Annotated in this window: 51 protein-coding genes and 1 tRNA gene (2 of these 52 running past the window's edge); 27 read left to right on the top strand and 25 right to left on the bottom strand. The window is 50.8% G+C overall.

Going from position 1 to position 57,671, the window contains the following annotated elements:
- The 5 genes from cdd to preA all read left to right on the top strand — a co-directional run.
- A protein-coding gene (gene cdd, locus FEK47_RS09235) for a cytidine deaminase (RefSeq protein ID WP_130221870.1) crosses the window boundary here: on the top strand, positions 1–457 show its 3' portion. The gene continues 428 nt to the left of window position 1, outside the view; only the last 457 of its 885 coding nucleotides appear in the window; its start codon lies off the left edge, out of view; it ends in the stop codon at positions 455–457.
- Between the two features lie 185 nt (positions 458–642).
- The gene (sanA, locus tag FEK47_RS09230) at positions 643–1,362 is read left to right on the top strand and encodes an outer membrane permeability protein SanA (protein ID WP_130207054.1); all 720 of its coding nucleotides are present in this window, start codon (positions 643–645) and stop codon (positions 1,360–1,362) included.
- A 2-nt stretch (positions 1,363–1,364) separates the two neighbouring features.
- A complete protein-coding gene (locus FEK47_RS09225; RefSeq protein WP_130207056.1) occupies positions 1,365–1,604 on the top strand; it encodes a DUF2542 family protein in 240 nt (79 codons plus the stop codon).
- Positions 1,605–1,797: 193 nt separating this feature from the next.
- A complete protein-coding gene (gene preT, locus FEK47_RS09220) occupies positions 1,798–3,036 on the top strand; it encodes an NAD-dependent dihydropyrimidine dehydrogenase subunit PreT (protein WP_138183169.1) in 1,239 nt (412 codons plus the stop codon).
- Positions 3,030–4,265: an NAD-dependent dihydropyrimidine dehydrogenase subunit PreA gene (gene preA / locus FEK47_RS09215; RefSeq protein ID WP_138183168.1), complete on the top strand. Its 1,236-nt coding sequence runs from the start codon at positions 3,030–3,032 to the stop codon at positions 4,263–4,265. Before preT ends, preA begins: the two co-directional genes overlap by 7 nt.
- Before the next feature lie 151 nt (positions 4,266–4,416).
- Here preA and mglC read toward each other — a convergent pair whose 3' ends face one another.
- The 6 genes from mglC to folE form a co-directional block, all read right to left on the bottom strand.
- Positions 4,417–5,427: a galactose/methyl galactoside ABC transporter permease MglC gene (gene mglC, locus FEK47_RS09210; protein WP_001275110.1), complete on the bottom strand. Its 1,011-nt coding sequence runs from the start codon at positions 5,425–5,427 to the stop codon at positions 4,417–4,419.
- A 15-nt stretch (positions 5,428–5,442) separates the two neighbouring features.
- A complete protein-coding gene (gene mglA / locus FEK47_RS09205) occupies positions 5,443–6,963 on the bottom strand; it encodes a galactose/methyl galactoside ABC transporter ATP-binding protein MglA (RefSeq protein WP_130221873.1) in 1,521 nt (506 codons plus the stop codon).
- A 60-nt stretch (positions 6,964–7,023) separates the two neighbouring features.
- Positions 7,024–8,022 (bottom strand): galactose/glucose ABC transporter substrate-binding protein MglB, encoded by a 999-nt coding sequence (mglB, locus tag FEK47_RS09200; protein WP_001036964.1) that lies wholly within the window; start codon positions 8,020–8,022, stop codon positions 7,024–7,026.
- A 297-nt stretch (positions 8,023–8,319) separates the two neighbouring features.
- Positions 8,320–9,342, bottom strand: coding sequence for an HTH-type transcriptional regulator GalS (gene galS / locus FEK47_RS09195; protein ID WP_130207064.1), 1,023 nt, complete (start codon positions 9,340–9,342; stop codon positions 8,320–8,322).
- A 141-nt stretch (positions 9,343–9,483) separates the two neighbouring features.
- Positions 9,484–10,641 (bottom strand): DUF418 domain-containing protein YeiB, encoded by a 1,158-nt coding sequence (yeiB, locus tag FEK47_RS09190; protein ID WP_130207066.1) that lies wholly within the window; start codon positions 10,639–10,641, stop codon positions 9,484–9,486.
- 16 nt (positions 10,642–10,657) lie between these two features.
- Positions 10,658–11,326, bottom strand: a complete 669-nt coding sequence (gene folE, locus FEK47_RS09185) for a GTP cyclohydrolase I FolE (RefSeq protein WP_001139613.1) — start codon at positions 11,324–11,326, stop codon at positions 10,658–10,660.
- Positions 11,327–11,583: 257 nt separating this feature from the next.
- Here folE and yeiG point away from each other — a divergent pair, with 257 nt between their 5' ends.
- Positions 11,584–12,420 (top strand): S-formylglutathione hydrolase, encoded by an 837-nt coding sequence (yeiG, locus tag FEK47_RS09180; RefSeq protein WP_135487531.1) that lies wholly within the window; start codon positions 11,584–11,586, stop codon positions 12,418–12,420.
- A gap of 31 nt (positions 12,421–12,451) precedes the next feature.
- Here the strand turns inward: yeiG and cirA are convergent, their stop codons facing one another.
- The 3 genes from cirA to yieE all read right to left on the bottom strand — a co-directional run bounded on the left by cirA (position 12,452) and on the right by yieE (position 17,284).
- A complete protein-coding gene (gene cirA, locus FEK47_RS09175; protein WP_138183167.1) occupies positions 12,452–14,443 on the bottom strand; it encodes a catecholate siderophore receptor CirA in 1,992 nt (663 codons plus the stop codon).
- A 285-nt stretch (positions 14,444–14,728) separates the two neighbouring features.
- The gene (lysP, locus tag FEK47_RS09170; RefSeq protein WP_130207072.1) at positions 14,729–16,198 is read right to left on the bottom strand and encodes a lysine-specific permease; all 1,470 of its coding nucleotides are present in this window, start codon (positions 16,196–16,198) and stop codon (positions 14,729–14,731) included.
- Positions 16,199–16,402: 204 nt separating this feature from the next.
- Positions 16,403–17,284: a DNA-binding transcriptional regulator YeiE gene (gene yieE / locus FEK47_RS09160; protein WP_130207074.1), complete on the bottom strand. Its 882-nt coding sequence runs from the start codon at positions 17,282–17,284 to the stop codon at positions 16,403–16,405.
- A 98-nt stretch (positions 17,285–17,382) separates the two neighbouring features.
- Here yieE and FEK47_RS09155 point away from each other — a divergent pair, with 98 nt between their 5' ends.
- The 3 genes from FEK47_RS09155 to FEK47_RS09145 all read left to right on the top strand — a co-directional run bounded on the left by FEK47_RS09155 (position 17,383) and on the right by FEK47_RS09145 (position 20,454).
- Positions 17,383–18,432: a YeiH family protein gene (locus tag FEK47_RS09155; RefSeq protein WP_000182044.1), complete on the top strand. Its 1,050-nt coding sequence runs from the start codon at positions 17,383–17,385 to the stop codon at positions 18,430–18,432.
- Positions 18,433–18,505: 73 nt separating this feature from the next.
- Positions 18,506–19,363: a deoxyribonuclease IV gene (gene nfo / locus FEK47_RS09150; protein WP_059271203.1), complete on the top strand. Its 858-nt coding sequence runs from the start codon at positions 18,506–18,508 to the stop codon at positions 19,361–19,363.
- 2 nt (positions 19,364–19,365) lie between these two features.
- The gene (locus tag FEK47_RS09145) at positions 19,366–20,454 is read left to right on the top strand and encodes a sugar kinase (RefSeq protein WP_135487530.1); all 1,089 of its coding nucleotides are present in this window, start codon (positions 19,366–19,368) and stop codon (positions 20,452–20,454) included.
- 54 nt (positions 20,455–20,508) lie between these two features.
- Here the strand turns inward: FEK47_RS09145 and FEK47_RS09140 are convergent, their stop codons facing one another.
- Positions 20,509–21,759 carry a NupC/NupG family nucleoside CNT transporter gene (locus FEK47_RS09140; protein ID WP_135487529.1) on the bottom strand — a complete coding sequence of 417 codons (1,251 nt, stop codon included), beginning with the start codon at positions 21,757–21,759 and terminating at the stop codon, positions 20,509–20,511.
- A gap of 99 nt (positions 21,760–21,858) precedes the next feature.
- Positions 21,859–22,800 (bottom strand): ribosylpyrimidine nucleosidase, encoded by a 942-nt coding sequence (rihB, locus tag FEK47_RS09135; RefSeq protein ID WP_135487528.1) that lies wholly within the window; start codon positions 22,798–22,800, stop codon positions 21,859–21,861.
- Between the two features lie 129 nt (positions 22,801–22,929).
- Here rihB and FEK47_RS09130 point away from each other — a divergent pair, with 129 nt between their 5' ends.
- Positions 22,930–23,628: a transcriptional regulator YeiL gene (locus FEK47_RS09130; RefSeq protein WP_130217122.1), complete on the top strand. Its 699-nt coding sequence runs from the start codon at positions 22,930–22,932 to the stop codon at positions 23,626–23,628.
- A gap of 58 nt (positions 23,629–23,686) precedes the next feature.
- Here the strand turns inward: FEK47_RS09130 and FEK47_RS09125 are convergent, their stop codons facing one another.
- The 6 genes from FEK47_RS09125 to fruB all read right to left on the bottom strand — a co-directional run bounded on the left by FEK47_RS09125 (position 23,687) and on the right by fruB (position 31,097).
- The gene (locus tag FEK47_RS09125; RefSeq protein WP_130217120.1) at positions 23,687–24,937 is read right to left on the bottom strand and encodes a NupC/NupG family nucleoside CNT transporter; all 1,251 of its coding nucleotides are present in this window, start codon (positions 24,935–24,937) and stop codon (positions 23,687–23,689) included.
- Between the two features lie 93 nt (positions 24,938–25,030).
- On the bottom strand, positions 25,031–25,969 hold the full coding sequence (psuG, locus tag FEK47_RS09120) for a pseudouridine-5'-phosphate glycosidase (RefSeq protein WP_130257513.1): 939 nt from the start codon (positions 25,967–25,969) through the stop codon (positions 25,031–25,033).
- The gene (locus tag FEK47_RS09115; RefSeq protein WP_130221881.1) at positions 25,957–26,898 is read right to left on the bottom strand and encodes a pseudouridine kinase; all 942 of its coding nucleotides are present in this window, start codon (positions 26,896–26,898) and stop codon (positions 25,957–25,959) included. The genes psuG and FEK47_RS09115 overlap by 13 nt, the downstream gene beginning before the upstream one ends.
- A 422-nt stretch (positions 26,899–27,320) precedes the next feature.
- Entirely contained in the window at positions 27,321–29,012 is a 1,692-nt protein-coding gene (fruA, locus tag FEK47_RS09110) for a PTS fructose transporter subunit IIBC (RefSeq protein ID WP_135487527.1), read from the bottom strand.
- A 16-nt stretch (positions 29,013–29,028) separates the two neighbouring features.
- The gene (fruK, locus tag FEK47_RS09105) at positions 29,029–29,967 is read right to left on the bottom strand and encodes a 1-phosphofructokinase (protein WP_000091270.1); all 939 of its coding nucleotides are present in this window, start codon (positions 29,965–29,967) and stop codon (positions 29,029–29,031) included.
- Complete coding sequence (fruB, locus tag FEK47_RS09100; protein ID WP_130217112.1) at positions 29,967–31,097, bottom strand: fused PTS fructose transporter subunit IIA/HPr protein; 1,131 nt, start codon at positions 31,095–31,097, stop codon at positions 29,967–29,969. The genes fruK and fruB overlap by 1 nt, the downstream gene beginning before the upstream one ends.
- A 367-nt stretch (positions 31,098–31,464) precedes the next feature.
- Between fruB and setB the strand changes: the two genes are divergently transcribed.
- A complete protein-coding gene (gene setB, locus FEK47_RS09095; RefSeq protein ID WP_130221884.1) occupies positions 31,465–32,646 on the top strand; it encodes a sugar efflux transporter SetB in 1,182 nt (393 codons plus the stop codon).
- Here setB and FEK47_RS09090 read toward each other — a convergent pair.
- A complete protein-coding gene (locus FEK47_RS09090; protein ID WP_064526801.1) occupies positions 32,643–32,897 on the bottom strand; it encodes a YkgJ family cysteine cluster protein in 255 nt (84 codons plus the stop codon). The genes setB and FEK47_RS09090 overlap by 4 nt on opposite strands.
- A gap of 154 nt (positions 32,898–33,051) precedes the next feature.
- Between FEK47_RS09090 and yeiP the strand changes: the two genes are divergently transcribed.
- The 10 genes from yeiP (at position 33,052) to yejF (ending at position 45,495) form a co-directional block, all read left to right on the top strand.
- Complete coding sequence (gene yeiP, locus FEK47_RS09085; RefSeq protein ID WP_001136827.1) at positions 33,052–33,624, top strand: elongation factor P-like protein YeiP; 573 nt, start codon at positions 33,052–33,054, stop codon at positions 33,622–33,624.
- A 222-nt stretch (positions 33,625–33,846) separates the two neighbouring features.
- Complete coding sequence (locus tag FEK47_RS09080) at positions 33,847–35,313, top strand: mannitol dehydrogenase family protein (RefSeq protein ID WP_135487526.1); 1,467 nt, start codon at positions 33,847–33,849, stop codon at positions 35,311–35,313.
- Positions 35,314–35,431: 118 nt separating this feature from the next.
- Positions 35,432–36,418: a zinc-binding GTPase YeiR gene (yeiR, locus tag FEK47_RS09075; RefSeq protein ID WP_135487525.1), complete on the top strand. Its 987-nt coding sequence runs from the start codon at positions 35,432–35,434 to the stop codon at positions 36,416–36,418.
- A gap of 38 nt (positions 36,419–36,456) precedes the next feature.
- Positions 36,457–37,161 carry a Kdo(2)-lipid A phosphotransferase gene (gene lpxT, locus FEK47_RS09070; protein WP_130217104.1) on the top strand — a complete coding sequence of 235 codons (705 nt, stop codon included), beginning with the start codon at positions 36,457–36,459 and terminating at the stop codon, positions 37,159–37,161.
- A 421-nt stretch (positions 37,162–37,582) separates the two neighbouring features.
- Positions 37,583–38,149 carry a bifunctional murein DD-endopeptidase/murein LD-carboxypeptidase gene (mepS, locus tag FEK47_RS09065; RefSeq protein ID WP_000241011.1) on the top strand — a complete coding sequence of 189 codons (567 nt, stop codon included), beginning with the start codon at positions 37,583–37,585 and terminating at the stop codon, positions 38,147–38,149.
- Positions 38,150–38,331: 182 nt separating this feature from the next.
- Entirely contained in the window at positions 38,332–39,888 is a 1,557-nt protein-coding gene (locus FEK47_RS09060) for a cyclic di-GMP phosphodiesterase (protein ID WP_135487524.1), read from the top strand.
- A gap of 81 nt (positions 39,889–39,969) precedes the next feature.
- The gene (locus tag FEK47_RS09055; RefSeq protein WP_130207106.1) at positions 39,970–41,784 is read left to right on the top strand and encodes an extracellular solute-binding protein; all 1,815 of its coding nucleotides are present in this window, start codon (positions 39,970–39,972) and stop codon (positions 41,782–41,784) included.
- Positions 41,785–42,879: a microcin C ABC transporter permease YejB gene (locus FEK47_RS09050; protein WP_135487523.1), complete on the top strand. Its 1,095-nt coding sequence runs from the start codon at positions 41,785–41,787 to the stop codon at positions 42,877–42,879.
- Entirely contained in the window at positions 42,879–43,904 is a 1,026-nt protein-coding gene (locus FEK47_RS09045; RefSeq protein WP_135487522.1) for an ABC transporter permease, read from the top strand. Before FEK47_RS09050 ends, FEK47_RS09045 begins: the two co-directional genes overlap by 1 nt.
- 1 nt (position 43,905) lies before the next feature.
- Positions 43,906–45,495 (top strand): microcin C ABC transporter ATP-binding protein YejF, encoded by a 1,590-nt coding sequence (gene yejF, locus FEK47_RS09040; RefSeq protein WP_135487521.1) that lies wholly within the window; start codon positions 43,906–43,908, stop codon positions 45,493–45,495.
- 3 nt (positions 45,496–45,498) lie between these two features.
- Here the strand turns inward: yejF and FEK47_RS09035 are convergent, their stop codons facing one another.
- The 3 genes from FEK47_RS09035 to rsuA form a co-directional block, all read right to left on the bottom strand.
- Positions 45,499–45,843 carry a YejG family protein gene (locus FEK47_RS09035; protein WP_064526789.1) on the bottom strand — a complete coding sequence of 115 codons (345 nt, stop codon included), beginning with the start codon at positions 45,841–45,843 and terminating at the stop codon, positions 45,499–45,501.
- A gap of 332 nt (positions 45,844–46,175) precedes the next feature.
- Positions 46,176–47,366: a multidrug efflux MFS transporter Bcr gene (bcr, locus tag FEK47_RS09030; RefSeq protein WP_000213385.1), complete on the bottom strand. Its 1,191-nt coding sequence runs from the start codon at positions 47,364–47,366 to the stop codon at positions 46,176–46,178.
- Positions 47,367–47,393: 27 nt separating this feature from the next.
- Complete coding sequence (rsuA, locus tag FEK47_RS09025; RefSeq protein WP_130207114.1) at positions 47,394–48,089, bottom strand: 16S rRNA pseudouridine(516) synthase RsuA; 696 nt, start codon at positions 48,087–48,089, stop codon at positions 47,394–47,396.
- 148 nt (positions 48,090–48,237) lie between these two features.
- Between rsuA and FEK47_RS09020 the strand changes: the two genes are divergently transcribed.
- A complete protein-coding gene (locus FEK47_RS09020; protein ID WP_130207116.1) occupies positions 48,238–49,998 on the top strand; it encodes a DEAD/DEAH box helicase in 1,761 nt (586 codons plus the stop codon).
- Positions 49,999–50,122: 124 nt separating this feature from the next.
- Positions 50,123–50,407: a 50S ribosomal protein L25 gene (gene rplY / locus FEK47_RS09015; RefSeq protein WP_000494183.1), complete on the top strand. Its 285-nt coding sequence runs from the start codon at positions 50,123–50,125 to the stop codon at positions 50,405–50,407.
- A 138-nt stretch (positions 50,408–50,545) separates the two neighbouring features.
- On the opposite strand, the gene yejK is transcribed toward rplY, so the two are convergent.
- Positions 50,546–51,553, bottom strand: a complete 1,008-nt coding sequence (gene yejK / locus FEK47_RS09010; protein WP_138183166.1) for a nucleoid-associated protein YejK — start codon at positions 51,551–51,553, stop codon at positions 50,546–50,548.
- Between the two features lie 181 nt (positions 51,554–51,734).
- On the opposite strand from yejK, the gene FEK47_RS09005 reads away from it, so the two are divergent.
- From FEK47_RS09005 to narP, 4 genes are all read left to right on the top strand, one after another.
- The gene (locus FEK47_RS09005; protein ID WP_001135667.1) at positions 51,735–51,962 is read left to right on the top strand and encodes a YejL family protein; all 228 of its coding nucleotides are present in this window, start codon (positions 51,735–51,737) and stop codon (positions 51,960–51,962) included.
- 19 nt (positions 51,963–51,981) lie between these two features.
- The gene (yejM, locus tag FEK47_RS09000; protein ID WP_135487520.1) at positions 51,982–53,742 is read left to right on the top strand and encodes an LPS biosynthesis-modulating metalloenzyme YejM; all 1,761 of its coding nucleotides are present in this window, start codon (positions 51,982–51,984) and stop codon (positions 53,740–53,742) included.
- 74 nt (positions 53,743–53,816) lie between these two features.
- Positions 53,817–53,893: transfer RNA gene (locus FEK47_RS08995), tRNA-Pro, on the top strand.
- A 183-nt stretch (positions 53,894–54,076) separates the two neighbouring features.
- The gene (gene narP / locus FEK47_RS08990) at positions 54,077–54,724 is read left to right on the top strand and encodes a nitrate/nitrite response regulator protein NarP (RefSeq protein WP_064526779.1); all 648 of its coding nucleotides are present in this window, start codon (positions 54,077–54,079) and stop codon (positions 54,722–54,724) included.
- 390 nt (positions 54,725–55,114) lie between these two features.
- Here the strand turns inward: narP and ccmH are convergent, their stop codons facing one another.
- The 3 genes in view from ccmH to ccmF are tightly spaced (each overlapping or abutting the next) and all read right to left on the bottom strand, a layout consistent with a single transcriptional unit that may run on beyond the window.
- A complete protein-coding gene (gene ccmH, locus FEK47_RS08985) occupies positions 55,115–56,167 on the bottom strand; it encodes a cytochrome c-type biogenesis thiol:disulfide oxidoreductase CcmH (RefSeq protein ID WP_135487519.1) in 1,053 nt (350 codons plus the stop codon).
- The gene (gene dsbE / locus FEK47_RS08980) at positions 56,164–56,721 is read right to left on the bottom strand and encodes a thiol:disulfide interchange protein DsbE (protein ID WP_135487518.1); all 558 of its coding nucleotides are present in this window, start codon (positions 56,719–56,721) and stop codon (positions 56,164–56,166) included. Before dsbE ends, ccmH begins: the two co-directional genes overlap by 4 nt.
- On the bottom strand, positions 56,718–57,671 hold the 3' end of the coding sequence (gene ccmF / locus FEK47_RS08975) for a cytochrome c-type biogenesis heme lyase CcmF (protein WP_135487517.1). Its footprint extends 990 nt past the window's final position; the window shows 954 of its 1,944 coding nt (coding positions 991–1,944); its start codon lies beyond the right edge, outside the window — the gene reads right to left on this strand; its stop codon occupies positions 56,718–56,720. The genes dsbE and ccmF overlap by 4 nt, the downstream gene beginning before the upstream one ends.

Below are 57,671 nucleotides of genomic sequence, written 5' to 3'. Positions count from 1 at the left end.
GGATCTGCGTATTCATCTGCCGGGTCGCGAGGCGCACGCACTACGTGACTATCTGCCGGATGCCTTTGGACCAAAAGATCTGGAGATAAAAACGCTGCTGATGGACGAGCAGGATCACGGCTTTGCGTTAACTGGTGATGCGCTTTCTCAGGCAGCGATTGCCGCGGCAAACCGCTCGCACATGCCTTACAGTAAGTCACCAAGCGGTGTAGCGCTGGAATGCAAAGACGGTCGTATTTTCAGCGGCAGCTACGCTGAAAACGCCGCATTCAACCCGACTCTGCCGCCGTTGCAGGGTGCGTTAATTCTGTTGAATCTCAAGGGTTATGATTACCCGGATATCCAGCGCGCGGTTCTGGCAGAAAAAGCCGATGCGCCGTTGATTCAATGGGATGCAACCTCAGCAACGCTGAAAGCTCTCGGCTGTCACAGTATCGACCGCGTTCTTCTCGCTTAAGCCTGGTGCCGGATGCGGCGGGAACGCCTTGTCCGGCCTACAGGTCTGGCACGCTGATAAGCGTTGCATCAGGCTTGCCAGCGCTCTCCTGATGTCGAAAATCCCGGCAAACAGTTTACCGTTTCTTGCGCAAAAGCAGCGGGTAAAGTAGCCTGATAAAAATTTCCCGAGATCGAGTCTTCTGCATGTTAAAGCGTCTGTTCTACAGCCTGTTAGTCATGATCGGCTTGCTGCTGTTGACTGTGCTCGGCCTCGATCGCTGGATGAGTTGGAAAACCGCGCCTTATATCTACGACGAGTTGCAGGATCTCCCCTACCGTCAGGTCGGCGTGGTGCTTGGCACAGCAAAGTATTATCGCACCGGAGTCATTAATCAGTATTACCGCTACCGTATTCAGGGGGCGATTAATGCCTATAACAGCGGTAAGGTGAACTATCTATTACTTAGCGGCGATAACGCGTTGCAAAGTTATAACGAGCCGATGACCATGCGCAAAGATTTAATAGCCGCTGGCGTCGACCCCTCTGATATTGTTCTCGATTACGCGGGCTTCCGAACACTGGATTCCATCGTACGCACGCGCAAAGTGTTCGATACTAACGATTTCATTATTATCACCCAGCGTTTTCACTGTGAGCGGGCATTATTTATCGCTTTACATATGGGTATTCAGGCCCAGTGTTATGCCGTACCATCGCCAAAAGATATGTGGTCTGTCCGTATTCGCGAATTTGCCGCCCGTTTCGGCGCGCTGGCTGACCTTTATATTTTTAAACGTGAGCCGCGCTTTTTAGGTCCATTGGTCCCTATTCCGGCAATGCATCAAGTGCCGGAAGATGCGCAGGGCTATCCCGCCGTCACGCCCGAGCAGTTACTTGAATTACAAAAGAAACAAGGAAAGTAGTTATGGATGTACAGCAGTTTTTTGTCGTTGCCGTTTTTTTCCTAATCCCTGTATTTTGTTTTCGCGAAGCGTGGAAAGGCTGGCGTGCTGGCGCGATTGATAAACGGGTTAAAAATTCGCCGGAACCGGTGTATGTCTGGCGAGAAAAAAATCCGGGGCTCTTCTTTGCTTATATGGTGGCGTATTGTGGTTTCGGAATTTTATCTATTGGCATGATTATTTATCTTATTTTCTATCGTTAATATTCCTCTCTCCAGTTAATTATTGAGAATAATTATTACTTCACCTGATAAGCTGCGGATATCACATTCTTAACCGCAGCTATTTGTGAATCCTTTCACAGTTTAAATTTCCCCGCACGCTTAGCCTTAATATCAGTACATTATTATTTACTAAACGCTCGCCTTAATTACCTATAGCATTAAGGAAGATCACATGCCGCAACAAAATTATCTGGATGAACTCACTCCGGCTTTTACGCCTTTACTGGCGATTAAAGAAGCCTCTCGCTGTTTATTATGTCACGACGCACCCTGTAGTCAGGCTTGCCCGGCGCAAACCGATCCGGGGAAATTTATTCGCTCAATTTATTTTCGTAATTTTAAAGGTGCTGCCGAGACAATTCGCGAAAATAACGCTCTCGGTGCCGTTTGCGCCAGAGTATGCCCTACGGAAAAATTATGCCAGCGAGGTTGTACCCGTGCCGGTGTCGACGACCCGATTGATATTGGCCGCTTGCAGCGTTTTGTTACTGATTTCGAACAGCAAACCGGAATGGAGATTTATCAGCCCGGCAGTAAAACGCTCGGCAAAGTGGCGATTATTGGTGCAGGCCCTGCCGGGCTACAAGCGAGTGTGACACTGACCAACCGGGGATACGACGTCACGATTTATGAAAAAGAAGTACAGCCAGGGGGTTGGCTGCGTAATGGCATTCCGCAATTTCGTTTGCCGCAATCAGTGCTGGATGCAGAAATCGCCCGTATCGAAAAAATGGGGGTGACCATAAAGTGCAATTGCGAGATTGGTAAAACACTCACGCTGGAACAATTGAAAGCGGAAAACCGAGCGGTACTGGTCACCGTGGGGTTATCGAGCGGTTCTGGTCTGCCGCTGTTTGAACATAGCGACGTTGAGATTGCCGTCGACTTCTTGCAACGTGCACGACAGGCGCAGGGCGATATCAGCATCCCACAGAGCGCATTAATTATTGGCGGCGGCGATGTCGCGATGGACGTTGCCAGCACGCTGAAAGTTCTTGGTTGCCCGGCGGTGACCTGCGTTGCGCGTGAAGAGTTAGATGAGTTTCCGGCAAGCAAGAAAGAGTTCACCAGCGCTCAGAAATTGGGGGTATCGATTATCGATGGCTTTACGCCAGTGGCTGTAGACGGCAATAAAGTGACGTTTAAACATGTTCGTTTACCGGGCGAACTGACGATGGCGGCGGACAAAATTATTCTCGCTGTAGGTCAGCATGCCGAACTTGCCGCGTTTGCGGCGCTGGAACCACAGCGCAACACCATCGAAACGCAAAATTACCAGACCCGTGACCCGCAACTGTTTGCCGCTGGCGATATTGTTGAGGGCGACAAAACCGTGGTTTATGCAGTGAAAACCGGGAAAGAAGCCGCCGAGGCGATCCATCACTATTTAGAGGGAGCTTGCTCATGTTAACGAAAGATCTTTCTATTACCTTTTGCGGCGTGAAGTTTCCCAACCCGTTCTGCCTCTCTTCTTCACCGGTTGGCAATTGCTACGAGATGTGCGCCAAAGCCTACGACACAGGCTGGGGTGGCGTGGTGTTCAAAACGATCGGCTTTTTTATCGCTAATGAAGTCTCACCGCGTTTTGATCATCTGGTGAAAGAAGATACCGGTTTTATCGGCTTCAAAAATATGGAGCAGATTGCTGAACATCCGTTGGAAGAGAATCTGGCCGCCCTGCGTCGGCTGAAAGAAGATTACCCGGACAAAGTATTGATCGCTTCGATCATGGGGGAAAATGAGCAGCAGTGGGAAGATCTGGCGCGTCTGGTGCAAGAAGCTGGCGCCGATATGATCGAGTGTAACTTCTCCTGTCCGCAAATGACTTCTCATGCGATGGGTAGCGATGTCGGGCAAAGCCCGGAGCTGGTAGAAAAATATTGTCGGGCAGTGAAACGTGGTTCCACGCTGCCAATGCTGGCGAAGATGACGCCGAATATCGGTGATATGTGCGAAGTGGCGCTGGCGGCGAAGCGCGGCGGCGCAGATGGCATTGCGGCGATTAACACCGTTAAATCCATCACCAATATCGATCTTAATCAGAAAATTGGTATGCCGATCGTTAACGGTAAATCGAGTATTTCCGGTTATTCCGGTAAAGCGGTGAAACCGATCGCCCTGCGCTTTATTCAGCAAATGCGCACCCATCCAGAACTGCGCGATTTCCCGATCAGCGGTATCGGCGGTATTGAAACCTGGGAAGATGCGGCGGAGTTTTTATTGCTCGGCGCGGCAACCTTGCAGGTGACCACCGGCATTATGCAGTACGGGTATCGGATAGTGGAAGATATGGCGAGCGGGTTGTCGCATTACCTTGCCGATCAGGGATTTGATTCGTTGCAGGAGATGGTAGGTCTGGCGAATCATAATATTGTTCCGGCAGAAGATTTAGACCGCAGTTATATTGTCTATCCCCGTATCAATCTTGATAAATGTGTTGGCTGTGGACGCTGTTATATTTCCTGTTACGACGGCGGTCATCAGGCGATGGAATGGAACGAGAAAACGCGTACGCCGCATTGTAATACCGAAAAATGCGTTGGTTGTTTGCTTTGCGGTCATGTTTGCCCGGTGGGTTGTATCGATCTCGGGGAAGTGAAGTTTAAGAAAGGAGAGAAAGAACACCCGGTAACGTTGTAAAACCAGCGTTGCATCCGGCATTTGGCACCGATTGCCGGATGCGGCGTGAACGCCTTATCCGGCCTACAAAACCATATAGATCAGTATGTTGTGCTCATTGTAGGCCGGATAAAACGCGCCAGCGTTGCATCCGGCAATACCCACAATCACATCACTTCTTACGTGCGTATTTCAGTGAATCCAGCGCCACAGCGAAGATAATAATCGCCCCTTTGATGATGTACTGCCAGTACGGGTTTACGCCGATGTACGTCAGGCCGTAGTTAATGACCGTAAAGATAATTACCCCGGTAACCACGCCAATCACCGTCCCCACACCGCCGCTGAACGATACGCCGCCCACCACGCACGCCGCGATAGCATCCAGCTCATACATGAAGCCGAGGTTGTTGGTGGCAGAGCCGATACGTCCGGCTTCTAACATCCCGCCGAAGGCATAGAACACGCCAGACAACGCGTAGATCATCAGCAGGTTCAGGCCGACGTTGACACCAGAAACTTTCGCCGCTTCCGGGTTACCGCCAATGGCAAAAATGTTCTTACCAAAACGGGTTTTGTTCCACAGCACCCAGACGAATGCCACCGCAATCAGGGCGTAGAAGGTGATGTAAGAGAGGCGGAAACTCCCCAGCGCAATAAAGCCTTGGGCAAAAGTGGAGAAACCACTGTCAAAACCAGAAATAGGCGACGCACCAACAAAGTCGTAATAGAGCGAGTTAATGCCATAAACGATGATCATCGTGCCGAGAGTGGTTATGAATGGCGTTACGTTGAGATAGGCAATAATAAGCCCGTTGATCAAACCGATAACCGCGCCAATAGCACAGACAATCAGAATAACCAGCGCAATCGGCATCGTCGCCATTTCCGGGAACACTTTGTTGGCGTTATCCATCGACTGCAATAACGTCGCTGCTACCACTGCCGCCAGCCCAACCTGACGACCAGCAGAAAGGTCAGTCCCCTGGGTGACAATTAACCCAGCCACGCCGAGCGCGATAATAATACGCACCGATGACTGGGTGAGAATATTACTTAAGTTCAACAAACTTAAAAAAGTGGGGTCCTGGAAAATAATAATTGCCAGCAAAACTAAAAGAACGACGTAAATACCGCCCTCTTTCAGGTAAGTAAGAAAACTTTTCTTATTTAACGCACTCATGGGAAGCCCCTAATCTTAAAGGTGCAAAGACGCAAGACGTAGAATTTCGTTTTGCGTTGTTGTTTTTGTATCGACAATTCCGGAAACGAGGCCATTGCTCATAACCAGAATACGGTCTGTTATTCCTAACAACTCTGGCATTTCAGAGGAGATAATAATAATCCCCTTGCCTTTCTTCGCCAGTTCGGCAATTAACTGATAAATTTCAAACTTCGCTCCAACATCAATACCGCGCGTTGGTTCATCGAGCATTAATATTTCTGGTTGCGTTAGCAGCCAGCGACCAATAATCACCTTTTGCTGATTACCACCTGAGAGCGAACCAATTTGCGTACGGTGCCCTGGCGTTTTTACCCGCATCGAATCAATCACCCACTGGGTATCGCTTTTCATCCGCGAGTTATCCAACAAGCCAACTTTATTTTTGTAGTTGCGAATATTGGAAATTAATGAGTTAAAGCCAATATCCAGATAGGCATAAATTCCCGTTGAACGGCGTTCTTCAGTTACCAACGCGAATCCGTGGTTAATGGCTTCGTTGGCGTTATGGTTATTGATCTTTTTGCCGTGCAACGTAATGGTGCCAGCAGATTTCTCGCGAATGCCAAATAACGTCTCAACAATATCGGTACGTTTCGCCCCCACCAGCCCGGCAATACCGAGGATCTCCCCTTTATGCAGGTCAAACGACACATCGCGAATCGATGGCTGGCGTAGTGACGTCAGGTTACGCACTTCGAGGATCACTTCGCCCGGCTTGTTTTCTTTATCCGGGAAACGCTGGTTAAGAGAACGACCAACCATCATGGCGATGATCTTGTCCATCGTCAGCCCTTCCAGCGGTTCGGTAGCGATCCACTGACCGTCGCGCAATACGGTGACTTCATCACATAACTGGAAAATCTCTTCCATTTTATGCGAGATATAGACAATACCGCAGCCGCGTTCTTTTAATTTACGAATAATAGTAAACAGATGATTGACCTCTTTTTCGGTTAACGAAGAAGTCGGTTCATCCATAATCACAATTTTCGCGTTATAGGAAAACGCTTTAGCAATTTCGATCATCTGCATTTGCGAAACGGATAATGTGCCGACGCGCGCACGCGGATCGATATCAATATCCAGTTCATCAAAAATCGCTTTAGTTTCGCGGTACATTTTGTCCTGATCAACAAACATGCCTTTGGTGGGATATCGCCCCAGCCACATGTTGTCCATCACCGAACGTTGTAATACCAGGTTTAACTCCTGGTGTACCATCGAAATACCATTTTCCAGTGCTTCTTTGGCAGAATGAAAATCGATCTCTTTACCCTGGAATAAAATGGTACCGGAATCTTTTTGATAAATACCAAACAGGCATTTTAATAATGTTGATTTTCCCGCGCCGTTTTCCCCCATTAATGCATGAATAGAATGTGGTCGGACTTTTAAATTAACGTTATCAAGTGCCTTAACACCAGGAAAAGACTTGTTGATGCCGCTCATTTCCAACAAGTATTCACCTGATGACGGAGTCGTTGAGCTGACCATATAATTTTACCTTGTTGGTCATACAATAAGGGCGCAATAAACTATTGCGCCCGTTCAGTCTTATTTCTTGCTGAATTCAGCCAGGTTATCTTTGTCTACGCCAACATAAGGTACGCGAACCACTTTGTTGTCGATTTTCCAGTTGGTGCCGTCAGCAGCGCCCTTGCCATCGGCCAGGTTTTTCGCCAGATCAAAAGTCGCTTTCGCCTGGTTGTTGGCATCATTCAGTACGGTCCCCGCCAGCGCACCGGATTTCACCAGCGCCAGAGCTTCTGGCAGCGCATCGACGCCAAACACCGGAATGCTGGACTTGTTGTGTGCTTTCAGCGCTTCAACCGCACCCATTGCCATCGCATCGTTGTTAGCAATAACCACTTCGATTTTGTTGGCGTTCGGGCCAGACAGCCAGGCGTCCATCTTATCTTTCGCCTGAGCAGTGTCCCACATAGCGGTATCTAACTGTAACTGTTCAGTTTTGATGCCTTTATCGTTCAGCTCTTTAATCACGTAAGTGGTGCGTGCTTCTGCATCCGGATGGCCCGGCTCGCCTTTCAGCAGTACGAACTGAATCTGACCGTCTTTGTTCAGATCCCACCCCTGATTCGCCGCCCAGTGTTTAGCAATCAGATCGCCCTGGATAATGCCGGACTCTTTGGAGTCAGTACCAACGTAGTAGGCTTTGTCGTAGCTATCCAGTGCCTTACGGGAAGGTTCTTTGTTGAAGAAAACCACCGGCACGTTTTGCCCGCGCGCTTTCTCAATCACCGTACCCGCAGCAGCCGGGTCAACCAGGTTGATTGCCAGCGCCTTCACCCCTTTCGCCAACAGCACGTCAATCTGATCGTTCTGCTTGGATTGGTCATTCTGTGAATCATTCATCAGCAACTGGACGTCTGGTGCTGCTTTCGCATCCTGTTCGATAGCCTTACGCACGACAGACATAAAGTTATCGTCATATTTATAAATCGTCACACCAATACGGGTATCAGCAGCGTGTGCAGCGGCGCCGAATAACATGCTGGCCATCACAGCAGACAGGGTTAACACCTTCTTATTCATGGTATCTCCGGTTTTTCTTATGCAGGGTAGTGCTTGAGATAAATGCTCGGCGGGCCAGTATGGTTAATGAAGTGTTACTGAACGCCGAAGCTCATTTTTAAAAATCCGTTCGTCCATGCCCGGTAACGCTCCATAAAACGGCTCTAATTGTTGTTATGACGCCATAACTTCGATAAAAGCGATCATTCGCTGTTACATACAAGTTACAACGTTAAAACGGTGCAATCATAGCTACCACATTGTTAACATACTGTGAAATCACTCACAAATTGAAAGCGGTTACATCCTCTGATTTGCTCAGTTAGTGATCGCCGCCGCATTCTGGCGTATTGCGACAGAATGGCGGCGCACTAACGTCGGCATAAAACAGTGGCTGGCACGCGGGTCAATGTTGCCTGCAGCCCCCTGCAAGGCCAGTTCAGTGGCTAATTTTGCCATCGAAGCAATGGGATAACGCACGGTCGTTAATTGCGGGTCGGTGTAACGAGCAATGGGGATATCATCGAAACCGATGATTGAGAGATGTAACGGAATCGCAATGCCATTATCTTTTAATGCCGTCAGAGCGCCTGCGGCCATATTGTCGTTATAGGCAAATACAGCCGTAAGTTGTAGATTGCGCCCGAGCAGTTCAACCATCGCCGCCTCGCCGCCTGGCATATCTGGCGTACCCGTGCCAATCCAGCTTTCCGGCGGAACAATATCCTGCTCTTTCAGCGCGCTTATCCAGCCCGCTTTACGCATTGCGTCATCTTCAATGCTGTGGCTGGAAGAGAGATAGCCGATACGTTGATGACCGTTATTCAACAACATGCGCGTCGCCATTCTGGCACCGCTGATATTATCCAGACAAACACAGCGATGGGCATAGCCTGGCACAACCCGATTGATGAGCACCATGCCGGGAATGTTGTCCATAAATTGCGCCAGCTCGTCGTCACTTAACGCCTTTGAATGAACAATCAACGCGTTACAACGCTGGCGAATTAGCACTTCAATGGCGTGACGCTCTTTTTCCGCTTCATGATAGCTATTGCCAATCAACACATATTTCTGATGTTGCTGGGCAACGAGATCAACGGCTTTAACCAATGCGCCGAAAAATGCATCTGAAACATCCATGACCACCACACCGATGGTATCGCTCACCTGAGTTGCCAGCGCCTGTGCATTGGCATTTGGCCGATAATCCAACTCACTCACCGCTTTCATAACTGCTTCACGCGTGTCGGCACTGACCAGCGTGCTGTTATTGAGCACCCGGGAAACCGTTGCCACAGAGACGCCAGCCTGACGCGCTACATCACGAATGGTGATCATATTCACTACCTGTTATGAGAATGCAGTAGGTTACTGCTTGCTGGCGGCTATTTTGTCAGCACTGAATACAGGACTTCGTGAATCGAGTCACAGCAATGGAAACGGTTACAGCCGTTTTGTTAATGAATGTGATCCAGATCGTTATCTGGATGTTTTAGATAATGCAGGTCCGGCAGCGCGCAAGGTTAACTGACGCCAGAGCCATTCCACCGGCCCCTGACGGAAGTAACGCAGCCAGATAACAGAGAAAAGCAGATTCGCCAGCCATACTGGAACGACAAACGCCAGCAACTCCAGGCGGTCAAACTGCATAAACAAACCGAGGTGGTAAAACAGCGTGGTACAAATCAGCGTTTGCAGTAGATAATTGGTTAGCGCCATCCGTCCGACGCAGGCGATTGCCAGCACCAGCCTGAAGCGGCTTAATTGCGGCCAAAAGCCATAAAACAGCGACGCATAGCCAATTGCCTGAAACGGCGCACTAAGTTCACGCGGCATTTGAAGTAAGAAGGCACACCAGCGATACGCCCAGTCCAGCCGCCATTGCAATGCGATAGCAGGAAGGTTAATCAGCACACCAATTGCCACCAGCACAAAACCGGTGCGACGATAGTGACGTAAGCTGAACTGCCCTTTCAGCCAGCCGCTACGCATCAGCGCAGCGCCAATTAACATCATCCCCGCCAGTTGCCAGCCATACTGCGCGCCCAGTGCCAGTAAACTATTGCCGACGCCATCGGCGCGGTTACTGATCGCTTCAACGCCGCCATGAAGTTTCCAGTATTTTTCATACAAAATGGCCGATGCATCTGGCGTCCAGGCGCGGCTGGTCTGGCTGTCAGAAATCAACCCCAGCAACAGCAAAACGCCAATCCCCACCAGATACAGCATCACGCCAGTATTAAATAAACTTTTTACCGATGGCGCATCACGCACCAGTCGCCAACTGATTAAGCCCACCAATCCGTAAGCCAGCAGGATATCGCCGTCCCAGAACAATAAACCGTGAATAAAGCCCAGCAAGACTAGCAGTGTTAACCGCGACTGGATCCAGCGTCTGCCGCGCGGCAGCAACATTTGCAGGCCCGCGCCAAACAGCAGCGCAAAAAGCGTGAGGAATTTTACCTGGCCGATGAGATCCAAAAACGCCCAGGTCCAGGCGTCGGACGGGGTAATAGTGCCATACCAGGCGGGATTGAGATAAGCCGCCTTTGGTAAACCAAAGGCGCTGATGTTTAATAGCAGGATCCCCAGAATGGCGACGCCGCGAACAAAATCGAGCGTGACGTTGCGCTCCATGGTTCCTGCCTTTTAATCAGTTGTGATGACGCACAGCGCGCAGAAACTCGTGCCGCGTATTCTGACTGGATTTGAACAAACCACCGAGGGAGGTCGTTGTCGTGGCGCTGGTTGCATCGCGGATGCCACGCGCTTTCACGCAGTAATGCACCGCGTCGATGGAGACAGCCACGTTATTGGTCCCCAGCAGCGTTTGCAGCGCAATGAGGATTTGCTGAGTCAGACGTTCCTGCACCTGCGGGCGCTGGGCAAAGAACTGCACGATGCGGTTAATTTTCGACAGGCCGATCACCGAATCTTTCGGGATATAGGCTACCGTCGCTTTGCCATCGATAGTGACAAAATGGTGCTCGCAGGTGCTGGTCAGGGTGATATCACGCACGGTGACCATTTCATCGACCTTCATTTTGTTTTCAATGAGGGTGATTTTCGGGAAATTGGCGTAATCCAGACCGGAGAAAATTTCATCGACATACATTTTAGCGATGCGATGCGGCGTTTCCATCAAACTGTCATCAGCGAGGTCGAGATTCAATAGCTGCATGATTTCAGTCATATGACCGGCGATAAGGCTTTTGCGCGTTTCGTTATCCATTTCATGCACGGGCGGGCGCAGCGGTGTTTCCAGTCCTCGCGCAACTAACGCTTCATGAACCAGGGCCGCTTCTTTACTGAGTGATGGCATTTATGTTTTCTCCTGCAGGTGTGACGCCTCCGCCCTGCGTGGGGGCAAAGTTATTAAGCTGATTAGCAGCCCGATTATTGTGCGTGAGGTGGCGCACATAATCCAGTATTCACAGCGATAATTATTGTAATTGCCGCTGCCTTTCAGCGTTAGATGTTAAAACATCGTTATGCATATGCGGAAGTGAAAGTTACTCACAGCGCATTGAATAAACGGTATGATGACTAAAATGCAAACAACACAACAAGGAGCCACGCATGGAAATGCTCGAAGAGCACCGCTGTTTTGAAGGCTGCCAGCAACGCTGGCGGCACGACTCCAGTATCTTAAATTGCCCGATGACGTTCAGCATCTTTCTCCCACCGCCCCGCGACAACGCCCCTCCGCCTGTGCTGTACTGGCTTTCAGGTTTAACCTGCAATGACGAGAACTTCACCACCAAAGCAGGCGCTCAGCGCATAGCGGCGGAACTGGGGATTGTACTGGTGATGCCAGACACCAGCCCGCGCGGCGAACAGGTTGCCAACGACGATGGCTACGATTTAGGTCAGGGTGCGGGGTTTTATCTCAACGCCACACAACCGCCGTGGGCGACGCATTACAGGATGTATGATTATCTGCGCGATGAATTACCGACGCTGATTCAATCGCAATTTAACGTCAGCGATCGCTGTGCTATTAGTGGCCATTCGATGGGGGGTCATGGTGCATTGATTATGGCGCTGAAAAATCCTGGCAAATACACCAGCGTTTCGGCCTTTGCGCCGATTGTGAATCCGTGCTGCGTCCCGTGGGGAATCAAAGCGTTTAGCACCTATTTAGGTGAGGACAAAAATGCATGGCTGGAATGGGACAGTTGCGCGCTGATGTATGCAAGTCATGCGCAGGATGCGATCCCGACGCTTATCGATCAGGGCGATAATGATCAATTTCTTGCCGACCAGCTGCAACCCGCAGTTCTGGCAGAAGCCGCTCGCCAGAAAGCGTGGCCGATGACGCTGCGTATTCAGCCGGGATATGATCACAGTTACTACTTCATCGCCTCTTTTATAGAAGATCACCTGCGCTTCCATGCGCAGTATTTACTGAAGTGAAAGTTCGCCCGGTTCGCCGGGCATCTTCTCATCAGAAGCGATAATCCACTGCCATAAAGTAACGACGTCCGTCTTCGTTATAGCTGTAGTCATCACGACTCAGATCTTTGTCGCCCAGGTTCAGCACGCCTGCGCGCAGTTTGACGTCTTTGGTCACCTGCCAGGCCGCGCCGGTATTCCAGATCACATAGCCACCTGGCGTTTTAGCGGTATCGCTGTCGGCTCGTTTCTGACCAGTGTAGTGACCAGAAACATAAAACGACCAGTCTTCCAGCGCCAGCGGTTTCCAGTCCAGCGTACCGTTAGCGGTATGGAACGGCAGATCGGATAGCGGTTTGTTTTCACCGTTGCTAACATCGCGTCCATCGTTGTAGGTGTAGTTGAGTGACAGCTTCCATTCATCGTTGAACGGAATTTTCAGCTCGGTTTCCACGCCCTGAATACGAGCTTTGTTAACGTTGTAGTAGCTGAACACCGGTATGCGCCGTCCGTTTGCCCCCGTTTCAAAACCAACAAAGTTTTGGTAACCCGGCGCAGCATTGACGTCAGATGTACGGCTGATGCTAATACGATCTTTCACATCATTGCGGAAGACGGTCACACTGGATTCAACACCTTCCAGCCAGCCCTCTTCACCCATGTAGTAAAGCCCCAGTTCCCAACTTTCGCTGGTTTCTGGTTTCAGATCCGGGCTACCCACAATCTTACATGCGCCACGGCAGGAATTGGTCGTCCAGTCGGGGCTAAGTTGTAATAACGAAGGTGCTTTAAATGCCGTCGCCCAGCCCCCTTTCACCGTTACGGTGTCGGTGGCGTTATAAACCAGGTAGGCACGCGGACTCCAGTGTTCGCCGTAGGTTTCGTGATCGTCCATACGCACGCCGGTCGTCAGCGCCAGCGGCTCGAAGATCCGCCATTCATCTTCCACAAACAGCGCGTACTGACTGGCGGACGTTTTAGTGCTGGTGCCGCCGGTCAGGTTCACCGCATCGCTAAGTTTGTCGTGGCGCCATTCACCACCCACCGTGACAAACTGATTGATAGTCGTCAGCGGCAGCGTGTATTTACCATCGACCGTGTTACTTTCGGAAGTAATCGGACTGCTGTTGCCTGGGTTTTTGTTCTCGACTTTCTCACCATAATATTTCAGTTCGCTGGTGCCGTAATCCCAGCGCCCATTATGGCTTACGGAGTAGTTCTGGCGTTCGAGGCGGTTTTTGTCCAGCGAGTCAGAATCGCGATCCTGGCGGTCAAAACCGTAACCAGCGGTAAAATCGTGATTTTGATTCGGCGTCCAGGCAAATTCGACATTGCCGTCGCGACTGGAGAATCCTTCAATACGCGGCGTTTCTCCCGTGTCGGTAGTAGAGGAACTCTGCGGGTCATCCTTTTCACGTTTTGCCAGGCTACCGTAAGCTTTCATTCCCAGCACGCCGTCAATCAGCGGTCCACTCGTGAAGAACTGGCCGTTGTAGGTGTCGCCGCGATCGCGATGTTCCTGAATGGTGGTATCTACCGTTACAGTGCCTGACCATTTCTGGCCGATTTTTTTGGTGATGATGTTCACCACGCCGCCGAGCGCATCGGAACCATACAGTGAAGACATCGGGCCACGTACCACTTCGATACGTTCGATGGAATCGACCGGGATCCAGTTCAGGTCAAAGTCATTATGGCGGAAGACGGCATTGCGCGAGTTAACACGTTTACCATCGACAAGAATCAGGGTGTAGCTGCTATCCAGACCACGAATACTGACGCCCTTACGGTTGTCCCCTTCGTTAGTCAGTTGTACGCCCGGCACTTCTTTGAGGACGTCCTTCAAATTTTGCACTGGTTTACGTTGCAAATCTTGCTGGGTAATGACACTGATACTGGCGGGCGCATCTTTGAGGTTTTGTTCAACGGAAGATGCAGTGACTACCATCGTTTCGCCATCATCATCAACCGCTAACACAGGCCATGCACATGAAACTGCGGACAAACACAGCCCGACCCGTACGAAAGGGTTCAACCTAAACATTCCATATCTCCATGAGGTAACTACGAAAATAAAATGGGTTATCGCTCACATCTTCTTCATGTCCCCTTGCGTACGGCAGCATCGCGGTAGACTTTTTTGTATGCAGGTGATCATCCCAAAAGCCTGAACAGCCTCTGATTTGTCAGCCTTTTTTGATTTCGGCGTAACGATAATGCAAACGATAACAATTATCAATCCAAATGTTAAATTTTATATCAGTATGAATACTAAGGAAAAGAAAAAGCCCTCTCGGTTGAGAGGGCTTTATTAAGGAAGGGGTAAAACTTATTTCTTATCGTTCTGCGGGAACTTCATTTCACTGTAGCGTACGAAGTGGGTTCCTTTAATCAACTTATAGCCAAACCAGATCATAAGGAACAGCGGGATGCCAATATAGGTTGCCGCTACGCCACCCCAGTCGATAGTGTCTTTCAGGAACGCTTCGTAGTTCTGGCCCAGAGTGATAATCAGGCACAGCACAAAAGCGAAGATCGGTCCCAGCGGGAAGAAGCCTGAACGGTACGGCAGATCGTTAATATCATGCCCCTGCAGCACATAACCGCGACGGAAACGATAATGGCTGATCGCAATTCCCAGCCAGGCGATAAAGCCTGTCATACCGGAGGTGTTCAGCAGCCACAGGTATACCGTCTGGTTACCAAACATGGAGGTCAGGAAGCACAGACCCGCAATTACCGTGGTCGCATACAGCGCGTTACGCGGTACGCCGCCACGCGACAATTTAGCGAAAATGCGCGGCGCTTTACCGTCACACGCCAGGGTGTACAGCATACGAGTAGACGCATACATACCGGAGTTACCCGCTGACAGCACCGCCGTCAGAATAACCGCGTTCATCACCGCCGCCGCAGAGAGCAGACCCGCATGCTGGAACACCAGGGTGAACGGGCTGACGCTGATGTCTTTAACATCGTTACGCAGCAGGCTCGGATCGGTGTATGGAATGATCAGGCTGATGATCAGGATTGCGAACACATAGAACAGCAGGATTCGCCAGAACACCTGACGTACCGCGCGTGGAATGTTTTTCGCCGGTTCTTCAGACTCGCCTGCAGCAATACCGATCAGCTCAGTTCCCTGGAAAGAGAAGCCGACAATCATTGCCACACCGATCATCGCCGCAAAACCACCAGCAAATGGTGCTTCGCCAATCGTCCAGTTGCTCCAGCCCGCAGGCTGTGCGCCTTTGAAGATGCCGATAATCATCATCACGCCGACGATGATAAAGACAATGACCGTGGTGACTTTGATCAGTGAGAACCAGTATTCCGCCTCGCCAAAGCCACGAACTGAAATGTAGTTCAGGAGGAAGATAACGCCCAGGAACAGCGCACTCCAGATCCAACCCGGGGTGTCCGGGAACCACCAGCTCATGACCAACTGAGCGGCCACCAGGTCAACGGCGATAGTTACCGCCCAGTTGTACCAGTAGTTCCAGCCCAGCGCGAAGCCAAAGCCTTCTTCAACATAGTTCTGACCGTAAGTGGCAAAGGAACCAGAAACCGGCATATATGCCGCCAGTTCACCAAGACTGGTCATCAGGAAGTAAACCATCAGGCCGATCAGAATATACGAGAGCAGCGCCCCACCTGGACCTGCCTGAGAGATCGTTGCGCCAGAGGCAACAAAAAGACCCGTACCGATGGAACCGCCAATGGCAATCATCGTCAGGTGACGCGCCTTTAATTCACGGCGTAAGCCCGGCGCTTCTGTGGTTTTAGTTTCGGAAACCATACGAAAATGCTATCCATCTTAAAAATGAGGCGCGATTGTAGCAGACGATTTGCAATCCTTCCGGTAGAAATACGCTTTTATAAGACACCTTCATGATCGCCCAGGGATTATAAGTAAAGCAACCAATCTCTTTTCTGGCGAATGTATACCGGTGGTGCTGCGTCACAAAATCGACACAGCCCCCGTAGGTTTCTGTACAACGGATTAACGCGGCAAAGTGGAGGAATCGCAGTACTCCAGAAAGCGCCGTAACGCGTTGGAAAGGTGTTTCTGCCGATGATGTATACGCCACAACGTACGCATCAGGCGCGGCAGAGGGACAGCAACTTCACTTAATGTGCCAGCCTGCAATTGATCTTCAATGACCCTTCGCGACAGGCAACTGATTCCCAACCCATGACGCACCGCATGTTTGATTGCCTCGGAGTTACCTAATTCCATCGCCATCTCAAACTTCGGTAAATGCGACAGTAACAGATAATCGACAATCTCCCGCGTGCCGGAACCGCGTTCACGCAGGATCCACGGCGCAGCGGCCAGCTGTTCTAAAGTGACCGGACCACGAGCCAACGGCGAAGTCGGCGCGGCGAAAACCACCAGCTCGTCTTCCAGCCACGGTTCAGAAATGATTTCAGTGCTGTGGCACGGTCCTTCAATAAAGCCAATATCAACGCGGAAATCCAGCACCGCTTGCATCACGTCCTGGCTGTTCCCAACGCTCAGTTCAATCGGCAACTGCGGATAATCATGGCGATAACGGGCGATGACTGCAGGCAGAATGTAGTTACCGATGGTACTACTGGCATAGACACGAATCGCGCCGTTGTCTTCGCGAAACAGTTGTTCGATTTCAATCGCCTGTTCAAGCAGTGCCAACGCGCGCGGATAGAGCAGCCGCCCGTGTTCATTAACAACCAGTCTTTTCCCCACGCGATCAAACAGTTGCACGCCAAGCTGCCCTTCCAGGTCGGTCAAGGCTGCGCTCACTGCTGATTGCGACAACGCCAGCATCACCGACGCCTGGGTGGTTGATCCACTTTTCAATACTTCTGCAAAAACTTCCAACTGCCGGAGGGTGATGTGCATAGTCGCTTACCACTTATAAAGATTAATTATAAATATATAATCAATTTTATTTTTAAACCAGTTAGTCGTAACCTTATGCCCGGTTAAAGGAGAGGGTTATGACGAATATCACCTTACAGAAACAACATCGTACACTGTGGCATTTTATTCCGGGGTTAGCCCTGAGTGCAGTTATCACCGGGGTCGCCCTGTGGGGTGGTTCCATTCCCGCGATTGCGGGTGCCGGGTTTAGTGCCCTCACCCTCGCAATCTTGTTGGGGATGGTTTTAGGCAACACCATCTATCCGCACATCTGGAAAAGCTGTGACGGTGGCGTGCTGTTTGCCAAGCAATATTTATTACGTCTGGGTATCATTCTTTATGGCTTCCGTCTGACGTTCTCGCAAATTGCCGATGTCGGTATCAGTGGGATCATCATTGACGTGCTGACGCTGTCCAGTACCTTCCTGCTGGCTTGCTTCCTGGGGCAGAAAGTGTTTGGTCTTGATAAGCACACCAGCTGGTTGATCGGTGCCGGTAGCAGTATCTGTGGTGCTGCAGCGGTACTGGCGACTGAGCCGGTAGTGAAAGCGGAAGCCAGTAAAGTAACCGTGGCTGTTGCAACCGTTGTTATCTTCGGGACCGTCGCGATTTTCCTCTACCCGGCGATATATCCGCTGATGTCTCAATGGTTTAGTCCGGAAACTTTCGGTATCTACATTGGTTCTACTGTGCACGAAGTGGCGCAGGTGGTGGCGGCAGGTCATGCCATCAGCCCGGATGCAGAAAACGCAGCAGTTATTTCCAAAATGCTGCGCGTGATGATGCTGGCTCCGTTCCTCATCCTGCTGGCGGCGCGTGTTAAACAGCTGTCTGGGGCGAACAGCGGCGAGAAAAGCAAAATCACTATTCCGTGGTTTGCCATCTTGTTCATCGTAGTTGCCATCTTTAACTCGTTCCACCTGTTACCGCAGAGCGTGGTGAACATGCTGGTAACGCTGGATACCTTCCTGCTGGCAATGGCGATGGCGGCGCTGGGTCTGACCACTCACGTCAGCGCGCTGAAAAAAGCCGGGGCGAAACCTCTGCTGATGGCACTGGTACTGTTTGCCTGGCTGATTGTTGGTGGTGGTGCAATTAACTATGTGATTCAAAGCGTCATCGCATAAACCACTACATCTTGCTCCTGTTAACCCGCTATCATTACCGTTTTCCTCCAGCGGGTTTAACAGGAGTCCTCGCATGAAATACATTGGAGCGCACGTTAGTGCTGCTGGCGGTCTGGCAAATGCCGCAATTCGCGCCGCCGAAATCGACGCAACCGCGTTTGCCTTGTTCACCAAAAACCAACGTCAGTGGCGTGCCGCACCGCTCACGACGCAAACCATCGATGAATTCAAAGCCGCCTGTGAAAAATATCACTACACATCGGCGCAAATTCTTCCCCACGACAGTTATCTGATTAACCTCGGACATCCAGTCGCTGAAGCTCTGGAAAAATCGCGCGATGCCTTTATAGATGAAATGCAGCGTTGCGAACAGCTGGGGCTTTCTTTGCTCAACTTCCACCCTGGCAGCCATCTGATGCAGATTTCAGAAGAGGATTGCCTTGCGCGTATTGCCGAATCCATCAACATTGCACTGGATAAAACACAAGGTGTGACCGCGGTGATTGAAAATACCGCCGGTCAGGGCAGCAATTTAGGGTTTAAATTCGAACATCTCGCGGCGATTATCGACGGCGTGGAAGATAAATCCCGCGTCGGCGTCTGCATTGATACCTGCCATGCTTTCGCTGCCGGGTATGATTTGCGTACTCCAGCAGAATGCGAGAAAACATTCGCGGATTTTGCCCGTATTGTCGGCTTTAAATATCTGCGCGGGATGCACCTTAACGATGCGAAAAGCGCCTTTGGCAGCCGCGTTGACCGCCATCATAGCCTCGGTGAAGGCAATATCGGTCATGATGCGTTCCGCTGGATCATGCAGGACGACCGTTTCGACGGCATTCCGCTGATCCTTGAAACCATCAACCCGGATATCTGGGCAGAAGAGATCGCCTGGCTGAAAGCGCAACAAACTGAAAAAGCGGTAGCCTGAAGATGAATAACCGGGAGAAGGAGATCCTTGCAATTTTACGGCGTAACCCGCTGATTCAGCAGAACGAAATTGCGGACATGCTGCAAATCAGCCGTTCGCGCGTTGCGGCGCATATTATGGATTTAATGCGCAAAGGGCGGATTAAAGGCAAAGGTTACATTCTCACCGAGCAGGAATATTGCGTGGTGGTGGGAACAATCAATATGGATATTCGCGGGATGGCGGATATCCGTTATCCGCAAGCGGCCTCTAATCCCGGTACGATTCATTGCTCGGCGGGCGGCGTTGGGCGCAACATCGCCCACAATCTGGCGCTGTTAGGCCGCGACGTCCATTTACTCTCGGTGATTGGCGATGACTTTTATGGCGAAATGCTCCTGGAAGAGACGCGCCGCGCCGGCGTGAATGTCTCCGGCTGCGTTCGTTTACACGGCCAAAGCACATCGACGTATCTGGCAATTGCCAATCGAGACGATGAAACCGTGCTGGCGATTAACGATACCCATCTGTTGGAACAGTTGACACCGCAACTACTGAACGGGTCTCGCGATTTACTTCGTCATGCGGGCGTAGTGCTGGCAGATTGTAACCTGACTGCCGAGGCGCTGGAGTGGGTCTTTACCCTCGCTGATGACATCCCGGTGTTTGTCGATACCGTTTCAGAATTCAAAGCGGGCAAAATCAAACACTGGCTGGCGCATATTCACACCCTGAAACCCACTTTACAGGAACTGGAAATTTTATGGGGACAGGCGATCATCAGCGATGCTGACCGTAATGCCGCAGTGAATGCGTTGCATCAGCAAGGTGTTCAGCAACTGTTTGTTTATTTGCCCGATGAGTCAGTTTATTGCAGCGAAAAGGATGGTGAACAATTTTTGCTGACTGCGCCAGCGCATACGACGGTAGACAGTTTTGGTGCTGACGATGGTTTTATGGCGGGCCTGGTGTATAGCTTTCTGGAAGGAAGCAATTTCCGTGATAGCGCCCGTTTTGCGATGGCCTGCGCGGCAATTTCGCGCGCCAGCGGCAGCTTAAACAACCCTACCCTGTCTGCCGATAACGCGCTTTCATTAGTGCCAATGGTGTAACAATGTTGCCGGATGCGACGCTTAACGCGTCTTATCCGGCTCATAAATCGCGCACTACGCTAAACCAATAAAGAACCCGGCAATGGTCGCACTCATCAGGTTGGAAAGCGTCGCCGCCGCCAGCGCCCGTAAACCAAGCTGGGCGATTTCCGGCGCACGGTGTGGCGCAACCGCAGAAAATGCCCCTACCACTACCCCGATAGAACCAAAGTTAGCGAAACCGCACAGCGCAAAAGAAATAATCGCCACGGTTTTTGCATCCAGTGAGCCACCCGTTTGCAGATATGGCGAGAAATTGAGATAAGCGACAAATTCATTTATCGCCAGCTTCTGCCCAATCAAACTCCCGGCAAGATTTGCATCACTCCAGTCAACACCCATCACCCACGCCAGTGGGGCCAGCAGATAACCTAAAATGGACTCCAGCGAGGCATGTTCAAAACCAAACCAGCTGCCAACGCCGCCGATAATACCGTTAATTAACGCAATGATGGCAACAAATGCCATAACTACTGTTGCCACACCCGCAGCGATTTTCAGCCCGGTCATCGCCCCTGTCGCTGCCGCTTCAATAATGCTTTTTGGCGGTGTTTCGGTGAAAGAGAGGTTATTAAAGGAAACCTGTGAAGATTCCGTAGCCGGGCTTAGCAGGCGGGCAAACAAGATCCCGCCGGGGATCGCCATTAACGATGCCGCCAGCAAATATTCCACAGGTACGCCCAGTGCAGCGTAACCAATCATCGTCGAACCAGCAATCGAGGCCATGCCGCTGCAAATAGCTGTAAACAGCTCATTGCGATTAAGCCGATCGATAAAGGGCTTCACAATCGCCGGAATTTCGTTTTGCCCGAGGAAAATGGTAGTGACCGCGACGAATGACTCAATCTTGCTGATATTTAATGCTTTCTGGAATATACCGCCGAGAATGCGAATTAAAATCCCCATCACACCGATGTAGTAGAGAATACTCACCAGTGCAGTGACGAAGATAATTGCCGGTAATACCCTGAAACCAAAGATAAATCCTGCGCCATCAAATAAGGTGTCCATTTTCGGTCCGACCAGAGAACCGAAGATAAATGCGCTACCCGCGTCGCTGTACGCCATCACTTTATGCACGCCAAAAGCGACTTTTTCAGCGACCCAACGCCCTGGCGGTAACCACAGCATAATGCCGCCAATCACGACCTGTAACACTAACGCCGCGCCAACGGTACGCAGGCTGATCTTCTTCTTGTTTACTGACAGTAAAAACGCAATCGTCAGCAATACCACCATTCCCAGAACACTTCTCATGACATCCATAGTTATTATCTCTTCATGTCATTTTGGGCGACGGCTTTCTGCCCATCAGAAATAGCCGGGCCTGCACTTTGCGATACTGGCCCGGCTTGTTATCAACACTTAATGGGTTTTGATGTAGCCGCGCACGCACTCTTCGACTAATCCCCAGAACCAGTCGGTATCAATAGTGATGCCGACTTTGGTATTAGCAGGCTTGCCAAGAACGCCCAGCTCGTCGCAGACGGTACGCCCATAGCAAGGGCCACTGTTAACGTCTACTTCGACGTACATCTCCTGGGTTTTAATGCCATCAGGGTTAATCAGATAACCGATGCAGGTGGCGTCGTGCACCGGGCCGCCAGCCAGACCGTAGTTTTCGAACTGCGTTTTGAGAGTGAAGTTCATGATGTCGCTGAACAGCTCTCCGGCAGGGCCGCCTGCCCTTTCCATCCGCGCAATCACGTCCGGGGTGCAAACGGTCTGGTTGGTAAGATCGAGGCCCATCATCACCAACGGAACGCCGGAGGTGAACACCACGCGTGCGGCTTCCGGGTCAGCAAAGATGTTGAACTCGGCGGATGGCGTAAAGTTGCCAGTACCGTAAGCGCCGCCCATCAGTACAATTTCACGGATTTTGGGCAGGATTGCGGGTTGCATGCGCATTGCCACCGCGATGTTTGACAACGGACCAACCGGCACCAGAGTGATATCGCCATCGCTTGCCATCAGGGTATCAATGATATATTCCACCGCATGAGTGCTTTCTGCCTGGCGGGTTAGCGGCTCGAATACCGGGCCATCCAGTCCGGTTTCACCGTGAATATTATCGGCAACAATTTGTTGACGCATAATGGGCTGCGGCATCCCCGCATAAACCGGAACATTAATCTCCAGTTTCTGGCAAACATTCAGGCCATTAATTAATGTTTTATCAAGCGTCTGATTACCCGCCACAATAGTGATACCTAATAAATCAATCGCCGGATGTTTCGCAGCCATCATTATGGCAATAGCATCATCATGACCCGGATCACAATCCAGAATAATTTTTCTCTTTTCCATTGTTTATTTCCTCTGTTTCCAGTTGCGTTATTTTTTCTACAGCAAAGAAAATTCGACCGGGCCGATGATTGAATCTTAACAACAGCGTACGTATGCTAAATATGAGAAATCTCATAGCGGATAAACATCGTGAAAGAAATCCACAATAATGATCTTAAGCAGCAATTGATGAGTGAATCTGCGTTTAAGGATTGCTTTTCAACGGATGTTTCAGCCGATACGCGGCTGTTTCATTTTTTAGCGCGTGACTACATTGTGCAGGAAGGGCAACAGCCGTCCTGGCTGTTTTACCTGACGCGAGGCCGTGCCAGACTTTACGCCACGCTAGCTAATGGTCGCGTGTCGCTGATTGATTTCTTTGCCGCGCCCTGTTTTATTGGCGAGATTGAGTTAATCGATAAAGATCATGAACCGCGTGCGGTACAGGCTATTGAAGAGTGTTGGTGTATTGCGCTCCCAATGAAACATTACCGTCCGCTGTTATTAAACGACACGCTATTTTTACGAAAACTCTGCGTCACCTTAAGTCATAAAAATTATCGTAATATTGTATCTCTAACGCAGAACCAATCATTTCCGTTAGTGAATCGTCTGGCAGCATTTATATTACTCTCGCAAGAAGGTGATCTTTATCACGAAAAACACACACAAGCGGCAGAGTATTTGGGTGTTTCTTATCGGCACCTATTATATGTTCTCGCGCAATTCATTCACGACGGTTTATTAATTAAAAGTCAGAAAGGATATTTAATTAAAAACAGAAAGCAGCTGTTAGGGTTGGCGCTGGAAATGGACCCGGAGAATAAATTCTCCGGGATGATGCAGTAAAAATTATTGGCAATAGTGCGATTGCCGGATACGTCTTATCCGGACTACAAATCGAGCATTACGCCAGCCCAAGAAAGAACCCGGCAATAGTCGCACTCATCAGGTTGGAAAGCGTCGCTGCTGCCAGCGCCCGTAAACCAAGCTGGGCGATTTCCGGAGCACGTTTTGGCGAAATAGCCGAAAACGCCCCAACGACAACGCCGATAGAACCAAAGTTAGCAAAACCACACAGCGCAAAGGAGATAATCGCAACGGTTTTCACTTCCAGCGTGCCGCCCGTTTGCAGGTATGGTGAAAAACTCAGGTAAGCGACGAATTCGTTAATCGCCAGTTTCTGCCCAATCAGGCTACCCGCAAGGTTGGCATCGCTCCAGTCTACCCCCATGATCCACGCCAGTGGCGCCAGCACATAGCCAAAAATACTTTCCAGAGAAGCATTGGCGAAACCAAACCAGCCGCCAATTCCGCCGATAATGCCGTTGATCAACGCAATAATTGCGACAAACGCCATTACCACCGTCGCCACACCCGCGGCGATTTTCAGCCCGGTCATCGCACCGCTCGCCGCCGCTTCGATAAAGCTTTTTGGCGGCGTTTCGCTGAATGACAGGTTTTCAAATGTCACCTGCGAAGGCTCGGTTGCCGGGCTAAGAATACGCGCAAACAAAATACCGCCGGGGATAGCCATCAGCGATGCCGCTAACAGGTAGTCAATCGGCACGCCCATTCCGGCATAACCAATCATCATCGAACCAGCAATGGACGCCATCCCGCTACAAATTGCGGTAAACAGCTCGTTGCGATTCATGCGATCGATAAACGGTTTTACGATCGCCGGGATCTCGTTTTGCCCGAGGAAAATAGTGGTAACCGCAACAAAAGATTCGATTTTGCTGATGTTGAGGGCTTTCTGGAAAATACTGCCAAGAATGCGAATCAGCAGCCCCATCACGCCAATGTAATAAAGCAGGCTAATGAGCGCGGTAACGAAGATAATCGCCGGAAGTACGCGAAAGGCGAAGATAAAGCCCGCGCCATCAAAGAGAACATCCATTTTCGGCCCAACCAGCGAACCAAAAATGAAGGCGCTACCGGCATCACTGTAAGACATCACTTTATGAACGCCTAATGCCGCCTGTTCTACTGCCCATTTTCCCGGCGGAAAATAGAGCATGATGCCACCAATAGCGATTTGCAGCAGCAGCGCGGCTCCAACCGTGCGCAAACTGATGCTCTTTTTATTCACCGACAACACAAATGCTATTGCCAGTAACACCACCATCCCCACAACACTTCTCATTATATCCATAATGATTTTCCCTTCATGCCAGTAAACCCGGCGTCAGCGCCAGGTTTCGGTATGTATGATCAGTACGGGCGACGGCTTTCTGCCCGTCAGAAATTAACCCGCGAGACGCTGGTATTCTTTGGCAATTTCACTCGCCAGAATGGCGTTGTTGAACACCAGCTGGATGTTGGATTTCAGGCTGTCACCGCCGGTCAGTTCAGCAACGCGCGCCAGCAAGAACGGCGTACTTTCTTTACCAATAACACCCTGCGCTTCAGCTTCAGCTACCGCCTGATCGATCGCCGCATTGATAGTGTGTTCCGGCATAGCAAACTGTTCCGGGATCGGGTTCGCTACCACCAGGCCACCGTTCAACCCGCTTTGCCATTTCACCGCCATCGCGCGGGCAATTTCTGTGGCACTGTCGAGACGAATGCTGACGTCAAACGGGCTGGTGCGGCAGAAAAACGCAGGCAGCGCTTTGGTCTGATAGCCAATTAGCGGTACACCGAAAGTTTCTAAATATTCGGTAGTTAAGCCTAAATCGAGAATAGATTTCGCCCCGGCACAAACAACGGTGACATTGGTATTTGCCAGTTCTTGCAAATCGGCAGAAATATCGAAGGTATGTTCCGCCCCGCGATGCACACCGCCAATTCCCCCGGTGGCAAATACTTTAATTCCGGCAAGCGCCGCAATAATCATCGTTGAAGCAACGGTGGTTGCGCCATTTTTTCCGGCGGCAACAACAAAAGGTAAATCGCGACGGCTAACTTTGGTTACGTTATGTCCTTCACGACCCAGCAATTCAATTTCTTCTTTGCTTAACCCCACTTTCATCACGCCACCAATAATGGCGATAGTGGCAGGTACAGCGCCCTGTTTACGAATAGTTTCTTCTACTTCAATTGCCGTCTGGGCATTTTGTGGAAACGGCATCCCGTGAGAGATAATGGTCGATTCCAGCGCAACTACTGGTTTTTTGCTTTTTAAAGCATCCTGAACTTCCGGGGAAATTTGTAATAATTCAGGGGAAATGTTTAATTCAGACATTCTGCGTTCTCCACTAACGATATAACGTTGGCAATCGATAAATTTGGGTTATTGGTGTATTCACAGGAGAGTGCCATTGACGAACATCCCTGTGCAAAACGAACAGATTCGGCAAACGGCATTCCGTCGACCCAACACGAAGCAAGACCTGCCATCATGGCATCGCCCGCTCCGGTAACATTAATGACATTGGTTTTAATCGGTGCAGACCAGCCGTTTTCACCGCCGATTTCACTGTAGTAAACACCGTCTCCGCCCATACTCAGTACCAGGCGGTTCAGGCCATGTTGATGGAACCAGGCGGCAACTTTTGCGACATCTTCACGCCCTGACAGCGCAATCCCGCTCAGGGTTTCCGCTTCAAGACGGTTTGGCTTCAGGGTATGGATCTGACTTAGACGGTCGCGCACTTTGACACATTTCCATGCCGAAACCGGATCGACAAATACAGGTACGTCGGCGGCATTATCCAGAATCCAGACCAACGCCTCTTCACTGATATTACAGTCAGCGACAATGACCTTTGCTCCCTGGATAAATTCACGGTGCTGTGCGAGATATTCCGCAGAAATACAGTTGCTAATATTCATGTCATTTATAGCAACCAGCATTTCACCGGTATTATCGAGCAGTGATAAATAGCTCGACGTATTTTCCCCTGGCACAATCAGGCATTTATCGACATAAACACCGGATTGATTGGTTTGCGTCAGGAGCGATTGGCCATAAAAATCACTGCCTACAGCGCTAAGTAGCCAGACTTTGTTCCCCAGCAACGCCAGATTTTGCGCGATATTGCGCCCTACTCCGCCAGGAGTAAATTTTATTTTCCCTGGATTTGAATCCGCATAATTTAATGATTCATGTGAATATCCGGCGACATCAATATTCGCCGAACCTATAATTACGACATATTCCTTTTCGCGCATAGCACGTCCCCTGGTAAAAAATTACCAACTCTGTCAATCCACAAGAATATAGGTACTGCAAATAACGTTTAAACATGTGTTCATATTTAAACATGTGCTCATAGTATGCATGTTTTACTTAAAGTAAATTGCCGCCAGATGGGCAAAATGGGCAGATTTGAACAGGCTCACAAAACGCTACTAAATGCATGGATTAAAAAAACGAGGAATTTGTGATGGGATGCACAGAACAGGAACAATAAAAAAGGGCAGAAATTAATCTGCCCTTGAGGAAATAACGTTGATGTTCGATGCGGATTTCAGGTTTTCACTTAAAGATAAACCATATAAATTCATATAGTTACCTTCAATAACTTGTCAATCACCTTGCGATCATCAAATGATACAGGGCAGGAAATTTCTGCCCTGTTGTTCACGTTTTATTATGCGGCTTTCGCTACCGCGTCCACTTCCGGACGTTTCAGGAAGGCATAGGCCAAACCCGCCACCAGCGTACCGGCAATAATTGCTACCAGGTAACCCAGTACCGGCGTAATAGCGCCAGGGATCAGCAGAACAAACAGACCACCGTGCGGTGCCATCAGTTTCGCACCAATCGCCATTGAGATTGCGCCAGTCAGCGCCCCACCAACGATACAGCACGGCAGCACGCGCATCGGATCACGAGCAGCAAACGGAATTGCACCTTCCGAAATAAAGCACAGTCCCAGTACCAAAGCTGCTTTGCCGCCTTCCTGCTGCGCTTTGTCGAATTTGCGACGCGCCACCATCGTTGCCAGCCCCATTGCCAGAGGTGGCACCATACCTGCTGCCATAATCGCTGCCATTGGGCCATAGGTTTGGGTACTCAGCAGACCCACACCGAACGCGTATGCCGCTTTGTTAACCGGGCCGCCCATATCAGTACACATCATGCCGCCAAGGATCGCCCCCAGCAGAACCGCATTCGCAGTCCCCATCGTTTGCAGCCAGTGAGTCAGAGCTTCGAGGATGCCAGCAACCGGTTTACCGATCAGGTAGATCATCGCCAGACCAACCACCAGACTGGAAATCAGCGGAATGATCAAAATCGGTTTCAGCGCTTCCATACTCTGCGGCAGTTTCAGCTGCGTGCTGATTAGCTTCGCGATGTAACCTGCCAGGAAGCCCGCAATAATACCGCCAATGAAACCAGAACCTGTGCTGACCGCCAGCATACCGCCAATCAGGCCAGGCGTGAGGCCCGGACGGTCGGCAATAGAGAAGGCAATATAACCTGCCAGTACCGGCACCATCAGCGCAAAGGCTGAACTGCCACCAATCTGCATCAGCGCCGCGGCCAGCGTACCCGGCTCTTTAAACGCTTCGATACCAAAAGCAAAAGAAAGCGCGATACACAGACCGCCAGCAACCACCATCGGCAACATGTAGGAAACGCCCGTCAGCAAGTGACGATACGCGCCAGCACTCTCTTTCTTGCCTTCAGTCGCCGCCGTTTGAGCTTTGCCTGCTGGTTCGTAAGGCGTCGCTTCAACAACGGCTTTATCCAGTTCCTGCGCGGTTTTCTTCAGCGCCAGACCGGTAGAGGTGCGATACATCGGTTTACCAGCAAATTTCGCCAGATCGACTTCAATATCTGCCGCCACAATTACCAGATCCGCCGCTGCCACTTCTTCAGGGGTGATGGCATTACCCGCGCCTACAGAGCCACGAGTTTCAACTTTCACCCACCAGCCACGTTTTTTCGCTTCGGTTTCAATGGCTTCAGCCGCCATAAAGGTGTGTGCTACGCCGGTCGGGCAAGCAGTCACCGCTACTACGCGTTTCGGACCACTCGCAGCAACCGGTGCTGTCGTAGCGACCGGCGCAGTGTAAGGTTTCGCATGGCCTTTGGCTTCACTCAGGAACAGCTCAGGGTGCGCAACTGCCCGGGAAATATCACCCAGCCAGACATTTTTACCGTTCAGCGCGCTGTCGTTCGGGATCGAATCACCGAGAACAATCGCCATTTCAGCGTCGTTCGGATTGTCGATGATTTCCAGTTTTGCTTTTCGCGCCGCCGCGCCCAGCAGGGTCTTCGCCATATAGGCGCGTGCCTGACCGAGATTAGCGTCAATAATCAGCAGCGTTTTCATTATGCCTCTCCTGCTGTCAGTTAAAAGGTTGTAAGTCGACGCGCGCCATCATTGCGGCCAACTGCGGACGATCGGTAATACCCACATTGCTTTGACTTACCGCCAGGGCAGCAACAGCTGTCGCCAGACGCAGAGTGTGTTCACTGGATTCACGCATCAGCAAGCCATAAATCAGGCCACCAACCATAGAATCCCCTGCGCCAACGGTGCTTACGACATCGACTGACGGTGGTTTGGCGATCCATTCGCCGGAGGCATTAACCCAAAGCGCGCCTTCGGCACCCAGTGAAATAACGACATGCGCGATACCTTGTTCACGCAGCGCATGCGCAGCTTCAATCACATCTTTCATTTCAGGCAGTTTACGGCCAGCCCAGATTTCCAGCTCGCGGCGGTTAGGTTTCACCAGCCACGGTGCCGCTTTTAAACCTGCCACTAACGCTTCACGACTACTATCAAAGATAATGCAAGGACACTGACTACGCAGGCGAGTCATCCAGTCGGTGAAGGCTTCCGGGCTGACGCCTGATGGTAAACTGCCGCTGACACAGACCATATCGAACTGACCAAGCCAGCTCAGAGAATCCGTCACAAAGCGTTCCCAGTCGGCTGGAGTGACTTCAAAACCCGAGAAGTTGAGGTCGGTCACTTCGCCGTCTTTTTCCGTCAACTTGACATTAATACGGGTGCGCCCCTGTACAACCTGGAAACGGTTGGCAATGCCCAGCTCGCTGAACAATTGCTGAAACCCATCCTGGTTATCTTTACCGAGGAAGCCGCCAACAGTGACATCAATCCCCAGATCTTTCAGAACTTTGGCAACGTTGATACCTTTACCCGCCGCATGCAGACCGGTGGTTTTCACCAGGTTCACTTCGCCGCGTTCAATTTCCGGGCAGAAACCAACAAGGTCATAAGCCGGATTAAGGGTGATCGTAGCAACACGTCTGCTCATTACGCGCCCTCCCCAAGACCTGCGGCGATGGCGTCGCCAATGGCGTTCAGCGCCTGTTCAGCATCTGGTCCCTGGGCGGTAAAGCGTAGGCGATGACCTTTCTTAACGCCAAGTGCTACAACTTTCATCAGACTACGTCCGTTTGCCGGTTTGCCGGTGCCATCAAGGTTTGTCACGGTAATATCACTGTTAAATTGTTTAATGGTATTGACCAACATGGTGCCTGGACGGGCATGCAGGCCGTGTTCATTGCGCACCACAAACTCCGCGCTTAACACGTCGTCGGTCGGCGCATCATCGCTGGTCAGTAGTGCCAGCAGCGTTGCCGCATCTGCTTTCAGCAAGCGGTCAGCTTTATTGTCGAGCAGCAAATCGGCGAGACGCTTAAGAACCGCGACGGGCTGATCGTCATTCATCGCCACACTCACCAGCATGGCTGCCGTTTCGCCGTCCACATCAAAAGCATTTGCCGCACGGCTTACCGCAATCGCGCTACGCAGATTGCCTTCGGCACTATCGCTCAGCCAGATGCCCTGTCCGAGGTTCAGCGGTTGTTCATTGATGGCTTTGGTGACGAAAGTGGCGTCAACTGCCCCCGCTTCTTTCAGACGCGCAGCGTTCAGCGCCTGAAGAGTCAGCAGATCGCTGGCGACGATATCCAGCGTCAGCATTTCGTTGTCGAGCTTCAGCTGCTCACTCTGCTTTTCGCCCATCAGCAATGCGCGAAGTTCTTCTGCTGTTGTTGCTGACTTCAGTTGTTCAGCAACGGAATCATCGCTCAGTACATGGGTTAGTTGGCGCAGCAAGCCCAGATGTTCATCGGAGCTGGCGGCAATACCGATAGCCACGTACGCGACTTGACCTTCACCCCAGGTAATACCTTCCGGGAACTGAAATACCTGAACGCCGGTTTTCAGCACCTGATCGCGGGTGTCGGTAGTACCGTGTGGAATAGCAATCCCATTGCCGAGAAAGGTTGAGGTTTGCTGTTCGCGCGCCAGCATGCCATTGACGTAGCCTTCCGCTACATTACCGGCTTGCACCAGCGCCGCGGCGACCTTGCGAATAGCCTCTTCTTTGTCTCCGGCCTTCTCGCCCGGATGGATGTCCTGTACGGATAACTGGAACATAGTTCTCCTCTCCTGCTGAATTGAAACGATTCAGCTTCTATGAGAAAAAAAGCGCCAACCTGGCTTAGGATTAAAGACAAGATCGCGCTGAAACGTTTCAATCAAGAATAATACTTCTTCATCAGCACGCAAGGGAAGCCGCTAAATTATGTCCAAAAGTTTGATGTGCTGCACATTTTTTTGCCAAAAATCTGAAATGCTGACAGTGAAATTAGCCATCAGCATTAGCATTTCGGCGGCGTCAGCTGAGGATCAGCAAGAGTGAAATGCCATTTTGATTATTCGTGGCGAGTTTGATTTCACTGACTGTTTATTTTCTGACAGGCAGCGTAAACTCCGCGTCTTCATCTTTCACTGATCGACCAGCATGCATAACTCCCCCGCAGTTTCCAGCGCGAAATCGTTTGACCTGACGTCAGCGGCGTTTTTAATTGTTGCCTTTCTCACCGGTATTGCAGGCGCCCTGCAAACCCCGACGCTAAGTATTTTCCTCACTGATGAAGTGCACGCGCGCCCGGCGATGGTGGGATTCTTCTTTACCGGCAGCGCCGTTATCGGAATTCTGGTCAGTCAGTTTCTCGCCGGACGCTCTGATAAACGCGGCGATCGTAAATCGCTGATTGTCTTTTGCTGCTTGTTAGGCATGCTGGCCTGTACTCTTTTTGCCTGGAATCGCAACTACTTTGTTTTGTTATTCGTCGGCGTTTTTTTAAGCAGTTTTGGCTCTACCGCCAACCCGCAAATGTTTGCTCTTGCTCGTGAACATGCCGACAAAACCGGGCGTGAAGCGGTGATGTTCAGCTCTTTTTTACGCGCCCAGGTATCGTTAGCGTGGGTCATTGGCCCGCCGCTGGCGTATGCCTTAGCGATGGGATTCAGCTTTACGGTAATGTATCTCAGCGCGGCGGTGGCGTTTATTGTCTGCGGCGTGATGGTGTGGTTGTTTTTACCGTCGATGCAAAAAGAGCTTCCGCTGGCGACCGGCACGGTTGAAGCGCCGCGCCGTAACCGTCGCGATACGCTGCTGCTGTTTGTCATTTGTACATTGATGTGGGGCTCGAACAGCCTGTACATCATCAACATGCCGCTATTTATTATCAACGAACTGCATCTTCCCGAGAAACTGGCCGGTGTGATGATGGGGACCGCCGCCGGGCTGGAAATCCCGACAATGTTGATTGCCGGATATTTTGCCAAACGTCTGGGTAAGCGCTTCTTAATGCGCGTTGCCGCCGTGGGTGGCGTCTGTTTTTACGCAGGAATGCTGATGGCGCATTCACCTGTCATTCTGTTGGGCTTGCAGCTGCTAAATGCTATTTTTATTGGCATTCTGGGCGGCATCGGGATGCTCTATTTTCAGGATTTGATGCCCGGTCAGGCAGGTTCAGCCACCACGCTCTATACCAACACTTCGCGCGTGGGCTGGATCATCGCAGGATCAGTGGCGGGCATCGTCGCCGAGATCTGGAATTATCACGCGGTGTTCTGGTTTGCGATGGTGATGATTATCGCCACCCTGTTTTGCTTGCTGCGGATTAAAGATGTTTAAGGCGCGGTCAACATTTCCAGATCGATAAGCCAGGTCATGGCCTGCTGACGCGTGTTACCGCACATTTCAGCACTGGCCTGCAAGCCTGCGCAAACTTTCGGCCGTAGTGGCGAGGTGAAAATTTTACAGCGTTGCTGTTCATCAAGCTGAATGCAGGGCGTATTGGCGGGCTTGCCATCTGGCATACCGGGAATAGGACTGGAGATTGAGGGGGCGGTGCAACACGCCCCGCAACCCGGACGGCATTCCATACGTTGTTCTCTTAAGGTTAACCACCGGATTGAGGAGCGCGCACATTACCACCTTTTTGGCACCAGCAAAAGTGCGAATACCACTTGCCTGAAAGGCCCGTCGCGAGTAGTTTGTCGCGATATTTTTGACATTTTCGACAACAGGAATTTTTCGATGCCAAGAGCGAACGAAATTAAAAAAGGTATGGTACTGAATTACAACGGCAAACTGCTGCTGGTTAAGGACATTGATATTCAGTCGCCTACCGCCCGCGGTGCCGCTACGCTGTACAAAATGCGTTTTTCAGACGTCCGTACCGGGCTGAAAGTGGAAGAACGCTTTAAAGGCGATGATATCGTTGATACCGTGACGCTGACCCGCCGCTACGTTGACTTCTCCTACGTCGATGGCAACGAATATGTCTTTATGGATAAAGAAGACTATACCCCGTATACCTTCACTAAAGATCAGATCGAAGAAGAACTGCTGTTTATGCCGGAAGGCGGCATGCCAGACATGCAGGTTCTGACCTGGGACGGTCAACTGCTGGCGCTTGAACTGCCGCAGACCGTTGATCTGGAAATCGTTGAAACCGCTCCAGGCATCAAAGGCGCTTCTGCCAGTGCCCGTAACAAACCGGCAACCTTGAGCACCGGTCTGGTGATTCAGGTACCAGAATACTTAAGCCCGGGCGAAAAAATTCGTATCCATATCGAAGAACGCCGTTATATGGGGCGTGCTGACTAACTTCAGCCACATTCAGAAAAGGGACAGCTCAGGCTGTCCCTTTTTTAATTTATTATACCAATCCTTCATTTTGCGCTTCCTGAACACCTTTCGCCTGCAATATTCACTTGTAAATTGATCGTCCTCACACTTCATCGCATTAACAATCCAGACCAATTTCAATTGTTGTCATATAACTTTACACTAGCATTGTTAATCAATCGTTACTAAGACGTGACTTCTATGAACACAATTGCCTCCACTACGTTCCCGCCTCACATTCACACTCCACGCTACGATCGCCAGCAATTGAAATCACGTATCGTTCATTTTGGCTTTGGAGCCTTTCACCGCGCACATCAGGCGTTACTGACCGACCGTGTGCTGAATGCCCAGTGCAGCGATTGGGGGATCTGTGAAATCAGTTTGTTCAGCGGCGATCGGCTAATGAGCCAACTTCGCGAACAGGATCATTTATATACCGTGTTGGAGAAAGGCGCAGACGGCAACCAGGCGATTATTGTCGGGGCCGTTCATGAATGCCTGAATGCAAAACTGGATTCCTTAGCGGCGATTATTGAGAAGTTTTGCGAACCGCAGGTGGCAATTGTGTCCCTGACCATTACCGAAAAAGGTTATTGTATCGACCCGGCCACCGGGGCGCTCGATACCAATAATTCGCGGATTATTCATGACTTACAAAGCCCGGAAGAACCTCACTCCGCGCCAGGCATTCTTGTCGAAGCGCTGAAACGCCGTCGTGAACGTGGCCTTGCGCCGTTTACCGTACTTTCCTGCGATAATATTCCCGACAATGGTCATGTGGTGAAAAATGCGGTGCTGGGGATGGCTGAAAAACGCTCTCCAGAACTTGCCGAGTGGATAAAAGAACACGTCAGCTTTCCGGGAACCATGGTCGACCGCATTGTCCCGGCAGCAACGGAAGAATCACTGGCAGAAATTAGCCAATATCTGGGCGTGAATGATCCCTGTGCAATTAGCTGCGAGCCGTTTATCCAGTGGGTGGTGGAAGATAACTTCGTCGCAGGGCGCCCAGCCTGGGAAATCGCAGGTGTACAAATGGTGGATGATGTCCTGCCGTGGGAAGAGATGAAACTGCGTATGCTTAATGGCAGCCACTCTTTTCTCGCTTATCTGGGCTACCTGGCTGGATTCGCCCATATTAGTGATTGCATGCAGGACCGCGCATTTCGCCATGCCGCCAGAACATTAATGCTGGATGAGCAAGCGCCAACGCTACGGATTAAAGATGTCGATTTAACATACTATGCGGATACGTTAATTGAACGTTTTGCCAATCCGGCGCTGAAACATAAGACCTGGCAAATCGCGATGGATGGCAGTCAAAAATTACCGCAACGCATGTTGGCAGGGATTCGCATTCATCTGGCTCGCGAAACAAACTGGCCGTTACTGGCATTAGGTGTCGCAGGTTGGATGCGCTATGTGAGCGGCGTAGATGATGCCGGAAAAGCTATCGATGTCCGCGATCCGCTTTACGATAAAATTCACAACTTCGTTGCGGGCAGTAGCAGTGAACAACGCGTCACCGCCCTGCTTTCTTTGCGTGAAGTATTCGGTGATGACCTACCAGATAACCCGCATTTTGTGCAGGCCATCGAACAAGCCTGGCAACAAATCGCGCAGTTCGGCGCGCATCAGGCGCTATTAAACACCCTCAAAATTTAACGATTTCTGCGGTTAAAGCGGATGGAGCATCGCTTCGTCCGCCCTCTCTCTTCTCTTTTCCGCCTTTTTTAGCCAGGATTAACGCACAGTTAACTCATCTGATTATTGCGGAGCCGTTGTGACCAGGACCAACCTCATCACCGGTTTTCTCGGCAGCGGGAAAACAACCTCTATTCTTCATCTGCTAGCCCACAAAGATCCCAACGAAAAATGGGCGGTTCTGGTTAATGAATTTGGGGAAGTTGGAATTGATGGTGCTTTGCTCGCCGATAGCGGCGCATTGCTGAAAGAGATCCCCGGCGGCTGTATGTGCTGCGTTAATGGTTTACCCATGCAGGTAGGGTTGAATACCTTACTGCGCCAGGGAAAACCAGACCGCTTGCTGATAGAGCCGACCGGACTGGGTCATCCGAAACAGATCCTCGATCTGTTAACCGCGCCGGTCTATGAACCGTGGATCGATCTGCGCGCCACGTTGTGCATTCTCGATCCGCGCCTGCTGCTGGACGAAAAAAGCGTCGGTAATGAAAACTTCCGTGATCAACTGGCTGCCGCAGACATCATTGTCGCCAATAAATCCGACCGTGCTACGCCAGAAAGCGAGCAAGCGTTACAACGCTGGTGGCAACAAAACGGTGGCGAACGGCAATTAATTCACAGCGATCATGGGCAAATTGATGGTCATCTTCTGGATTTACCTCGTCGAAATTTAACTGAGTTGCCCGCCAGCGCTGCCCATTCGCATCAACATAACGAGAAAAAAGGATTAGCGGCATTAAGCCTGCCAGAGCATCAACGCTGGCGTCGCAGTCTGAATAGCGGACAAGGACACCAGGCCTGCGGTTGGATATTCGACGCTGATACCGTGTTCGACACCATTGGCATTCTGGAATGGGCGCGACTTGCGCCGGTCGGACGCGTAAAAGGCGTGATGCGGATACCAGAAGGTCTTGTGCGCATCAACCGTCAGGGCGATGACCTGCACATTGAAACGCAAAACGTTGCACCACCAGATAGCCGCATTGAGCTGATTTCCAGCGACGAAACTGACTGGAACGCCTTACAGAGCGCGCTGTTGAAGCTTCGTTTAGCGACCAACGCGTAAGGTTGCCTGCGTTTTTCAGTAAGATAATTAGAGAAAATATGATCAAAAATTTGCCGCAAATAGTGCTATTAAATATTGTCGGCCTCGCGCTGTTTCTTTCCTGGTACATTCCCGTCAATCATGGATTCTGGTTGCCGATTGACGCGGATATTTTTTATTTTTTTAATCAGAAACTGGTCGAAAGCAAGACTTTTTTATGGCTGGTTGCGTTGACTAATAATCGCGCCTTCGACGGTTGTTCACTGCTGGCGATGGGAATACTGATGCTGAGTTTCTGGCTGAAAGAAAACGCACCCGGCAGACGGCGTATTGTGATTATTGGTCTGGTCATGCTGTTAACCGCAGTGGTATTAAACCAGTTGGGCCAGGCATTTATTCCGGTAAAACGGGCCAGTCCGACATTGACCTTTACAGATATTAACCGCGTCAGCGAACTGCTATCTGTTCCAACGAAAGATGCCTCACGAGATAGTTTTCCCGGCGATCATGGCATGATGCTGCTTATTTTTTCCGCTTTTATGTGGCGATATTTCGGAAAAGTCGCAGGAGTAATCGCCCTTATTATATTTGTGGTTTTTGCATTTCCCAGAGTGATGATTGGCGCACATTGGTTTACCGATATCATTGTCGGTTCCATGACGGTGATATTGATTGGGTTGCCCTGGTGGCTAATGACGCCTTTAAGTGATCAATTAATCGCCTTTTTTGACAAATCACTGCCTGGAAAAAATAAACATTCATAAAACAAATAACTCACAGTAATTAACATCATCAGGTTTATTTTCATAGTAGGGATAATCCTGATGATGTGCGGCTTTGCTCTCGTTCATTAAGTGAAATGATCATTCTCTAAGCAAATGAATGAATTGCGCATCTTTTAGACAATAGTGCTTTAATTGACCAATCCCGTTTATTAACTTTCTGTATCACTTTTTCTTATAAAAAATCATGTAAAACCGCTCGCCAAGACCGCGTCAATCGGGTAATCTCGAACACGTTTTGCCTCGGCGGTAGATTATCCTCACAGCATATAATTTTGTGCGTTAGTCCACAGATTTGGCCTTAAGGAATTGTTTCAACGTGCCCAGGTAATTAGTCTCGTGTCGCTTGGCATTTTTTTATAACGATATTTGTCGTTAAGGACTTCAAGGGAAAACAAACAACATGGTCAAATCTCAACCGATTTTGAGATATATCTTGCGCGGGATTCCCGCGATTGCAGTAGCGGTTCTGCTTTCTGCATGTAGTGCAAATAACACCGCAAAGAATATGCATCCTGAGACACGTGCAGTGGGTAGTGAAACATCATCACTGCAAGCTTCTCAGGATGAATTTGAAAATCTGGTTCGTAATGTCGACGTAAAATCGCGAATTATGGATCAGTATGCTGACTGGAAAGGCGTGCGTTATCGTCTGGGTGGCAGCACTAAAAAAGGTATCGATTGTTCTGGTTTTGTACAGCGTACATTCCGCGAACAATTTGGCTTAGAACTTCCTCGTTCAACTTATGAACAGCAGGAAATGGGCAAGTCAGTTTCCCGCAGTAATTTGCGTACAGGTGACTTAGTTCTGTTCCGTGCCGGTTCAACTGGACGCCATGTCGGTATTTATATCGGCAACAATCAGTTCGTTCATGCTTCCACCAGCAGTGGTGTTATTATTTCCAGCATGAATGAGCCGTACTGGAAAAAGCGTTACAACGAAGCACGTCGGGTTCTTAGCCGCAGCTAATAAACCGTTTGGATGCAATCCCTTGGCTATCCTGACGAGTTAACTGAAGGCACTGCTTAAGCAGTGCTTTTTTGTTTTCATTCATCATAGAAAATGATGTTTCCGTGCCTTGAACCAGGCTATAGTCCCGTCATTCTCTTCCACTTCAGCGTTGTCGTAATCTCGGGAATATTAACGGAACCATGTTCATACGCGCTCCCTCTTCCGGACGTAAGATCCTGCTTACCTGCATTATTGCGGGCGTGATGATCGCAATACTGGTCAGCTGTCTTCAGTTTTTGGTTGCCTGGCATAAACACGAAGTCAAATACGACACACTGATTACCGACGTACAAAAGTACCTCGATACCTACTTCGCCGACCTGAAATTAACCACTGACCGCCTACAGCCGCTCACCTTAGATACCTGTCAGCAGGCTAACCCTGAACTGACTGCCCGCGCGGCGTTTAGCATGAATGTTCGCACATTTGTGCTGGTGAAGGATAAAAAGAGCTTTTGTTCATCAGCGACGGGGGAGATGGATATACCGCTCAATGAGTTGATCCCGGCGCTCGATATTAACAAAGACGTCGATATGGCGATGTTGCCTGGCACGCCAATGGTGCCCAACAAACCCACTATCGTCATCTGGTATCGCAACCCTTTATTGAAAAATAGCGGCGTTTTTGCAGCATTAAACCTGCACCTGACGCCATATCTTCTCTATAGCTCTCGTCAGCAAGATTTCGACGGAATCGCACTCATTATTGGCGATACCGTGCTTTCGACATTTTCGTCGCATTTGATGAACGTCCGTGAGTTATCCGGCAAACCAGTACGCGAAACCAAAATAACAGGCATTCCGCTGACTGTGCGTCTTTATGCTGATGACTGGACATGGAACGATGTGTGGTATGCGTTTTTACTGGGCGGTATGAGTGGAACTGTCGTTGGCCTGCTCTGCTATTACCTGATGAGTGTGCGTATGCGCCCTGGCAGAGAAATTATGGCTGCCATCAAACGTGAGCAATTTTACCTGGTGTATCAGCCGGTGGTTGATACACAAACGCTGCGGGTCACGGGCCTGGAAGTGCTGCTACGCTGGCGTCACCCTGTTGCAGGTGAAATCCCGCCGGATGCCTTCATTCAATATGCCGAATCGCAAAAGATGATCGTGCCGCTGACCCAGCATCTGTTTGAGCTTATAGCCCGTGATGCGGCTGAATTACAAAACGTACTGCCGGTGGGCATAAAGTTTGGCATTAATATCGCACCGGACCATCTGCACAGCGAGAGCTTTAAAGCGGATATACATCGGCTGCTCGCCTCCCTACCCGCGCACCATTTCCAGATAGTACTGGAGATAACCGAGCGCGATATGCTGAAAGAGCATGAGGCCACAAAACTGTTCGCCTGGCTGCACTCTGTCGGCGTGGAAATTGCTATTGATGACTTCGGCACCGGACACAGCGCGCTTATCTATCTGGAACGCTTCACGCTCGAGTATCTGAAAATTGACCGTGGGTTTATCAATGCTATAGGTACGGAAACGGTCACATCTCCGGTGCTTGACGCAGTGCTCACGCTGGCGAAACGTCTCAATATGCTGACGGTTGCTGAAGGTGTCGAAACACCGGAACAGGCGCGCTGGCTACGTGAGCGAGGTGTTAATTTCCTGCAAGGCTATTGGATTAGCCGCCCCTTACCGATGGATGATTTTGTCCGCTGGCTGGAGAAACCGCATACGCCGCAGTGGTAAGGTGTGCTTGTGTCCCTTATTATTCATAGTTGAAGCATGCCGGATTGCGGCTAATGATGAGTAAAAGGAAATCCGTTGCAGATGATTGTGCGCATACTGCTGCTGTTTATCACCCTGTTCACCTTCGGTGCGCAGGCGCAAGCTATCAAGGAAAGCTATGCCTTTGCGGTGCTGGGAGAACCCCGGTATGCTTTTAATTTCAACCATTTTGATTATGTGAATCCCGCTGCGCCGAAGGGCGGGCAAATAACGTTATCCTCCATTGGTACCTTCGATAATTTTAACCGCTATGCACTACGCGGAAACCCCGGCGCACGCACCGAGCAACTGTACGACACGCTATTTACCACTTCCGATGACGAACCCGGCAGTTATTATCCGCTGATTGCCGAAAGCGCACGCTATGCTGACGATTATTCCTGGGTAGAAGTCGCTATCAATCCGCGCGCCCGTTTTCATGATGGTTCGCCGATTACCGCACGCGACGTTGAGTTTACTTTTCAAAAATTTATGACCGAGGGCGTGCCACAGTTTCGCCTGGTATACAAAGGCACAACGGTCAAAGCCATAGCGCCATTAACCGTGCGTATTGAATTAGCCAAACCAGGCAAAGAAGATATGCTGAGTCTGTTTTCGCTGCCGGTATTTCCAGAAAAGTACTGGAAGGATCATAAACTTAGCGACCCGTTATCTACACCTCCGCTTGCCAGTGGTCCGTACCGCATTACGTCCTGGAAAATGGGGCAAAATATTGTCTATTCCCGCGTGAAAGATTACTGGGCGGCCGATTTACCGGTAAATCGTGGTCGCTGGAATTTCGATACCATTCGCTACGATTATTATCTCGACGATAATGTTGCCTTCGAAGCGTTTAAAGCTGGCGCCTTTGATTTACGCATGGAAAACGACGCCAAAAACTGGGCCACGCGCTATACCGGTAAGAATTTCGATAAAAAATACATTATCAAAGATGAGCAAAAGAACGAATCAGCCCAGGATACGCGCTGGCTGGCGTTTAATATTCAACGACCGGTATTCAGCGATCGCCGGGTCCGGGAAGCCATCACCCTCGCCTTTGACTTTGAATGGATGAATAAAGCGTTGTTTTACAATGCCTGGAGTCGCACGAACAGTTATTTTCAGAATACCGAATACGCGGCCAGAAATTACCCCGACGCCGCTGAGCTGGTGCTTCTGGCGCCAATGAAAAAAGATCTACCGCCAGAAGTGTTCACGCAAATCTACCAGCCACCAGTGTCCAAAGGCGATGGCTACGACCGTGACAACCTGTTAAAAGCCGACAAACTTCTCAACGATGCAGGCTGGGTGCTGAAAGGTCAGCAACGCGTTAATGCCACCACAGGCCAGCCACTCAGCTTTGAATTATTGCTTCCTGCAAGCAGCAATAGTCAGTGGGTATTGCCGTTCCAACATAGCTTGCAACGGCTGGGTATCAACATGGACATTCGCAAGGTGGATAACTCGCAAATCACCAACCGAATGCGCAGCCGCGACTATGACATGATGCCGCGCGTGTGGCGGGCGATGCCGTGGCCCAGTTCCGATTTACAGATTTCCTGGTCATCGGAATATATCAACTCCACTTATAATGCCCCCGGCGTGCAAAGCCCGGTTATCGACTCGCTGATCAACCAAATTATTGCCGCCCAGGGAAATAAAGAAAAATTACTGCCTCTGGGGCGCGCCCTGGATCGCGTATTAACGTGGAATTATTACATGTTGCCGATGTGGTACATGGCGGAAGACCGTCTCGCCTGGTGGGATAAATTCTCCCAGCCGGCCGTGCGCCCCATCTATAGCCTCGGTATCGATACCTGGTGGTATGACGTCAATAAAGCGGCCAAACTGCCGTCCGCCAGCAAACAGGGAGAGTAGATGGGCGCTTACCTGATTCGCCGTCTGTTGCTGGTTATCCCAACATTATGGGCGATTATCACCATCAACTTTTTCATCGTGCAAATTGCGCCTGGCGGTCCCGTCGACCAGGCCATCGCCGCCATTGAGTTTGGTCATGCCGGAGTATTACCCGGCGCAGGCGGCGAAGGCGTTCGTGCCAGCCATGCGCAAACGGGCGTCGGCAATATCAGCGACAGTAATTACCGTGGCGGACGCGGGTTAGATCCAGAAGTGATCGCTGAGATCACCCATCGCTACGGTTTCGATAAGCCGATCCACGAACGTTACTTCAAAATGCTTTGGGACTACATTCGCTTTGATTTTGGCGACAGCCTGTTTCGCAGCGCTTCGGTGCTGACGCTGATTAAAGACAGTCTGCCTGTTTCCATCACCCTAGGATTGTGGAGCACGCTGATTATCTATCTGGTGTCGATTCCGCTGGGTATTCGCAAAGCCGTTTATAACGGCAGCCGCTTTGACGTCTGGAGTAGCGCATTTATCATCATCGGCTACGCCATTCCAGCCTTTTTGTTCGCCATCCTGCTGATTGTCTTCTTCGCGGGCGGCAGCTATTTCGACCTGTTCCCTCTACGCGGCCTGGTTTCCGCTAACTTTGATTCGCTGCCGTGGTATCAGAAAATCACCGATTATCTGTGGCATATCACGCTGCCGGTGCTGGCGACAGTGATTGGTGGCTTTGCGGCGCTGACCATGCTGACAAAAAACTCATTCCTTGATGAAGTGCGTAAGCAATACGTGGTGACCGCGCGTGCGAAAGGGGTAAGTGAGAAAAATATTCTCTGGAAACATGTGTTCCGCAACGCCATGCTGCTGGTGATTGCCGGTTTTCCGGCGACTTTTATCAGCATGTTTTTCACCGGCTCACTGCTGATTGAGGTGATGTTTTCGCTCAATGGCCTCGGTTTACTGGGCTACGAAGCGACCGTCTCGCGCGATTATCCGGTGATGTTTGGCACCCTGTACATTTTCACCCTGATTGGCCTGCTGCTGAATATTGTCAGTGATATCAGCTATACGCTGGTCGATCCTCGTATTGATTTTGAGGGACGCTAATGTCGCGACTCAGCCCCGTCAATCAGGCCCGTTGGGCGCGTTTTCGTCATAATCGTCGCGGCTACTGGTCGTTATGGATTTTCCTCATCTTGTTTGGTTTGAGTTTGTGTTCTGAACTGATCGCCAACGATAAGCCATTGCTGGTACGTTATGACGGCAGCTGGTATTTCCCGTTGCTGAAAAACTACAGTGAGAGTGATTTTGGCGGCCCGCTGGCAAGTCTGGCTGATTATCAGGACCCGTGGCTGAAACAACGGCTGGAAGATAAAGGCTGGGTACTGTGGGCGCCGATTCGCTTTGGCGCTACCAGTATCAACTTTTCCACCGACAAGCCCTTCCCCTCCCCACCTTCCCGGCAAAACTGGCTGGGAACGGATGCCAACGGTGGCGATGTGCTGGCACGCATTCTGTATGGCACGCGGATCTCGGTTCTGTTTGGCCTGATGCTGACTCTCTGTTCCAGCGTGATGGGCGTGCTGGCGGGGGCGCTACAAGGCTATTACGGCGGTAAAGTCGATCTCTGGGGGCAACGCTTTATTGAAGTATGGTCGGGGATGCCGACGCTGTTTTTGATTATTCTGCTTTCCAGCGTCGTACAGCCTAACTTCTGGTGGCTGCTGGCAATTACTGTCTTGTTTGGCTGGATGAGTCTGGTCGGCGTGGTGCGGGCGGAGTTTTTACGTACCCGTAATTTCGACTACATCCGCGCGGCGCAGGCACTTGGCGTCAGCGATCGCAGTATTATCCTGCGTCATATGTTGCCTAATGCCATGGTCGCGACCCTCACCTTTTTACCGTTTATTTTATGTAGTTCGATAACCACCCTGACCTCGCTCGATTTCCTCGGCTTCGGTCTGCCGCTCGGTTCACCATCACTCGGCGAACTGCTGCTACAAGGGAAAAATAACCTTCAGGCTCCGTGGCTTGGGATCACTGCCTTCTTGTCGGTGGCGATATTGTTGTCTTTGCTGATCTTTATTGGTGAAGCCGTCCGCGACGCATTTGATCCTAATAAGGCGGTGTAGCATGACGCAAACTCTGTTAGCGATTGAAAATTTGTCGGTGGGTTTTCGCCATCAGCAAACTGTTCGTACCGTAGTGAATGATGTTTCACTACACATTGAGGCTGGCGAAACGCTGGCGCTGGTGGGTGAGTCAGGTTCTGGCAAAAGCGTTACCGCGCTGTCAATTTTACGTCTGCTCCCTTCCCCGCCGGTTGAATATCTCTCTGGCGATATCCGTTTTCATGGAGAATCGCTGCTTCATGCCAACGAGCAAACATTGCGTGGCGTGCGGGGAAATAAGATTGCCATGATTTTCCAGGAGCCGATGGTGTCATTAAACCCATTGCATACCCTGGAAAAACAGCTTTATGAAGTGCTTTCACTCCACCGCGGAATGCGTCGGGAAGCGGCTCGTGGCGAAATTCTTAACTGCCTTGATCGCGTCGGTATCCGTCAGGCGGCAAAACGGCTGACAGATTACCCGCATCAGCTCTCCGGCGGCGAACGCCAGCGGGTGATGATTGCGATGGCGCTGTTAACGCGACCGGAATTATTAATTGCCGATGAACCAACCACCGCACTGGACGTCTCTGTCCAGGCGCAGATTTTGCAGCTGTTGCGCGAACTGCAAGGCGAGCTGAATATGGGTATGCTGTTTATTACTCATAACCTCAGCATTGTCAGAAAACTGGCCCACCGCGTGGCGGTAATGCAAAACGGTCGCTGTGTGGAGCAAAATAACGCCGTTACGCTCTTTGCCTCCCCTGAACATCCTTATACGCAAAAGCTACTCAACAGCGAACCGTCAGGCGACCCGGTGCCGTTGCCAGAACCGGCCTCAACGTTGCTTGATGTTGAACAGCTTCAGGTCGCCTTCCCCATTCGCAAAGGGCTCCTGAAGCGCGTCGTCGATCATAATGTGGTGGTGAAAAGCGTCAGTTTTACGCTACGGGCGGGTGAAACGCTGGGTTTAGTGGGCGAGTCCGGTTCCGGCAAAAGCACAACGGGGCTGGCGCTACTGCGGTTGATTAACTCTCAGGGCAGCATCGTCTTTGACGGTCAGCCATTGCAAAATTTAAATCGCCGCCAGCTGTTACCTATTCGCCATCGCATTCAGGTGGTATTTCAGGATCCAAACTCCTCGCTCAACCCACGACTCAACGTGTTGCAGATTATTGAGGAAGGCTTACGGGTTCACCAGCCGACGCTCTCTGCCGTGCAACGCGAAGAACAAGTGATAGCCGTGATGCATGAAGTGGGGCTAGATCCTGAAACACGCCACCGTTATCCAGCGGAGTTCTCGGGTGGTCAGCGGCAACGTATTGCGATTGCCAGGGCATTGATTCTTAAGCCTTCGTTGATCATTCTTGATGAACCGACATCATCGCTCGACAAAACGGTACAGGCGCAAATATTGACGCTATTGAAATCATTACAACAAAAGCATCAACTGGCCTATTTGTTTATCAGCCATGATTTGCACGTTGTCCGCGCGTTGTGTCATCAGGTTATCGTGCTGCGACAGGGAGAAGTGGTGGAACAAGGACCGTGCGCGCGCGTGTTTGCCGCACCGCAGCAGGAGTATACGCGTCAGCTACTGGCGTTGAGCTGACGCTTAAAATGGATTGTAGTTTGAGAAAGGTTCGGCAATGGCCACACCAAAATTTTTCAGTCGGCATGTTGCAGCAAACTCGTCCTGGCGATTTACAAACAGGCAAGGCTCACCTTCGCACTCGAGAACAGAGCACGGAACTTCAATATCGCTTAATGCCTGACTTAGTTTGTACATCACCGACCATGCGTTATCGCCATCCGGGCTAAGTAATTTAAGCGCCACCAGGCTGTTGTCGCCGCACTGTCCATTTTGCGGAATCGGTTCAACTTTCGAACCTGCGAAACCAGCAGACCAACGATAGTTCTGCGGCAGTCGATGGACGATTGAGAGTTGTAATGAAGTCACTTATTTTCCCCGGAAGCACACTTACTTCACAATTTATTTACATTAATTTTAACACATCATCAACAATCTGTCCTTCAACAGATCGTAAAGATTGATGCCTCGCCTGCGTGGCCGCTATTGTTCTGATTTAAATGATATCTGCGGGCGTGGTCACGTTTGCGGGGCTATATGTACCCGTTTCTGCGATCTAACTCAACCTTTTTAACTACAATGATGTGACTTTTTACATAAATTGAGTTTACATAAAATAAACATATATCGGGGGAATGATAGATTTGCGGTTGACATGCATCAACAAAGGAAGACTTTTAGCTTCCCCGTTGTGCAATAGATCACCGTTTTTTCGGTCGACTGGCGTAAAGGCAGAAGAGAATGGAACTGGTCGCACAGAAAGCAATGGACCAGATCATTGGCCATGCAGAGTTAAACGTCGCCAGCGAAAGCAGTGCGCCAACAATGGCGCCAATACCAAAACGGAAGGTTCCTGCCAGCGACGACGCAGTTCCCGCCATATGGGGGAACTCATCCAGAATGACCGCCATCGCGTTAGAAGACACCATCGATACGCAGCCCACAAACGCCGCAACGCCAACCACCAGCGACCAGAATCCCAGCCCCAGTAGCGCGCTGATAACCATCCACGCCGCCATAATAAATTGTATCCACAACCCCGAGCGGAACATATTTAACGCGCCAATACGGCGAACGAAGCGGCTGTTAAAGATGGTCATCACGAACAGGAAAACAATGTTTAGCGCAAAGTAATAACCAAAGTTTTCCGGCGCAACGTGGTTGATTTCAATGTAGACAAACGGTCCGGCGCTTAAGAACGAGAACATCCCGGCAAAGCTGAAACCACTGGCCAGCATATAACTCAGGACACGCTTATGGCGGAACAGCGCAGCAAAGTTACCGATAGTGGTACGAATGTGGAACGGTTGGCGACGCTCCGGCGGTAACGTTTCTTTGATCAGGAAGAAGATCATTGCCGAAGCCAGAATTGCCGCCACAGCGAGGATCCAGAAGATGTAATGCCAGCTCAACCACACCAGCACCCAACCGCCAACAATCGGCGCCATCAACGGTGCAATGGTGGTCACCAGCATGACAAACGACATCATCCGCGAGAACTCTTCTTTCGGGTAGATATCGCGCATCAAAGCGTTGATAACCACGCTGGCCGCAGCCGCAGCCAGACCGTGGAAGAAACGCATCACAATCAGCTGATCGATGGTTTGCGCCAGCGCGCACGCCACCGCCGCCGCGGCAAACACCAGCGTACCACCGAGGACAACCGGCTTGCGCCCGAAGCTATCCGCCATCGGCCCGTAGATTAACTGCCCCAACGCAAAACCCAGAATATAAGTACTCAGGGTCATCTGCGTGCTGCCCGCTGGCACACCAAACTGCGCTGAAATCACTGGCAGCGCGGGCAGATACATATCAATCGACAGCGGCATTAACATGGCCAAAAGGCCAAGGATAAAGACAATAGCAAACGACGAATGCTGTCGAGTGGTCACAACGGGCTCCTGAATAAAATGAAAGTGTTAACCGACGCTGGCAATTTCTTCTGCAGTTAATGGACGATATTCACCTGGGGCTAAATCTTCATCCAGAGTAATACCGCCAATGCGTTCACGATGCAGCTCAACCACGTGGTTACCCACGGCGGCGAACATGCGTTTCACCTGATGATAACGCCCTTCACTGATGGTCAGACGGACCTGCGTAGGGGTAATCACTTCCAGCACCGCTGGCTTAGTGAGATCTTTTTCGTTATGCAGCTGTACGCCTTTGGCAAATTGCTCTGCCGTATCGTCAGCTACGGGTGATTCCAGCGTCACCAGATAGGTCTTCTCGCAATGATGACGCGGAGAAGTAATGCGATGCGACCACTGACCGTCGTCAGTCATCAGCACCAGACCGGTGGTATCAATATCCAACCGCCCCGCCGCGTGCAGTTTCCACGCCACAGGTTCATCCAGAAAATAGAGCACCGTTGGGTGATCCGGGTCATCAGTTGAGCAAACATAGCCCTGGGGCTTGTTAAGCATGAAATAACGCGGGCCGTGTTGCTGCGCCAGCGGATTGCCATCATAAGCAACATCGTGTTCAGGGAGCAGTTTGAACGCTGCATTGCGGACGATTTCGCCATCAACGGTGACGCGATTGCCACGGATTTCACGCCCGGCAATAGCACGGCTAACACCGAGTTGCTGTGCGATAAATTTATCAAGTCGCATGTGTGTGATTTTGCCTGTAAAAACGGAGGTCGGGCATAGACCCGAAAATCAGAACTGTTGTCTGCCCAGTATAGCGGTCTAATAACTTCCCTCAAGGGAAAAAGATCCGTGGCATACTATTAGCAGATTAATCTACCTACGCTAAACCATGATTTTTACACTTCGTCCATACCAGCAAGAAGCCGTGGATGCCACGCTCAACCATTTTCGTCGTCATAAAACCCCTGCCGTTATCGTGCTGCCTACCGGAGCAGGTAAAAGCCTGGTGATTGCCGAACTGGCACGGCTGGCGCGTGGTCGTGTTCTGGTGCTGGCACACGTCAAAGAACTGGTGGCGCAGAACCATGCTAAATACCAGGCGTTGGGGCTGGAAGCCGATATTTTTGCCGCCGGGCTAAAACGCAAGGAGAGCCACGGTAAAGTGGTATTTGGCAGCGTGCAATCGGTCGCCCGTAATCTTGATGCCTTTCAGGGTGAATTTTCGCTGTTGATTGTCGATGAATGCCACCGTATTGGTGACGATGAAGAGAGCCAGTATCAGCAAATCCTCACTCACCTGACAAAAGTGAATCCCCACTTACGCCTGCTGGGGCTGACTGCCACGCCTTTTCGACTGGGCAAAGGCTGGATCTACCAGTTCCATTATCACGGCATGGTACGCGGCGATGAGAAAGCCCTTTTCCGTGACTGCATTTATGAACTGCCGCTGCGTTATATGATTAAACACGGCTATCTGACGCCGCCAGAACGACTGGATATGCCAGTAGTGCAATACGATTTCAGCCGCTTGCAGGCACAGAGTAACGGGCTGTTCAGCGAAGCCGATCTCAACCGTGAGCTGAAAAAACAGCAACGTATTACCCCCCACATCATCAGCCAGATTATGGAGTTCGCCGAAAAGCGTAAAGGAGTGATGATTTTCGCCGCGACGGTCGAACACGCAAAAGAGATTGTGGGATTACTACCCGCCGAAGATGCTGCACTGATTACTGGCGACACCCCCGGCGCTGAGCGCGATGTGTTAATTGAAGATTTTAAAGCCCAGCGTTTTCGCTATCTGGTCAACGTTGCGGTACTGACCACCGGATTTGACGCCCCGCACGTCGATCTTATCGCCATTCTGCGCCCTACCGAATCGGTGAGTCTTTACCAACAAATTGTCGGGCGCGGTCTGCGTCTGGCGCCGGGTAAAACAGATTGCTTAATTCTCGATTATGCGGGTAATCCTCATGATCTCTACGCACCGGAAGTTGGTACACCGAAAGGCAAAAGTGACAACGTCCCGGTGCAGGTTTTCTGCCCTGCTTGTGGCTTTGCCAACACCTTTTGGGGCAAAACTACCGCCGACGGGACATTGATTGAACACTTTGGTCGCCGCTGTCAGGGATGGTTTGAAGATGACGACGGCCATCGCGAACAGTGTGACTTCCGTTTCCGTTTTAAAAATTGTCCGCAATGTAACGCGGAAAACGATATTGCCGCCCGCCGTTGCCGCGAATGTGACACCATTCTGGTTGACCCGGATGATATGTTAAAAGCGGCGCTACGACTGAAAGACGCCCTGGTATTACGCTGTAGCGGCATGTCTTTGCAGCATGGGCACGACGAGAAAGGCGAATGGTTGAAAATCACCTATTACGATGAAGACGGCGCGGATGTGAGTGAGCGTTTCCGTCTGCAAACGCCCGCCCAGCGTACTGCCTTCGAACAGCTTTTTATCCGCCCGCATACGCGTACACCGGGCATCCCTTTGCGCTGGATCACCGCTGCCGATATCCTCGCCCAACAAGCGTTGCTGCGCCATCCTGATTTTGTCGTCGCCCGCATGAAAGGTCAGTACTGGCAAGTACGTGAAAAAATATTCGATTACGAAGGTCGTTTTCGGCGGGCGCACGAATTACGCGGTTAATGGTAGTTTTGATTGATGTATAAGGCGATTGAGTATAGAATCTCGCCCGCTTTTGCATACGCAAAGCAGATCACTTACCTGTTGCTGGGTCGCCTGTAGCAGGAATCATTTAAGAGAGAAAGAAATGTTTACTATCAACGCAGAAGTACGTAAAGAGCAGGGTAAGGGTGCGAGCCGCCGCCTGCGTGCCGCTAACAAATTCCCGGCAATCATCTACGGTGGCAAAGAAGCGCCGCTGGCTATCGAGCTGGATCACGACAAAGTCATGAACATGCAAGCTAAAGCTGAATTCTACAGCGAAGTTCTGACCATCGTTGTTGACGGTAAAGAAATCAAAGTTAAAGCTCAGGACGTACAGCGTCATCCGTACAAACCTAAGCTGCAGCACATCGACTTCGTTCGCGCTTAATCGCTGAATAAGTTGTAAAAAACCCCGCTCCGGCGGGGTTTTTTGTATCTGTAGATTATGCCTGATTACGGTATTGCTATTTTTTGCAGGCCAGATAAGGTGTTCACGCCGCATCTGGCATTCATAACACAAAACCGATTAATTGCCGCCAGACGTCCGGCGCTGCAATTGATCGCGCAAATTCGGCGGCGTACCTTTAATGGTCAGCGTATCGGTCGCTGGATCCCAGAAGATGCGTTCACCTAACAGCATCGCATCAAAGTTAATGGTCAAGCCACCGCCGCTACCGGCAAACTTCGTCAATTGACGCAGCGTGCTGCGGTCTGCCGGGAAGCTCTCTTCCAGTTCATACCCTTTTTCAGCAGCAAACTCCGTGAAGCTCACTTCGCTGACGCCCGCCAACTCTTTTGACAGCGACTCCAGTTCAATCTCCTCGCCCGCCTGCAATTGCTCATTACAATAGCTATAAACTTGCTGGCGCACGTTCTGTCGCTCTGCTTTATCCAGTTGCGCTTCGGCAGTGAAATCATCAACCGCTTGCAACAGACCGCGGTTTTGCGCTTTGGCGTTCAACCCTTCGCTGGCCCCGAGGAAATCCATAAAGAAATCCGCCACTTTGCGCCCTACTCGCCCTTTCAGGAAAGTGAGATAGCGGGTGGACTCTGGATTGGTTTCCCATTCGGTTAAATCGATACGCGCAACAATATCCGCATGATTGATATCGAGATAATGGGTCGGGTTGATGTCGAGATTTTCGTTGACGCGCATACTGCTTAGATTGCTCAGCACGCAAATCAGCAAATACTCAACTGCCAGATAACGATAGTGGCAAAACAGGACGAAACCGCCATCAGCAAACGGATATTTTGCCAATTCGTCACGCAGGCGACCGGTTGCCGCGCGGCTAAATGCCAGAAAGTCCTCTTCGCCCTGACGTTGCAAGCGCAGCGTCTGCGCCAGTTCACTCTCTTCGTTGAACAATCCGTAGGCTTTGTTCTTGGCGCTATAGACCCGATGCAGCTCTGCCACCATCTCAACGACGGTTTCCGTCGGTTCCAGCAATGAATCGCGCAACACCAGCTCAAGGTTCTGCTCATCACGCTTGATAAGCTGGTGCAGAGCAATCTGGTTGATATCCAGACTCATGATAAACTCTCCTTTAAGACCGGGCGGTATTCAACCACCACCGGTAAAGCGACGCAATAAAAGTTGGCGGCCATTTTACAGAAGGCTGCGTAAGGAGAATGATTGAAAGCATAAAAAAGCAGAAAAAAAACCGTTGCTACGGTAATATGTTGCCCTTTCATCAACTAACTGATTTCGATTTATGCCACAAATTTCCCGCTACAGTGATGAACAGGTTGAACAATTGCTCGCAGAGCTGCTCAACGTACTGGAAAAACATAAGGCTCCGACCGACCTTTCCCTGATGGTGTTAGGCAACATGGTCACTAACCTTATCAATACCAGCATTGCCCCGGCTCAACGCCAGGCAATTGCCAACTCTTTTGCCCGCGCTTTGCAGTCCTCGATCAACGAAGACAAAGCGCACTAAGGGAAACAGATAACAGGTTATGGTAACTCATCGTCAGCGCTACCGTGAAAAAGTCTCCCAGATGGTCAGCTGGGGGCACTGGTTTGCACTGTTCAACATTCTGCTCTCACTTGTCATTGGCAGTCGTTACCTGTTTATCGCCGACTGGCCGACAACGCTTGCGGGTCGTATTTATTCCTATGTAAGCATTATCGGCCACTTCAGCTTTCTGGTGTTCGCCACCTATTTGCTGATCCTCTTCCCGCTGACCTTTATCGTCGGCTCACAGAGGCTAATGAGGTTTTTGTCCGTCATTCTGGCCACTGTGGGAATGACGCTGTTACTGATCGACAGCGAAGTCTTTACCCGTTTCCATCTCCATCTTAATCCCATCGTCTGGCAGTTGGTTATCAATCCGGACGAGAATGAGATGGCACGCGACTGGCAGCTAATGTTTATCAGCGTGCCAGTTATTTTATTGATTGAACTGGTGTTTGCGACGTGGAGCTGGCAAAAGCTGCGCAGTCTGACGCGTCGTCGACGCTTCGCCCGTCCGCTGGCCGCATTCTTATTTATCGCCTTTATCGCCTCACACATGGTGTATATCTGGGCCGATGCTAACTTCTATCGCCCTATCACCATGCAGCGCGCTAACCTGCCGCTTTCGTACCCGATGACGGCGCGACGTTTTCTTGAAAAGCATGGCCTGCTTGATGCGCAGGAGTATCAACGCCGTCTGATCGAGCAAGGTAATCCAGACGCCGTTTCCGTTCAGTATCCGTTAAGCGAACTGCGCTACCGCGATATGGGCACCGGGCAAAATGTGTTGTTGATTACTGTTGATGGCCTGAACTACTCACGCTACGAGAAGCAGATGCCTGCACTGGCGGGTTTTGCCGAACAAAATATTTCGTTCACGCGCCATTTGAGTTCCGGCAACACCACCGACAACGGTATCTTTGGCTTGTTCTATGGTATCTCGCCAAGCTATATGGACGGTATTCTGTCGACCCGTACGCCTGCGGCGTTAATTACCGCGCTCAACCAGCAAGGCTATCAGTTGGGCTTATTCTCGTCAGATGGCTTTACCAGTCCGCTGTATCGCCAGGCATTGTTGTCAGACTTCTCGATGCCGAGCGTACATACACAATCCGATGAGCAGACCGCCTCGCAGTGGATCAACTGGCTTGGCCGCTACGCGCAAGAAGATAACCGCTGGTTCTCTTGGGTATCTTTCAATGGCACCAACATTGATGACAGCAATCAGCAGGCATTTGCCCGGAAATATAACCGCGCGGCAGGCAATGTCGATGACCAGATCAATCGCGTCCTGAATGCGTTACGTGAATCCGGGAAACTGGACAACACGGTGGTGATTATCACTGCTGGTCGCGGCATTCCGCTGAGCGAAGATGAAGAAACCTTTGACTGGTCACGTGGCCATCTTCAGGTGCCATTAGTCATTCACTGGCCAGGCACACCGGCACAGCGTATTAATGCCTTGACCGATCATACTGATCTTATGACCACGCTGATGCAACGCCTGCTACACGTCAGTACGCCTGCCAGCGAATACTCACAGGGTCAGGACTTGTTCAACCCTGAGCGCCGTCATTACTGGGTAACAGCCGCGGATAACGATACGCTGGCAATTACCACACCGAAAATGACGCTAGTACTGAACAATAACGGTAAATACCGCACTTACAACTTACGTGGTGAAAGAGTGAGAGACGAAAAACCACAGTTGAGTTTGTTATTGCAGGTGCTGACAGACGAGAAGCGTTTTATCGCTAACTGATTAATTATAAATCAGTTAGCAAAATATCTTACTTGCAATCGGTGTGGAAAACGGTAGTATAAGCAGCCACGAGTCGGCACGTAGCGCAGCCTGGTAGCGCACCGTCATGGGGTGTCGGGGGTCGGAGGTTCAAATCCTCTCGTGCCGACCAAAAATCCCAAGAAAACCAACCGCAAAGGTTGGTTTTTTTATATCTACGTCAATCCCCCTCTACCCACACTTACAGTTTTCACTACATGCCCATACATAAAATGGGGTAACATTCACGCGCCTGGTAGCGTTACCAACGCTACGCTCAAACATAATGATTCTAATAAAACCTCAGGAGACTACTATGCCTGAAGCAACGCCTTTTCAGGTGCTGATTGTGGATGATCATCCACTTATGCGACGCGGTGTTCGTCAGTTACTGGAGCTTGACCCTGGCTTTGAAGTGGTCGCCGAAGCAGGCGACGGCGCTAGTGCTATCGATCTGGCGAATAGACTGGATATCGACGTGATCTTGCTGGATCTCAATATGAAAGGTATGAGTGGCCTGGATACCCTCAATGCCTTGCGCAGGGATGGCGTTACCGCGCAAATTATAATCCTGACCGTTTCAGATGCCTCCAGCGATATCTTTGCATTGATAGACGCAGGCGCTGACGGTTATCTGTTGAAAGATAGCGATCCGGAAGTGTTGCTGGAAGCGATTCGCGCCGGAGCAAAAGGTAGCAAAGTCTTTAGTGAACGCGTCAGTCAGTACTTACGCGAGCGTGAAATGTTTGGCGCTGAAGAAGACCCCTTCAGCGTGCTAACGGAGCGTGAATTAGATGTTCTGCACGAACTGGCACAAGGACTGTCCAATAAGCAGATCGCTTCGGTACTGAATATTTCTGAGCAGACGGTAAAAGTCCATATCCGCAATCTGCTGCGTAAACTCAACGTCCGCTCACGCGTGGCGGCCACCATTCTGTTCCTGCAACAACGCGGGGCGCAATAAAAAAATAGCCCGATGGATTTACCATCGGGCTGATATTGATGACAAACGCAACACTGCCTGATGCGCTACGCTTATCAGGCCTACGCGGATCGAGCAATGTATTGAATTCGCACGATTTTGTAGGTCGGATAAAGCGTTTACGCCGCATCCGGCATAAACAAAGCGCACTTTGTTATCAATCTGGCCCCGATGGCATCACCATCGGGCTGATATTGATGACAAACGCAACACTGCCTGATGCGCTACGCTTATCAGGCCTACGCGGATCGAGCAATGTATTGAATTCGCACGATTTTGTAGGTCGGATAAGGCGTTTACGCCGCATCCGGCATAAACAAAGCGCACTTTGTTATCAATCTGGCCCCGATGGCATCACCATCGGGCTTCTTCTTATTTACTTTCGTGTGGTGATAAATGCTGCATCGCCTGCGCGATACTGCGTTCAATCACCGCACGGCGAGTATCGTTAGCAGGCAACATTTTTAACATCATCTCCCACGCGGCAACGGCTTCGCCAAATCGCTGCTGCTCAAAGGCATTAAAAGCATACATACTTAACACACGAATATTGCTGTGGTCCGTTCTCACCAACTGGCGTAGCAGTTCGCCGCCGAGGCGGTTGTCGCTGGGATCAGATGAACGTGTCAACGCTTCAGCGTATCCGAGTGCGGCATCACTGTTCTTCGGATCGAGGCGATACGCAGTAGCGTATGCATCGGTCGCAATACTGGCGTTACCCAGCGCCATCCCAACGCGGCCCAACATAATCCAGCCTTCTATATCTCCCGGATTTTTTTGCAGTTGAGTACGCATTCCCAGTGCAAGGCGCGACATCTCTTCTTCATTGAGCGGATCGGCTTTCGGATCCAGCGCCCTGTCCAGCAATGCCGGAGCCTGCGCCGTGGCCTGCTGCCAGATTTTTACCTGCTGATAATTGCCAGTCTGGTAGTAGCCGACACCTGCCACAATCAATGCCACAACAATACCCGGCAGGTAAACAGCAAATCCGGCACGCTTACCTTCCGGCACGCTTTGTTCAGGAAACTCCTCCACCGCCAGCCGTACACGCCGCCGCGAGCGGGCATAAATAACCCAACCACCGATACCAATAGCCACCACTGGCAGCACCCACAGCAGCACGGTCAGCGGCGTTAACGGCGGATCGTAAGTAACGAAGTTGCCGTAACGTGCCACCATATAATCGACAATCTCTTTCTTACTTTTGCCTTCCTGCATCAGTTCATACACTTTCTGGCGCAGGTCGGTGGCAATCATAGAGTTGGAATCGGCAATGCTGTTGTTCTGGCATTTCGGGCAGCGCAGTTCTTCAGTGAGCTGACGGAACTGTTGTTCCTGTGCTTCATCTTTAAACTGCAACACATCGATGGTCGCCAGCGCTGAACCGGAGATCATCAGCATCAGTACGCCCAATAAAAACCTCATTGTGCGGCCTCCTTACTGTATTTCTCCCACAGCGGCTTGATCTCTTCTTCCCAGACGCGAGGGTTGAGATCGCCCGCATGGCGATAGCGAATGATGCCGTTGCCGTCAATAAGGAACGTTTCTGGCGCGCCATACACGCCTAGATCCAGCCCTAACATGCCGTCGCCATCAAACAGGCTTAGCGCGTAAGGATTGCCCAGCTCTTTCAGCCAGCTGATTGCCTTCTGGCGATCGTCTTTATAGTTCATACCAACTACGCGAATGCCCTGCGCAGAAAGCTGATTCAGATATTGATGTTCCGCACGGCAGGTCGGACACCAGGTCGCCCAAACGTTAAGCAGCAGCGGTTTACCCTGAGTCAGCACATCCGCCTGATAAAACTGCCCCGGATTGTCCAGTGATTCGAGGCGAAATTTCGGCACAGGCTTGCCAATGAGCGCCGATTCCAGATTGGTCGGATCATCCCCTTCGGCATTACGCGCCAGCTGCCACAGCAGCGCCGCGGCAATCGCCAGGAAGATAATCAAAGGAAGTAACAATACTTTGCGCTTCATACAGCCTCCGGCGCAGTTTTTTGCGGGTTCACGCGCTTACGATAGCGAGGATCAAACAGACACAGCAGTCCGCCCAACGCCATCATCAGCCCGCCCGCCCAAATCCAGCGAACAAACGGTTTGTAGTAAAGACGCACAGCCCACGCGCCGTTTTCCAGCTCTTCACCGAGCGCGGCGTACAGATCACGAGTGATGCCGCCGTCAATCGCCGCTTCGGTCATCATCGACCCGGCAGTGTTGTAATAACGTTTTTCCGCATACAGCACCGTTTCCGGCTTGCCATCTCGCGTTACGCCGATAGTCGCCACACCGCCGCGCCAGTTCGGGCCAGTCACCTCTTTGACATCACGGAAAGTGAAGCGATATTCATGAATATCGACGCTATCGCCGGGCTTCATGCGCACATCACGCTCAACGCTGTAGTTCTGGCTGAAGGCAATACCAACAATTGTTACCGCCAGCCCCAGGTGAGCCGCCACCATCCCCCAATAACTGAAGGTGGTTTTCGTGCCGCGTGCAATACGCAGCGCAGCTTCCGCAATTGCCAGCACCGCAATCCAGCAGGCCATTGCCAGGCCGAGCACCGTCATCGCCACAACTTTGCTTTCGAACAGCCACGGCAACAGCAGCGATAACACCAGTGTGCTGATGAAGGCGATAATCAACAAATTGCGGATTTTACGCGGGCGATCGCGCCCCCAGCGCACCAGTGGACCGACACCAAGCAGTAGCGCAAACGGCACCATCAGCCAGGTAAACATGGTGTTGAAGAACGGTTCGCCAATCGAAATACTGCCCAGTCCCAGTTGCTTGTGCACCAGCGGCAGCAGCGTCCCCAGCAACACCACCAGCATCGCGGCGACCAGCAAAACGTTGTTCGCTAACAGCAAAGATTCCCGCGACCACAGCGCATTGTTTACGCGTGAGCGAACTTTGTGTCCACGGGCAGC

Origin of the sequence: Escherichia sp. E3659 (assembly GCF_005781135.1) — a bacterium.
Classification (GTDB): domain Bacteria; phylum Pseudomonadota; class Gammaproteobacteria; order Enterobacterales; family Enterobacteriaceae; genus Escherichia.
Note: the sequence above shows the minus strand (reverse complement) of the source record. Positions and strands in the feature narration are given on the sequence as shown.

What these genes read in the sequence shown, in the direction of transcription:
- sanA (WP_130207054.1), top strand. Translation starts at nt 643, where the DNA reads ATGTTAAAGCGTCTGTTCTACAGCCTGTTAGTCATGATCGGCTTGCTG.
- FEK47_RS09225 (WP_130207056.1), top strand. Translation starts at nt 1,365, where the DNA reads ATGGATGTACAGCAGTTTTTTGTCGTTGCCGTTTTTTTCCTAATCCCT.
- preT (WP_138183169.1), top strand. Translation starts at nt 1,798, where the DNA reads ATGCCGCAACAAAATTATCTGGATGAACTCACTCCGGCTTTTACGCCT.
- preA (WP_138183168.1), top strand. Translation starts at nt 3,030, where the DNA reads ATGTTAACGAAAGATCTTTCTATTACCTTTTGCGGCGTGAAGTTTCCC.
- mglC (WP_001275110.1), bottom strand. Translation starts at nt 5,427, where the DNA reads ATGAGTGCGTTAAATAAGAAAAGTTTTCTTACTTACCTGAAAGAGGGC.
- mglA (WP_130221873.1), bottom strand. Translation starts at nt 6,963, where the DNA reads ATGGTCAGCTCAACGACTCCGTCATCAGGTGAATACTTGTTGGAAATG.
- mglB (WP_001036964.1), bottom strand. Translation starts at nt 8,022, where the DNA reads ATGAATAAGAAGGTGTTAACCCTGTCTGCTGTGATGGCCAGCATGTTA.
- galS (WP_130207064.1), bottom strand. Translation starts at nt 9,342, where the DNA reads ATGATCACCATTCGTGATGTAGCGCGTCAGGCTGGCGTCTCTGTGGCA.
- yeiB (WP_130207066.1), bottom strand. Translation starts at nt 10,641, where the DNA reads ATGGAGCGCAACGTCACGCTCGATTTTGTTCGCGGCGTCGCCATTCTG.
- folE (WP_001139613.1), bottom strand. Translation starts at nt 11,326, where the DNA reads ATGCCATCACTCAGTAAAGAAGCGGCCCTGGTTCATGAAGCGTTAGTT.
- yeiG (WP_135487531.1), top strand. Translation starts at nt 11,584, where the DNA reads ATGGAAATGCTCGAAGAGCACCGCTGTTTTGAAGGCTGCCAGCAACGC.
- cirA (WP_138183167.1), bottom strand. Translation starts at nt 14,443, where the DNA reads ATGTTTAGGTTGAACCCTTTCGTACGGGTCGGGCTGTGTTTGTCCGCA.
- lysP (WP_130207072.1), bottom strand. Translation starts at nt 16,198, where the DNA reads ATGGTTTCCGAAACTAAAACCACAGAAGCGCCGGGCTTACGCCGTGAA.
- yieE (WP_130207074.1), bottom strand. Translation starts at nt 17,284, where the DNA reads ATGCACATCACCCTCCGGCAGTTGGAAGTTTTTGCAGAAGTATTGAAA.
- FEK47_RS09155 (WP_000182044.1), top strand. Translation starts at nt 17,383, where the DNA reads ATGACGAATATCACCTTACAGAAACAACATCGTACACTGTGGCATTTT.
- nfo (WP_059271203.1), top strand. Translation starts at nt 18,506, where the DNA reads ATGAAATACATTGGAGCGCACGTTAGTGCTGCTGGCGGTCTGGCAAAT.
- FEK47_RS09145 (WP_135487530.1), top strand. Translation starts at nt 19,366, where the DNA reads ATGAATAACCGGGAGAAGGAGATCCTTGCAATTTTACGGCGTAACCCG.
- FEK47_RS09140 (WP_135487529.1), bottom strand. Translation starts at nt 21,759, where the DNA reads ATGGATGTCATGAGAAGTGTTCTGGGAATGGTGGTATTGCTGACGATT.
- rihB (WP_135487528.1), bottom strand. Translation starts at nt 22,800, where the DNA reads ATGGAAAAGAGAAAAATTATTCTGGATTGTGATCCGGGTCATGATGAT.
- FEK47_RS09125 (WP_130217120.1), bottom strand. Translation starts at nt 24,937, where the DNA reads ATGGATATAATGAGAAGTGTTGTGGGGATGGTGGTGTTACTGGCAATA.
- psuG (WP_130257513.1), bottom strand. Translation starts at nt 25,969, where the DNA reads ATGTCTGAATTAAACATTTCCCCTGAATTATTACAAATTTCCCCGGAA.
- FEK47_RS09115 (WP_130221881.1), bottom strand. Translation starts at nt 26,898, where the DNA reads ATGCGCGAAAAGGAATATGTCGTAATTATAGGTTCGGCGAATATTGAT.
- fruA (WP_135487527.1), bottom strand. Translation starts at nt 29,012, where the DNA reads ATGAAAACGCTGCTGATTATTGACGCTAATCTCGGTCAGGCACGCGCC.
- fruK (WP_000091270.1), bottom strand. Translation starts at nt 29,967, where the DNA reads ATGAGCAGACGTGTTGCTACGATCACCCTTAATCCGGCTTATGACCTT.
- fruB (WP_130217112.1), bottom strand. Translation starts at nt 31,097, where the DNA reads ATGTTCCAGTTATCCGTACAGGACATCCATCCGGGCGAGAAGGCCGGA.
- setB (WP_130221884.1), top strand. Translation starts at nt 31,465, where the DNA reads ATGCATAACTCCCCCGCAGTTTCCAGCGCGAAATCGTTTGACCTGACG.
- FEK47_RS09090 (WP_064526801.1), bottom strand. Translation starts at nt 32,897, where the DNA reads ATGGAATGCCGTCCGGGTTGCGGGGCGTGTTGCACCGCCCCCTCAATC.
- yeiP (WP_001136827.1), top strand. Translation starts at nt 33,052, where the DNA reads ATGCCAAGAGCGAACGAAATTAAAAAAGGTATGGTACTGAATTACAAC.
- FEK47_RS09080 (WP_135487526.1), top strand. Translation starts at nt 33,847, where the DNA reads ATGAACACAATTGCCTCCACTACGTTCCCGCCTCACATTCACACTCCA.
- lpxT (WP_130217104.1), top strand. Translation starts at nt 36,457, where the DNA reads ATGATCAAAAATTTGCCGCAAATAGTGCTATTAAATATTGTCGGCCTC.
- mepS (WP_000241011.1), top strand. Translation starts at nt 37,583, where the DNA reads ATGGTCAAATCTCAACCGATTTTGAGATATATCTTGCGCGGGATTCCC.
- FEK47_RS09060 (WP_135487524.1), top strand. Translation starts at nt 38,332, where the DNA reads ATGTTCATACGCGCTCCCTCTTCCGGACGTAAGATCCTGCTTACCTGC.
- FEK47_RS09055 (WP_130207106.1), top strand. Translation starts at nt 39,970, where the DNA reads ATGATTGTGCGCATACTGCTGCTGTTTATCACCCTGTTCACCTTCGGT.
- FEK47_RS09050 (WP_135487523.1), top strand. Translation starts at nt 41,785, where the DNA reads ATGGGCGCTTACCTGATTCGCCGTCTGTTGCTGGTTATCCCAACATTA.
- FEK47_RS09045 (WP_135487522.1), top strand. Translation starts at nt 42,879, where the DNA reads ATGTCGCGACTCAGCCCCGTCAATCAGGCCCGTTGGGCGCGTTTTCGT.
- yejF (WP_135487521.1), top strand. Translation starts at nt 43,906, where the DNA reads ATGACGCAAACTCTGTTAGCGATTGAAAATTTGTCGGTGGGTTTTCGC.
- rsuA (WP_130207114.1), bottom strand. Translation starts at nt 48,089, where the DNA reads ATGCGACTTGATAAATTTATCGCACAGCAACTCGGTGTTAGCCGTGCT.
- FEK47_RS09020 (WP_130207116.1), top strand. Translation starts at nt 48,238, where the DNA reads ATGATTTTTACACTTCGTCCATACCAGCAAGAAGCCGTGGATGCCACG.
- rplY (WP_000494183.1), top strand. Translation starts at nt 50,123, where the DNA reads ATGTTTACTATCAACGCAGAAGTACGTAAAGAGCAGGGTAAGGGTGCG.
- yejK (WP_138183166.1), bottom strand. Translation starts at nt 51,553, where the DNA reads ATGAGTCTGGATATCAACCAGATTGCTCTGCACCAGCTTATCAAGCGT.
- FEK47_RS09005 (WP_001135667.1), top strand. Translation starts at nt 51,735, where the DNA reads ATGCCACAAATTTCCCGCTACAGTGATGAACAGGTTGAACAATTGCTC.
- yejM (WP_135487520.1), top strand. Translation starts at nt 51,982, where the DNA reads ATGGTAACTCATCGTCAGCGCTACCGTGAAAAAGTCTCCCAGATGGTC.
- narP (WP_064526779.1), top strand. Translation starts at nt 54,077, where the DNA reads ATGCCTGAAGCAACGCCTTTTCAGGTGCTGATTGTGGATGATCATCCA.
- ccmH (WP_135487519.1), bottom strand. Translation starts at nt 56,167, where the DNA reads ATGAGGTTTTTATTGGGCGTACTGATGCTGATGATCTCCGGTTCAGCG.
- dsbE (WP_135487518.1), bottom strand. Translation starts at nt 56,721, where the DNA reads ATGAAGCGCAAAGTATTGTTACTTCCTTTGATTATCTTCCTGGCGATT.